Raw genomic sequence first — 56,620 nt, 5'->3', positions numbered from 1 at the left:
AGGGATGCAGACGGCGCAGAGCACCGCTTTGGCGACGGCTCGCCCCCTCACCTGCATGTGGCGATCAAGAGCCGGCAAACGGAGAGGTCCATCGCTCTTTATCCGCAGCTCGCGGTGCCGGAAGCCTATATGGATGGCGAGTTGGAGATCATCGAAGGTGATCTGCTCGACCTTCTCCAGATCGCTTACGAGAACATGACGGCCCATGGCGATAATGGTTGGCGCATGCAGCTGGCCGAACGCATGAACTTTGCCTTTCGCCGTCTCTACCAGCTGAACACCCGGGCGCGCTCCCGCAGCAATGTGCGCCGCCACTATGACCTTTCCGGCGAGCTATACCGGCTCTTCCTGGACAAGGACCTGCAATATTCCTGCGCCTATTTCGAGCGGCCCGACATGACGCTTGAAGAAGCGCAACTGGCCAAGAAGCGGCATATCGCGGCCAAGCTTTCGCTTGAGCCAGGGCAGAAAGTGCTCGATATCGGTTCGGGCTGGGGCGGCATGGGCCTCTATATCGCACGCCAGTTCGAGGCGAATGTGCTGGGTGTTACGCTTTCGGAAGAACAGCATGCGGTGTCGCGCCAGCGGGTGAAGGCGGAAAAGCTTGAAGACAGGGCCCGGTTCGAGCTTGTCGATTACCGTGCACTGACCGGCCCGTTCGACCGCATCGTATCGGTGGGCATGTTCGAGCATGTGGGGCTCAACCACTACCGCACATTCTTCAACCAGGTCGCGCGGCTGCTTGCCGATGATGGGGTGATGCTCTTGCACACGATCGGGCGCATGCATGGGCCCTCCGTCACCAATCCCTTCATCCGCAAATACATCTTTCCCGGCGGCTATATCCCTGCACTGTCCGAAGTTCTTCCGGCAATCGAGAAAGCCGGCCTCATTGTCACCGATGTCGAGATCCTGCGCCTGCATTATGCGGAGACGCTGCGACACTGGCGCGAGCGCTTCAATGCCAATCGGGAGCGGATCGAGGAAATCTATGACAAGCGCTTTGCGCGCATGTGGGATTTTTATCTTGCCGGTTCGGAAGCCTCCTTTCGCTGGCAGGACATGGTCAATTTCCAGATCCAGATCACCAGGCGCCGCGATGCCCTGCCCCTGACGCGCAACTACATGATGGAAACCGAGGCAGCTCTTGCCGAGCGCGAACAGGCGCTTGTCTCCTCCTTCCCGCGGGCGGTGGAATAGGAATATAATCAGCAAAGCAGACGCGATTCGACTGTCAAGGCGAAGCGGCCACAAAGCGCTCTTCCAGTGGCGATTCACGGGCATGGGGGATTCCCGGCAACACTGCCCATGTGGATTGCGGGTGGTATGAGATCAAAAGAGCGATGGGGGCTTAACCTTGGGAGGTCGAGCGCGTATGCACTAACTCCAAGGGGTCTGCTGACCTTCTGGACGGATCAGCAGCGATGATGGGTGCAGGACTTCCAATGGCTGATGCAGCACGCAAGCTCGATTCCGGCGACACGCCGCTTTATCGGGAAGCGCCAAACAATATCGAGGCTGAACAGGCGCTTCTGGGTGCCATCCTCGTCAACAATGACGCCTTCTATCGCGTCTCGGACTTTCTGAAGCCCGATCATTTCTTTGAGCCGCTGCACCGCAAGATCTACGAGGTTGCCTCGGAACTGATCCGAATGGGCAAGATGGCCAATCCGGTGACGCTGAAAACCTTCCTGCCGGCCAATGAGAAGGTCGGCGACATGACGGTGATGCAGTATCTGGCGCGTCTTGCCGCCGAAGCCGTGACCGTCATCAACGCCGCCGACTATGGCCGCGCCATCTATGACCTCGCAATCCGCCGTTCGCTGATCACGGTTGGCGAGGACATGGTCAATATCGCCTATGACGCGCCTGTCGACATGGCGCCTCAGGAGCAGATCGAGGATGCCGAGCGTCGGCTTTTCGAACTGGCCGAAAGCGGTCGTTATGACGGCGGTTTCGAGAGCTTTGGCGACGCCACCAAGTTGGCCGTCGACATGGCCAATGCAGCCTTCATGCGCGAGGGGCATCTGTCGGGCCTTTCCACCGGACTTCGCGATCTCGACAAGCGGATGGGCGGGCTTCAGGCCTCGGATCTTATCATCCTGGCCGGTCGCCCGGGCATGGGTAAGACCTCGCTTGCAACCAATATCGCCTTCAATGTCGCCAGTGCCTATGAACCTGTGCAACAGGCGGACGGTTCCATGGCTGCAGCCAATGGTGGCGTCGTTGGCTTCTTCTCGCTCGAAATGTCGTCCGAGCAGCTTGCCACGCGTATCATTTCCGAGCAGACGGAAATCTCGTCATCCAAGATCCGCCGTGGTGAGATCAACGAGGCGGAATTCGAGAAGCTGGTTGCCTGCGCCCAGACCATGCAGAAGGTGCCGCTCTTCATCGACGCGACGGGCGGCATTTCCATCGCCCAGCTTTCAGCCCGCGCGCGCCGCCTGAAGCGCCAGCGCGGCCTTGACCTCATCGTGGTCGACTATGTGCAGCTCATGCAGGGCTCGTCAGCCAAATCCGCGCAGAACCGCGTGCAGGAAATCACAGAGATTACCACGGGCCTCAAGGCGCTCGCCAAGGAGCTTTCGACGCCGATCATCGCGCTGTCCCAGCTCTCACGTCAGGTGGAATCGCGCGACGACAAACGTCCGCAGCTTTCAGATCTTCGTGAATCGGGCTCGATCGAGCAGGACGCCGACGTGGTGCTGTTTGTTTATCGTGACGAATATTACATCAAGAACAAGGAGCCGAAGCCGGGCACCGAGGAATATCTCAAGTGGGAGATGGACATGAACGAGGCGCGCGGCAAGGCGGAAGTCATCATCGCCAAGCAGCGTCACGGCCCGACGGGAACTGTTCCGCTGGCCTTCCACGGCGAATATACCCGCTTCTCGGATCTGGCCGAAGATTCGCATCTGCCTGAGCGTTTCGAGTGACGGAAACGGCCTCCTCGATCATAACGGGCGTATCGGCTCCCCTGGCAGGGGGTCGGCTAGTCATCGACCTGGATGCGCTGGCAGAAAACTATCGTGCGCTGAAACTTCTTTCGGGCGCTGCCGAGACTGCAGCCGTGGTGAAGGCCGACGCCTATGGGCTGGGCATCGCACCTGTTGCCAAGACGCTGTGCGCGGAAGGCGCGCGCCGCTTCTTCGTGGCATTGCCTGATGAAGGGGCCGCCTTGCGCGACGTGCTGCCGGATGCGGAGATATTTGTTCTGAACGGGCTGTTCGGCGAGGAGGCCGCGGGCATCTATCGCGAGAAGCGGCTTTATCCGGTGCTCAACTCGCAAAGCGACCTCTCCACCTGGGAGGCGCATGGCTATGACACGGACCACCCTCGCCCCTGCGCGCTGCATGTCGACACAGGCATGAACCGGCTGGGCCTCACCTTCGAGCGAGCTGAAGCCCTTGCGCGAGAAAATGCGCTGACCGGCGCGATCACGCCGCTCGTCGTCATGTCGCATCTGGCTGCGGCCGATAGCCCGGCCCACCCGCTCAATGGGAAACAACTTGAATCATTTCAGCGTGTTCGCTCGCTTTTCCCAGAATGTGATTCAAGTCTGTGCAATTCGGCAGGCATCTTTCTTGGCGGGGAATTTCTCGGTGAACTGACGCGTCCGGGCATTGCGCTTTATGGCGGTGCCGCGGTCAATGATGTCGACAATCCCATGCGCCCGGTCGTGACGGCTGAAAGCCGCATCGCACAGGTGCGGATGGTGAAGGCTGGCGAAACGGTCAGCTATGGCGGTGCGACAGTCGCCCGCGACACCATCGTTGCCGTCTGCTCCACCGGCTATGCCGATGGCTATCACCGCTCCGCCTCCGGTGCGCTGGTCCCGCTGCGCGATGCGTCGCAAACGCCAGGGGCCTGCGGCTTCATCCATGGAGTGCAAGTGCCACTGCTCGGGCGTGTCACGATGGACCTGACGCTGTTCGACGTGACCGAGCTTGGTCCCGATGCCGTGCATGTTGGCGAATATATTGAACTCTTTGGCCCGAACATGCCCATCGACGATGTGGCGAAAGCTGCAGGCACCATCGCCTATGAGCTCCTGACGTCGCTGGGGCGCCGCTATCACCGGCATTATGTCGGGGGTGCTCTCTGATGGCAAAATCGCGCACACAGTTCATCTGCCAGAATTGCGGCACGGTGCATGCCCGCTGGGCTGGCAAATGCGACGGCTGCGGCGAGTGGAACACGCTGATCGAGGAAGGCACGTCCAGCGGCATTGGTTCAGGTCCGCAGACCGGACGCAAGGCACGGGCCGGGCGCGCCGTGACGCTCACCACGCTCTCGGGTGAGATCGAGGATGCACCACGCATCATCACGGGCATCGGGGAACTGGACCGCGCAACCGGCGGCGGCTTCGTGCGGGGCTCAGCCCTTTTGGTCGGTGGCGATCCGGGTATTGGCAAATCCACGCTTCTGACACAGGCAGCCGCAGCGCTTGCATCACGCGGACACCGCATCGTCTATGTTTCGGGCGAGGAGGCTGTGGCGCAGATCCGCTTGCGGGCACAGCGCCTGGGCGTGGCCGAAACGCCGGTGGAGCTGGCGGCTGAGACCAATGTCGAGGATATTCTGGCGACGATTTCCGATGGCAAGCGGCCTGATCTCGTTATTCTCGATTCGATTCAGACGCTTTGGACCGACATGGCCGATTCCGCGCCCGGCACGGTCACGCAGGTGCGTGCTGCCGCGCAGGCCATGATCCGTTATGCGAAGTCCAAGGGTGCGGCCATCGTCCTCGTCGGCCATGTGACCAAGGAGGGCCAGATCGCCGGTCCACGCGTGGTCGAGCACATGGTCGATGGCGTTCTCTATTTCGAGGGCGAAGGCGGCCATCACTACCGCATTTTGCGCACGGTGAAGAACCGCTTCGGTCCGACCGACGAGATCGGCGTCTTCGAGATGGGCGACAAGGGCCTGCGCGAAGTTCCCAACCCGTCCGAGCTTTTTCTGGGTGAGCGCAGCGAGAAGGCACCTGGTGCAGCAGTCTTTGCCGGCATGGAAGGTACGCGGCCGGTTCTTGTGGAAATCCAGGCGCTCGTTGCGCCCTCACCGCTCGGCACGCCGCGGCGCGCGGTAGTGGGCTGGGATTCGGCGCGGCTTTCCATGGTTCTGGCCGTGTTGGAGGCTCATTGCGGGGTGCGCTTTGCGCAGCACGATGTCTATCTCAACATTGCCGGCGGCTACCGGATTTCCGAGCCTGCGGCCGATCTTGCGGTTGCAGCGGCACTTGTCTCCTCGCTTACCGGTCTTGCCCTGCCCGCCGATTGCGTCTATTTCGGCGAAATCAGTCTTTCGGGTGCCGTACGCCCTGTGGCCCATGCGGGTAGCCGCCTCAAAGAAGCCGAGAAGCTGGGCTTTACACAGGCAGCCATGCCGCCGGGCAATGAAGAGCCTTCCGGTGCGATGGCATCAAGGGTATTCAGGCCGGAAAGTCTGGCTGACCTCGTTGCACGTATCGCGGGTTCCGCGTCATCGTGAGACGTTGGCCAGGTGACATGAAAAGAAGAACGATGAGGGCCCTCCGCAAAGAGGAGTTGGGGTGACAATGCCAATCACGCTGCTGGACGGGGTACTCGTCGGCTTCACGCTTGTTTCGGCCATGCTGGCCATGGTGCGCGGTTTCTCACGCGAGGTGCTTTCCATTGCATCCTGGGCGATCGCGGCGCTGGCTGCTTTCTTCCTCTACCCTTACGTCCTGCCCTATGTGACGCCCTATATCAGCAACGAGATGCTGGCGATGGCGGTTGCGGCGGCGGCAATATTCTTCATCGCCCTGATCATCGTGACGATCATCACGATGAAACTGGCTGATTTCATCGTCGATTCGCGCGTTGGCGCACTCGACCGCACTCTCGGTTTTCTCTACGGCGCCGCACGTGGTATCCTCGTGGTCGCCGTGGCACTTCTCTTTCTCAACTGGCTCATGGGGTCAAACCCCCCGAGCTGGGTGAGCGAAGCCAAGTCGCGCCCGCTGCTTGACGGTGTTGGCGCATGGCTGCAGGACCTGATGCCCGATGATCCGGAAAACTCCCTCATCGACCGCATCTCCGGTGGCAGCGACGGCGAGGCTGAGACGAGCAACTGACGGCCTTTGAGGCTGCCGGTGTAACCCAAAGCAAGGGGCGGCCATAGAATGGCAGAACATAGCGCAGACGCACTCGCCGGCGAGGCGGACGATCATTTCCACGACGAATGCGGTGTATTCGGCATCTTCGGACGGCAGGATGCTGCCGCCATCGTCACGCTGGGGCTTCACGCGCTGCAGCATCGCGGGCAGGAAGCGGGCGGTATCGTTTCCTTTGACGGCTCGCAATTCCATGTCGAGCGCCATATCGGCCTGATCGGCGATACCTTCACCAAGCAGTCAGTTCTGGACCGGCTGAGCGGTCATCGCGCCATCGGCCATGTGCGCTATGCAACGACCGGCGGCTCGGGCCTGCGCAATGTTCAACCCTTCTTCGCGGAACTGGCCGATGGCGGTCTTGCTGTCGCGCATAATGGCAACATCACCAATGCCATGACCGTGCAGCGCCGCCTGCAGAAGGAAGGCTCGATCTTCTCGTCGACCTCCGACACCGAAACCATTATGCATCTGGTGGCAACCAGCAAGGAGCGCGACACCAATTCACGCTTCATCGATGCGGTGCGCCAGCTTGAGGGCGCGTTTTCACTGGTCGCACTCACATCGAAAAAGATGATCGGCTGCCGCGATCCACTTGGCATCCGCCCGCTGGTTCTGGGCGATCTGGATGGCGCTTACATTCTCGCTTCCGAAAGCTGCGCGCTCGACATTATCGGCGCGCGCTATGTGCGCGACGTGAAGCCTGGCGAGATGATCGTCGTAACAGATGCGGGCGTTGAAAGCTTCTTCCCCTTCGAGCCTGCCAAGCAGCGCTTCTGCATCTTTGAATATGTTTATTTCGCCCGCCCGGATTCGTCGGTCGAGGGGCGGAATGTCTATGAGGTGCGCAAGCAGATCGGTGCGGAAATCGCGCGCGAGAACCCTGTCGACGCCGATATCGTCGTGCCCGTGCCCGATTCCGGCACACCGGCTGCCATCGGGTTTGCGCAGGAAGCAGGTCTCCCCTTCGAGCTTGGCATCATCCGCAATCACTATGTTGGCCGCACCTTCATCCAGCCGACCGATTCAATCCGCCATATGGGCGTGAAGCTGAAGCACAACGCCAATCGCCGCTCCATCGAAGGCAAGCGGGTCGTGCTGGTTGACGATTCCATCGTGCGCGGCACGACCAGCCAGAAGATCGTGCAGATGGTGCGCGATGCGGGCGCGAAGGAAGTGCATATGCGCATCGCCTCCCCGCCCACGCGCGCCTCCTGCTTCTATGGCGTGGACACGCCTTCGGCGGCCAAGCTTCTCGCCTCGCGCATGTCGATCGAGGAGATGGCAGATTTCATCCGCGTCGATTCGCTGGGCTTCCTGTCCATCGACGGCCTCTATCGGGCTGTCGGCGAAGCCATGCGCAACAATGAGCAGCCGCAATACTGCGATGCCTGCTTCACCAACGAATATCCAACACAGCTGACGGATCTGGCCGGCACGGACAATGTGCGCCAGCTTTCGCTTTTGGCAGCAGGCGGGCAGTAGCCCGCCACATCCCTCGATATCAGGACGACACTCATGACGGACAAGCTCGATCTTTCCGGCCGCACTGCCCTTGTGACCGGCGCCTCGCGCGGAATCGGCTATTTCATCGCGAAGGAACTCGCCGCAGCAGGCGCACATGTGATTGCTGTCGCACGCACGGTGGGCGGCCTTGAAGAACTCGACGACGAGATCAAGGCGGCCGGCGGCGAAGCAACACTCGTCCCTCTCGACCTGAAGGACATGGCGGGCATTGACCGCATTGGCGGCGCGCTGCACGAGCGCTGGGGCAAGCTCGACATCATGGTGGCCAATGCGGGCATTCTGGGTGTTCTCTCCCCTATCGGCCATGTCGAGGCCAAGACCTTCGAGAAGGTCATGGAAATTAATGTCACGGCGACATGGCGGCTGATCCGCAGCCTTGATCCTTTGCTGCGCGCATCGGATGCAGGCCGTGCCATCATCATGTCGTCTGGCGCAGCTCATTCGGCCAAGGCCTTCTGGGGGCCCTATGCGGCTTCGAAGGCGGCCGTGGAGGCTTTGGCACGCTCCTGGGCGGACGAGACCAAAAACATGCCGCTGCGCGTAAATTCGGTCAATCCGGGCGCCACGCGCACTGCAATGCGGGCGCAGGCCATGCCCGGCGAAGATCCCGAGACACTGCCGCATCCAAGCGAGGTTGCAGCGAAGATCATACATCTGGCGAGCCCGGAACTGACGGAGACGGGCAAGATCTTCGACGTGAAGCAGAACCGCTTCACCACCTACCGAATGCCCGAATAGCTTCCACTTCTCGTTTGACGGCTGATCTCTTTGCGATACCCTGCATGGTGCTGCCGGACCGAAGGCCGGTCAGCGCGCGGGGCGACGCGCAGCATTGTTCGGACATGCAGGTCTGAAGCCCGATGCTCGCAGGAAACAAGATGCGGTGCCGCCTTGCGGGCACCCGTTCAAGAAGCGGGAGATACCAATGCAGATTGCCATTGCCGTAGTCATCGCCATCATCGCCTTATGGGTGGCACTTGCCGCCTATGCGATCGCCCGGCTGGGCATCGGCTTCAAGCAGGCCCTGCTGTATGCGCCCTTCAAGCTGTGGTACCGGATCGACGACCAGCAGATCCGCGCGGCACGCACGGCCCCCACTCCGGTGATCTATGCGGTTTGGCAGCAGTCACGGCTTGAGCCCGCCCTGATGCTTTCCCTGCTACCTGACGAAACCTTGCATATACTTGACGAGGCTTCGGCGCGCGCGTGGTGGCTCGACCCCTGGCGCAGTCTCGGCCGGTGCATCTCCTTCAATGCGAGGCATGTCTTTGTCAGCCGGCGCCTTGTGCAGCGCCTGAAAGGCGGCGGACGCCTTGCGGTCTATCTTCCGGATGATACCGATCCCGATCAGCGCAGCTTCCGCCTGTTCCGTGCGATTGCCCGCATCGCCATGCGCGCCGACGCCCAGGTCGTGCCGGTATTCATCAAGGGGGCCGACAAGACGGCTTTCTCGCTTTCGAAAGGCAAGCGGCCCCTGCCCGCGCTTTCAATTCGCACGCTTGAGCCGGTAACGCTGGAGGCGCTCAAACAGCGCTCGTCCAATGGAGAATTGCGTGCCTCCCAGGCGCTTCTGAACCGCATGCTGGAAGCGCGCGGCATCCTGGTCCGGGAAGAAGAGCGCGTCGTGGAAGCCGCCTAGTCAGCGCCTTCTGCACCATTTTGCGCGGCAGTCTTCGCCTTCTCCTCCTCGCGCGCAGCGCGCTTCACATAGGCACGTGTGCCAAAGCTCAGGAACAGCAGATAGGCAACGGCAGAAGCGGCCATGGTCGCCCAAGTATAGCTTGCCAGAAGCAGCGCGTAGAGCACCACGGCGAACATGACCGGCAGGACGAATTCGCGCCTGACGCGGCTACCCGAAGCCTTGCCCGAATAGACCGGCAGTTTGCTGACCATCAGAACGCCGATGGCGATGGTGTAGGCAATCGAGGCATAGATGAATACAGGCTGCGCCGAGAGCCCCAGAAAGCCGAGATAGACCGGCAACATGACCAGCGCTGCACCGGCGGGTGCGGGAACACCCACGAAATAGTCGCCTTGCCATGTTGGCCGATCCTCGTCTTCCAGCATGACATTGAAGCGCGCCAAGCGCAGCGCGCAGGCGATTGCAAAGAGCAGTGCGGCGATCCAGCCAATCGCGCCGGCACCATTCAGCAGATAGGCATAAAGCACCAGCGCGGGTGCCACGCCGAAATTGACGATATCCGCCAGCGAATCCATCTGTGCGCCGAAGCTCGATGAAGCCTTGAGCATGCGCGCCACGCGCCCGTCAACCGCGTCCAGAAACGCGGCCAGTAGCACCATCATGACCGCCAGCTCAAAGCGCATCTCGAAGGCCAGGCGAATGCCTGAAAGTCCTGCGCAGATGGCGAGAATGGTAATCAGATTGGGCACGATCAGGCGCAGCGGCATTTCGCGCAGACGCGGACCGCTGCCATCTCCGTGCGGCTGGAAGGGCTGGAACGGACCTGCCATCACGAAGCCCTTACGACCGGTGGCGGCGCATCGCTGCCGAATTCGGCGATAACCGTCTCGCCACCGACGGCCAGCTGGCCAACCGCCACGCGCGGGCGCGCATTTGCCGGCAGATAGACATCAACGCGAGAACCGAAACGGATGAGGCCAAAGCGCTCGCCGACGGAGACTTCGCCGGGCACGTCCACCCAGCAGACAATGCGCCGTGCGACCAGACCTGCGATCTGCACCACAGGTACAGGACCATGCGCGCTCTCGATGATCAACGAGTTGCGCTCGTTCTCACGGCTTGCCTTGTCGAGCTCGGCGTTGAGGAAACGGCCGGGGCGGTGTTCGACCGCAGATATGCGGCCACGGACCGGAGCGCGGTTGATGTGGCACGAGAAGACATTCATGAAGACGGAAATGCGCGTCATCTCCTCGTCGCCCAGACCAAGCTCGGCTGGCGGGACGGCCGGCTTGACTGAAGAGACAATGCCATCGGCAGGTGCGATGACCAGCTTGTCATCGACTGGTGTGACGCGCGGCGGGTCGCGGAAGAAATAGACGCACCAGGCTGTCAGGATGACGCCGATCCAGAACAGCGGATCCCAGATCAGGCCCAGAATGATCGTGCCCACGGCAAAGGCAGCGATGAAGGGATAGCCTTCTCGATGGATGGGGACAAAGGTGTGCCGGATCGTGTCGAGCAGGTTCATTTTTTCCGCGCTTTCATGAGGCTTTGCAGTCGTGACTTCCTAGCGCATGGCCAAATGAAATAAAATGGTTTTCGCCGTTACTGCAGGTTGCACTATTGCTCGTAGGTCGGCCTCTTGCGCACCACGATGCCAAGCTCGTCGGTCTCCCTTGCAATTCGCAGCCTCTCCTCTGCCTCGCTCGCCTCACGCTGGCGATTCCACATGTCAGCGTAAAGCCCACCGGCATCCAGAAGTTCCCCATGCGTGCCGCGTTCGGCTATCTCCCCGCCCTTAAGAACGATAATCTCGTCGGCAGTGATGACGGTGGAGAGACGGTGGGCAATGACCAGTGTCGTGCGCCCCCTGGAGACAAGATCGAGGGCGGCCTGGATCTCCTGTTCGGTATGTGTATCAAGCGCCGAGGTGGCCTCGTCGAGGATCAGGACCGGCGGTGCCTTGAGGATCGTGCGGGCAATTGCCACACGCTGCTTCTCACCGCCTGAGAGCTTCAGACCGCGCTCGCCGACCATGGAATCATAGCCGTGGGGAAGACTCTCGATGAAGTCGGAAATCTGTGCCAGTTCGGCAGCCCGGCGCACATCTTCATCGCTCGCATCGGGGCGGCCATAGCGGATATTATAGGCTATGGTGTCGTTGAAGAGCACCGTGTCCTGCGGAACCATGCCGATGCTTGCCCGAAGGCTTTGTTGCGAGACATTGCGCACATCCTGACCGTCGATGGAGACCGCGCCGGACTGCACGTCATAGAAGCGGAACAGGAGGCGTGAAATCGTCGATTTGCCAGCACCCGAAGGCCCGACCACGGCGACCGTCCTGCCCGGCGGGATCTCGAAGCTGACGCCCTTGAGGATCGGCCGCTGAGGATCATAGGCGAAGACTACATTGTCGAAACGGACATGGCCCGCTTCCACCAGCAATTCCGCAGCGTTCGGCTTGTCAACGACCTCGGCCTTCACGTCCAGAAGCGCGAACATCTCTTCGATGTCGGTCAGACCCTGGCGGATTTCGCGATAGACGGAACCGATGAAATTGAGCGGAATGGAAAGCTGCATCAGCATGGCGTTGATGAATACGAAATCGCCAACCGTCTGCGTGCCCTGCATCACCTCGTAGGCCGAAAGCCCCATGGCGGCCGCCATGCCGAGCCCGAAGATGACGCCCTGCCCGAAATTGAGCCAGCCCAGCGAGGTCCATGTGCGCGTGGCAGCCTGCTCGTAGCGCGCCATGGAGCGGTCAAAGCGTTCGGCCTCCATGGTCTCGTTGTTGAAATATTTAACCGTCTCGAAATTGAGCAGCGAGTCGATCGCCTTGGTGTTGGCGTCCGTATCCGACTCGTTCATCTGGCGGCGGATGGCGATGCGCCAGTCGCTCGCCTTGACGGTGAACCAGATATAAAACCCGACCGTCACCGCGATGATCGCCACATAGGCACCGCCATAGGCAAAGGCGAAAATGCTGGCGGCAAGCGCGAATTCCAGCAGCGTCGGTATGGTATTGAGAATGGTGAAGCGGACGATCGTATCAATGCCCTTGGTACCACGCTCTATGATGCGCGAGAGACCGCCCGTGCGCCGCTCGAGATGAAAGCGCAGCGACAGCTCGTGCATATGCACGAAAGTGCGATAGGCGAGCTGGCGCACCGCATGCTGGCCGACCTTGGCAAAAAGCGCGTCGCGCAACTGGTTGAAGCCCAGTTGGGTGATGCGGACAACATTATAGGCCACCACCAGCATGATCGGTCCCGCCAGAAGCGGAGGAAGCCAGCCCGGGACATCCCCCTCTCCCGACAGTGCATTGGTCGCCCATTTGTAGAAATAGGGTACGAGGACGAGAATGACCTTGGCCAGTACCAGGAACATGGACGCAAACAGGACGCGGCGCTTCAGGTCCGGTCGGCTCGAAGGCCACATGTAAGGCCAGAGATTGCGAAGCGTGCGGAAGGTTGAGCCGGAATCGGCCGATACGGTCTTCTGTGCCAAGTGTGACGCCTTAAATGCTCGAATGCTTCAACTGGTCTTCCCCGCTTGCACAGCAAGTGCCGAGGAAGCTGTTCATCTGCGCCCGCGTTTCATCCAGCGCCTCTTTGTTGATGGTGTAGCGCGAGCGTGGCCGCTCCTGCCTGAAATCAACGAGGCCCGCTTCCTGGAGGATTTTCAGGTGCTGCGAGACGGTGGATTGCGCAAGGCCGACACGTCCGACCACATCCTTGCAGCAGCAGGCGTCCCGTTCAGCCAGATGACGCAGGATTTCCAGCCTTGCCGGGTGAGCCATGGCCGAGAAGCGGCGTGCCAGCACCTTGTCGCGGCAGCAAGTGGAGAGGTCATCGGATGTATTCATCGTAGATCGACGATATACGATGAAATTTCCTCAAGCAAGCCGCTCTCGGGTTCCACCCTGTGAGCAGCTGCATTTATTGCGCTGGGCTGCTTTCAGCCCGACGCTCGTCAATGGCAGTCAGATCGGCAGGCTCGCCCTCGGCACTTTCAGCGGGTAGCGAGAAAACCTGTCCCGGCCAGATGAGGTCGGGATCACGAATCTGATCCTGATTGGCCAGGTAGATCGTCGTGTAGCGCATGCCACGGCCATAGACGCGGCGGGAAATGTGCCACAGCGTGTCACCGCGGCGAATAATCACCGCTCCATCCACAGGCTGGAGCGCAGGTGCTGTCGTCTGTGCAGGTGCGGCAGACGTGGATGCGCTCTCGTTTGCTGTCCCTGCGGGTTCTGCCGCGGTGTCAGGAACCGCTGCCATCTCCTGCTCACGACCAACCTCGTCCCCAGCGTCGCTCTGAGAAGTGTCGTCCGCGCTTGCCTCGCCGGTCGCGCTCGACGTGGCACCTTCGGCCGCTTCTGTCTGCGCCTGATTGCCTGCATCCGCACTCATCGAGGAAGGCGCTGGCGCCGCGCCGGTGCTGGTCTCCTCACCACCAGAGGCAGAGGCTGCAGCGGTCGATGCCGAAGCCGAACGTTCCTGCGAAGCCTCGCCATTTTCGGCACTGGTGCTTTCGGCCATTTGTGTTTCGTCGGTTGCTTCGGGCTGCACCGAAGGCGCGTCAGGGCGCGAGGCAACGGCTGCAACATGCGCGCCTTCCTGTCGTGAGAAGGGCACCGCTGCGCGCGCAATGACCGACTGACCATCCTCACCGATCACATCCGCACGAACGGTATAATCGCCTACCGGGATCGTTCGTGATGCGTCAACGAGAAAGTGCCCATCAGGCCCGGCCTCGGACTGGCCAATCAGGATATCATCGAAATAGACTCGGACCTTTGCGCCCCTGGCCGCACGACCCGCCACAAAAACCTGTTCACCGTCAATCTCCACTGCCTCGATGAATGGCATCTGGAAATCTGCGGCAGTGGTGGTGGGAGCAGAGTTTTCACCGGCATCAGAGCCACTTGAAACGCCCGCGGCATCGCCTGCTCCCGCCTGCTCTTCAAGTCGATCATCTGCCTGCGCACCGGCCTCAGCGGTCCGTGCTGCCTCCTGACCTTCGGGCTCGAAATTCCCGTTTTCAGAAGCAAGCTCTTGGCCTGGCGCTTGAGCCTCGCCGGTGGCGGCATCCGTTGAGCCTTCACCCGATGCGGCCACATCATTTGCCGCCACGCCCTCACCAGCCGCAGCAAGAGCGTTTTCGCCTGACCCACCATCGGGCCCTGCCGATGCGCTTTCGCTAGGCCCATTTTCGCCGGAAGACGGCGCGTCGGCGGCATCCGCGACAGCACTCGCCTCATCATTCGGCAGAGTGTCGGCACCACCAGCTGCAGCCTCAGACTGTCTGGTCTTTGCCTCACCGGACGACTGCGCAGTCTGGCTGCCTTGAGCATCATCACCGGGCTGATCAGCCACGGGTTTGGGTGCTTCGGGCCGAGAGACCACGCGCGTGGGCGCACCGGGCTCCTGCACCATAGCCAGAACCTGCCCCTGCTCTCCTTCGGGAATCGACACGATGGCCGTCTCTACCGATGTTGCTGCCAGCTTGTCCGGGCCGGTGGAGCGAAGAACGATATTATGGTCGCCGGCCGACAGCGGCTCATCAAGCACCGCCACGAAATCGCCACCCGCTCCCGAAGTGGTTCGCGCAAGCACGCGCGTGCCTGACAATACCTCGATCTCCGAATCGGGCGCGGCATTGCCGGCCACGACCAGATCGCCATTGGGCTCTGCGCGCACGAGATCGAAGCGCGGGATCGCCACTTCCTGTGCGGTATTTTCGCTGCCAGCGGGTTCACCGTCAGCTTCACCTTCATTCATGCCGGAAGCGGATTGGTCGACAGATGCCGCTTCACTGCGATCCGTCTTGGCCGTCGTCGACGATGCCGGTTCTTGTGCATCCGATGACGCGGCTTGCTGGGCGCTGTCCTGCGTTGCGGCGAGCTGGCGCTCTTGCGCCCTTTCGTCAAGCAGCGGATCAAGCGCGCCCGCGTAATAGGCAACCCCGGTCGCGCCCACCAGGGCGCCCAGGACGTAAAGCAGTATCTTTATCGGAGCAGTCGGCATTTTTCGTAAGTTCCCTGAGCCCCTTACCGATCTATCCCTTTTTGTCAGATGCTACAATAAACATAGGCTTATCCAGCGGTTTTTCACCTGTTTTTGAAGCTTTGCGAGGCGTAAAACCCGTCCGCGTTCATGCAGGGAACTTGCCCGCAACATCATTTGATCTTGACCGGCAGGCGGCCGCCACGGCAAATGCGTCCCATGACACAGATCAAATCCGTTTGCGTATATTGCGGCTCTTCCACGGGCCATGACGAAGCCTTCATGACCGCTGGCCGGCAGCTTGGCGCGGCTATTGCCAAGGCGGGCATGAGCCTTGTCTATGGCGGCGGCACCCGCGGCATCATGGGTGCGGTTGCGGCGGGCTGCCGTGAAAATGGCGGCAAGGTGACCGGCATCATTCCGCGTTTCCTGATGAACCGCGAGGCATCAGAAGACGAGCTTGTCGATCTCGACGAACTCATCGTCACTGAGGACATGCACGAGCGCAAACACAAGATGTTTGAACGCTCGGATGCCTTCGTGGCACTGCCTGGCGGCATCGGAACGGTCGAGGAGATCGTCGAGATCATGACCTGGGCGCAGCTTGGCCGTCATGACAAGCCGATGATCTTCGCCAGCATCAATGGGTTCTGGGACCCCATGATGGCCCTTCTCGACCATATGCGCGAAGAAGGCTTCATCCACTCCGCCAACCGCGTGCGCCCGAAGGTCGTGCAGTCGGTGGACGAGATCGTGCAGATCCTCTCATCCGCATCCCAGAGCCGGGATGGCGAGGAAGCCGTCATAGAGCGCATGTAGCAAGGCCCGGCCGGATGGCCTCAACGCAGCGGCGCTGCCGCCGCTGCCTTGGCCTTTCGGCTCTCCTGGAACATGGAAAGCGTATAGAGCGCCAGCCCTACCCAGATCAGCACGAAGGCGATTGCGCGAACGAGATCGAACGGTTCGGCGAAGACGAATACCGCGATCAGGAAGATCATGGTAGGCGCGATATATTGCATTATGCCGATGGTGGAATAGCGCAGCAGCTTTGCGCCGAATCCATAAAGCAGCAATGGCACGGCGGTGATCGGACCGCAGGCGAGAAGTAGCAGGATGTCGCTTGTGTCGCTGGAAAAGAAGTGCCCCTGTCCCGTTCCTTCAAGCCACAGAATGTAGCCCAGCGCCGGGATTGCCATCAAAAGCACTTCCAGGAAGAAGCCCTGGCTTGGACCGATGGGCAAGGTCTTGCGCAAGAAGCCATAGATGGCGAATGCAAGTGCCAGCACCAGCGACACCCACGGCAGGCCACCCGCATTCACCGTAAGAATCACCACGGCGATGATGGCGAGGCCGACAGCGGCCATCTGCATGCGTGTCAGCTTCTCACCGAGAAAGAGTGCTGCCAGCCCGATGGAAACGAGCGGATTGATGTAGTAGCCGAGCGCGGTCTCTACAGTGCGGTCGACCGAAATCGCCCAGACATAGGTGCCCCAGTTGATGGAGATGACTGTAGCAGTGATTGCCGCCATGACGAGCGTGCGAGGCGAGCGCAATGCGGCGGCGACATCCGCCGTGCGGCCTAGCACCATCAGCACCACACCGGCCAGCGGCACGGACCACACCACCCGATGAGCAACCACTTCGGCTGCGGGCATATGCGCCACCGCCTTCATGAAAAAGGGCATCAGCCCCCAGAAAAAGTAGGCCATGAAGGCAAAGCCGAAACCGCGCAGCGCCCCTTGGCGAGCCTGCGCCTCCTCCCCGATTGTCGATTGTGCCATGCACTATTCGGCCGCGAGGCCGACCTTTTCGCGATTGGTGACCAGCTTGTAGACGATAGAGTCCATCAAGGCCTGGAACGATGCGTCGATGATATTGTCCGACACGCCGACCGTCCACCATCTGCGGCCTGTACCATCCTGACTTTCGATTAGTACACGGGTAATGGCTTCGGTGCCGCCATTGAGGATGCGCACCTTGTAATCGGTGAGCGATAGGTCAGCGATTTCGGCTTGATATTTGCCCAGATCCTTGCGCAGCGCGATATCGAGGGCGTTGACCGGGCCGTGCCCCTCTGCCACCGACATCAATTCCTCGCCGTCCACCGTCACGCGCACAACGGCCTCGGAAACCGTCTTCAGGCTGCCATTGGCATCGTAGCGTCGTTCCACCATGCAGCGGAAGCTGTCGACCTTGAAGAATTCCGGCACCTGGCCAAGCGTTCGGCGGGCAAGAAGGTTGAAGCTCGCATCGGCCCCTTCATAAGCATAGCCTTGAGCCTCGCGCTCCTTCACAAGTGCGATCAGCGTATCAAGGCGGGGATCATCCTTTGCGACCGCGATGCCGCGCCGCTTCAGTTCGGCGATGAAATTCGCCTTGCCGCCCTGATCGGACACCATGACCCGGCGCGAATTGCCGACGACTTCCGGCGGCACATGTTCATAGGTTTCCGGCTCCTTCAGCAGCGCAGAGGCATGGATACCCGCCTTTGTCGCGAAGGCCGAGGCGCCGACATAGGGCGCCTGCGCATCCGGAGCTCGGTTGAGCAATTCATCAAAGGCGCGCGAAAGTTTGGTCAGGCCAGCCAGATCATCACGCGCGATGCCAAGCTCGAAACGCTCCGCATAGGCCGGCTTCAATAGCAGCGTGGGAATGAGCGTGACGAGATTGGCATTGCCGCAGCGCTCCCCGATGCCGTTCAGCGTGCCCTGGATCTGGCGGACACCCGCTTCAACGGCAGCAAGCGAGTTGGCGACCGCCTGGCCGGTATCGTCATGAGCGTGGATGCCGAGATTCTGGCCCGGAATGCCTGCCTCGATCACCGCTTTCACGATTTCGCGGATTTCCGCCGGCTGCGTTCCGCCATTGGTGTCGCACAGCACCACCCAGCGCGCACCCGCCGCGATCGCGGCCTTCGCGCAGGCCAGCGCATAGTCCGGATTGGCCTTGTACCCATCGAAGAAATGCTCGCAATCCACCATCGCCTCGCGCCCTGCCTCGCGGGCGGCGGTTACTGATGCGCTGATCGATTCGAGATTCTCCTCATTGGTGCAGCCAAGCGCCACGCGCACATGATAGTCCCAGCTTTTCGCGACATAGCAGATGGCGTCGGCCTTCGACTGCAGGAGGCCAGCGACGCCCGGATCGTTCGACACGGAAACGCCGGAACGCTTCGTCATGCCGAAAGCCACGAATTGCGCGCGCTGTGTGCGCTTCTTCTCGAAAAACACCGTGTCGGTCGGGTTTGCACCCGGATAGCCGCCCTCGACATAATCAATGCCGAATTCGTCCAGCATCTTCGCGATTGCCTGCTTGTCCTCGACCGAAAAATCAATCCCCGGCGTCTGCTGGCCGTCGCGCAGGGTCGTGTCGAAGAGATAGATGCGTTCGCGGGTCATGGGCGGAGTTCCGGTGGGTTCGGGTGATCTCCCATCGACTGCGCCACAGCCACGATATGGCTGCAGACACCATCGAGGGAATGAAGGATGTCGTCGTTCCAGAAGCGGATGATGGTCCAGCCGTCAGCTTCAAGGCGCTTGGTGCGCAGATTGTCCAGACGGCGATTGTCTGCTTCCCCATGCTGCGAGCCGTCGACTTCAACAATCAGCTTTCTGGCCGGACAGGCAAAGTCGACGATATAGCCAGCGACAGGGTATTGTCTGCGGAAGGGCAGGTCCATCAGGCGATGTGCGCGCAATTCGTTCCAGAGCTTCAATTCTGCAGACGTCATCTGGCGCCGCATGGCCTTGGCATTTGATCGGGTGCGGGGCGGAACAGGAGTATGTGGCATCAGCTGACTCCTGCAGTCAAAAATGCAGATTTCAGCGCCCCTTCACGCCCCCCTCTGCCCTGCCGGGCATCTCCCCTACGAGGGGGAAGATTGCGGGTGGAGGGCTTGGCGGCAAACTGGCAGAGGGTTTCCTCACAGCGCTGCGGATGAAGCTCGAAGGTTTCCGACTCGTCACGCCCCCCTCTGCCCTGCCGGGCATCTCCCCCACGAGGGGGGAGATTGCAGGTGGAGAGGTTGTGCGTTTCCTTCAGAGCTATGGCGAAAGCATGCGCGCAAGCCAATATCCCCCCTTGTGGGGGAGATGTCCGGCAGGACAGAGGGGGGTGCCTGCGCTTCACGTTCATCAGAGAAGCTCCCTCACCCCTTCACCTCCCATTTCGTCCGACGCTCGCCAGTCTCAGGGTCCTTGTAATCCATCAGTTGGATACCCTCAGCGGCAAGCTCGTCACGAATGCGGTCGGCTTCGGTGAAGTTTTTTTCCTTGAGCAGCGTGAGGCGCCTTGTGACACGCTCTTCCAGGCTGGCGGTGTCAGTGTCCGCCGATACCTTGGAGGCGAACCACTCGCTTTCGGTCTGACCGAGCAAGCCGAGAAGGGCTGCGCTCGCCTTGAGGCATTTGCGGGCGCCTTCGCTGCCCTTGGCCGCTTCGGCACGCAATTCGTGCAGCGCGGTGATGGCACCAGTCGTATTCACGTCGTCCAGCAAGGCGCCGATCGTGTCTGCACAGTCGATGCCGCCCGTCTGCGCCTCACCGACAGCACGGTACCATCCATCGAGCACGCTCTCCGCTTCCTCAAGCTTGCGCACCGAAAAATCGATGGGCTCCCGGTAATGCGTCATCAGCATCGCAAGGCGCAGCACTTCGCCGGGCCATTTGCGGCCGCCGAATTTTTCGGTGTGGAGCAGGTCGTGGATGGTGATGAAGTTGCCTTCCGACTTCGACATCTTGCGGCCCTCGACCTGCACGAAGCCGTTATGCATCCAGTAGCGCGCCATCATGTCGGTGCCGTGGGCGCAGCGGGACTGGGCAATCTCGTTTTCATGATGGGGGAAGATCAGGTCCAGCCCGCCACCGTGAATGTCGAAGGTCTCGCCAAGATAGGCTGCCGACATGGCCGAGCACTCGATATGCCAGCCCGGACGGCCGCGGATGACGAGCAGCTTTCCGTCGACGGTGAAGCTTGCATCCCAACCGGGTTCTTCGCCTGAGGATTCCTTCCAGAGCACGAAATCGCCGGGGTTTTTCTTGTGGTCATCGACTGCCACCCGCGCGCCGGCGCGCTGGTCTTCCAGCTTGCGTTTGGAGAGGCCGCCATAGTCGGCCATCGAGGTGGTGTCGAAAAGGATTTCGCCTTTGGCCGCATAGGCATGGCCGCGATCGATGAGAGACTGAATCAGGCTCACCATGTCGGCCTTGCCGTCGTCGCGCGGTAGGACGAAATCGGTCGCGCGTGGCTCCACCGTCGGCTCAAGGCAGCCGAGAGCCTTCACGTCCTCGTGGAACTGGTTTGCCGTCTTTTCCGTGACATTGCGGATTGCCTCGTTGAGCGGCAGGCCGGGAAAGTCGCGAAGGGCGCGCGCATTGATCTTGTCGTCAACGTCGGTGATGTTGCGCACATAGGTGACATGCTCCTCACCATAGAGGTGGCGCAGCAGGCGGAACAGCACGTCGAACACGATGACAGGCCGTGCATTGCCGATATGGGCAAAGTCGTAGACGGTCGGCCCGCAGACATACATGCGCACATTTTTCTGATCGAGAGGCTCGAAAACCTCCTTCTCGCGGGTGAGCGTGTTGTAGATGCGCAGTTTTTGATCGTTTTCAGACATGCCCTATCCCATTGACGATGAACCACGTGACCGGCCGGCTGGCCAGGGCGTTTTTCGTGTCAGGGAAGCGAGGGCGAAAACGACCGGACCAGCGTGAGGCGCTAGCCAATAATGCAAATGCAGATCGTGGTGCACGGCGTTTTCATGGGCGTGGTTATCGCCTTGATGCAACCGCGCGTCAAGCGCGGCTTTCGCTTCAATTGAAGCTCCAAATTGGTGAATGTGCGAAAGTCATCGTGAACAGGATGTTAAGCATCTGGGCGCATTTTTTATGAACTGGAGCCGCGCTGAGACGTTAGCGACATGATTTCGACGGAATCGCTCAGCAAATCGCCAGGAAGTGAAACAGGAATAGCCAGGCAATTATCATGGCCCAAGTTCAAGCGAACACCGAAGCGAAACCAGAGATGAAGGCGCAGCTCGTGGAAGAGTACCGCAATGTCGGTCCTGCCGCTGTCAGGGGTGCGCTTTGCTGCTCCAAGCCAAAGCAGGAAGAGCCGAAGAAGCGCTCATACCAGCCGCGCGAAGAGGCTTAAGGCCAGCGCGAGCATCACGGCACCTATCAGCGTGTCGAGAATGCGCCAGGAGGCTGGGCGCGCGAAAAACGGCTGAAGCAGCCGCGCGCCATAGCCCAGTGCGAAAAACCATGTGAAGGATGCAGCCACTGCACCTGCAGCATAGGCCGCACGCGCGTTCCCTTCATAGGCTCCGGAGAGCGAACCTATGAGCACCACCGTGTCGAGGTAGACATGGGGGTTGAGGAAGGTGAAAGCCAGACAGGTCGCAATCGCGTCGCGCAGCGAGCCATCGCCGTTACGCGCAGCACTCATACCTTCCGGATGAAGCGCCCGGCGAAATGCCATGACGGCGTAGACGCTGAGAAACAGCCCTCCCCCCAAGGTCACGATGGTGATGAGGCGCGGAGAGTTGGAAACAAACGTTCCCACACCCGCCACACCGGCCAGAATCAACACCGCATCTGCCAGCGCACATATGAGGCAGAGCACGAAGACATGCTCGCGCAACAGACCCTGGCGCAGGATGAACGCGTTCTGCGCGCCAATTGCGATGATGAGGGAGCCGCCGAGCAGAAAACCGGCGGCAAGGGGAGCGAGAAGAGAAGCTGTCATGGCTTCCCCTATGCCGCCCGGGGACCGGGGCCGCAAGTGGGCCACTGGCCCCAGCGCTTAATCCAGCTGTTTCGGCCCATGCGCCCGCTGGATCAGAAGAGCTGCATCTGCGCGTCGTCGACCGGCTTCTCGGCAGGTTTGCCTGTTTCTGCCGGTTGCACGCGCTCCTGGATTTCAGGACCGGTATTGGCAACCTTGTTGACGAGATTGGAAACGGGGATGGCTTCGAAGAAGCCGGGCTCCGGCGCCACCATGAGGTCGGCCACGTCCCGCGGCTCGTTGTTGATGCAGTCCAACCAGCGCCCGAATTCCTCTCGGGGGATCATCACCGGCATGCGGTCGTGGATGGGCGCGAATTCCTCATTTGCCGTCGCGGTGAGAATGCAGCCCGTGTCGATTTCACTGCCGCCAGGTTCGCTATAGGTCTCCATCAGGCCGGCAAAGGCGATGACGCCGCCATCGCGGGGGCGCACCCAATAGGCCTGCACGCTCTTGCCCCCTTCCCTGCGCCACTCGTAGAAACCGGAGGCCGGCAGCAGCGCGCGGCGATGACGTATTGCGGCGCGGAAGCTGTTCTTTTCGGTAACCGACTCGCTGCGTGCATTGATGATGAGCGGGAATTTCTTGGGATCCTTGACCCATGAGGGCAGAAAGCCCCAGCGCACCAGCTTCGCCTCCCGGTCGGGCAGATTGGAGCCGGGTTCCCGTGGACCCGTGGAGCAGGCCATCAGCACAGGCTGCGTCGGCGCGATATTGTAGCGCGGGGGAAAGGCATCCACGTCAACCACGCCCAGAAGCGCTTCCACCTCTTCAGGCGAAGCGGTTAGCGAGAACCGGCCACACATCGTTCGTCCTTTCAGCCTGCTGCCTGCAAATGGTAGGGAGGGCCAGGCATGCTTGCAATGGCATGCGACAGTTGGAACCGTCACAAGTCGGGAGAGCACGCATTGAACGAGATAGCCGCGGTTGCCGTGGTGGTCGAGAGGAATGGCAAGTTTCTTCTGACCCGACGCATCAATCCACCCTATGCGGATCAGTACGGTTTTCCCGGTGGCAAGCTCGAGCCTGGCGAAACACCCGAACAGGCCGCGCTGCGGGAACTGCGTGAAGAAACCGGCATAACCGGATCAACGCCGCAGCATCTCTGCCAGATCATGGTGCCGAATGTGGATGGCAAGCCGCCCTTCCGGCTCGATGTATTCAGGCTCGGCATGACCGGCGGCGAGTTGAGCGCGGGCAGTGATGCACGCGAAGCGGGTTGGTATGATCTGGAAGAGATGCGCCGGATGCCGGTGATCGGATCAACGCTGGACATTGCCGAAGATCTTTCTGCGCCGCCTGCGTCTTAACAATCACGACAGATTTGTCTTGCATGGCAGCAGGATTGGACGCAACAAGCAGGCATGGGATTGAGACGAACCATATTGGCCCTGGCCGCGATTTCCAGCCTGGCGGCACCGCTGTCGGCACGCGCCATCGAGACGCCCTACGACAAGCAGCTTCTGCGCCTGGCGGAGGTATTGGGTTCGGTTCATTTTCTGAGCAATCTGTGCGGCGAGAAAAGCGACGTCTGGCGTGAGCGGATGCTCTCGCTTCTACAGGCCGAGGGGCCGGAGGCGGACCACCGCAGCAACATGATATCGCGCTTCAATCACGGCTACCGCTCTTTCGAGGCGATCTATCGCCGCTGCACGCCATCAGCACGCCATGCCTATCGCAGATATATGGATGAAGGTGCGGAAATTGCCGACGAAATGGTGCTTCGCTACGGCAATTAGGCGAAATCTGCGCCGCGCTTACGCAATATTTACCACGACCTGTGCGTTTTGGGGCAGCAGTGCATCGCTCATGCTATTTTCATTGCGGGGGATGTAATCGGGATCAACGCGCAGCGTCTGTTTGTAAGGTTGCGCGGGTGGAGTTTCAAAACATGCATATGACTGCCGCAGATATCGACGCGAAGCTTGAGGAAGAAAAGCGCAGCAGCTCGGCTGCAAGCCACAGCGCTGCCTGGGCTGAAGGCCTCTGGGCTGGCATAGAGCCTGAAATCATTGCCGAGGAAGCGTTGGAAACGGCCATGGAAGAGCTCGTGCGCATGGGCTGCGAAGACAAGTTCCTCGACCTCCTGGACCAGATGCGCACGCGCGTCATGGCCGGCGATTTCGCAGCCGAACGCGTCTGCCACTGATTTCGACGTCTTCCGTGCTATAAAGGCGGACGGAATATCTGCCTTTGTACATCCTGGCCGGGACCAGCCCTCGATGCACCGTTCACTATTGGCGGGAACATTCCTGCTTCTCTTCACGACTGCCGCCAGCTTGGCCGCAGCCGGCTCCAGCACCGGCCTTGATGACGAGATCGAGGGTGAGTCACGCCCTGCCCCAAGTTCACAGATTCCTCTCCCGCAGGAAGGCGACAAGCCTGAGGCGGAGAACGGCGAGCCGCCGGAGGGCAATGTCACGCGCCCCGATACGCGTGAGGAAACGCCCATTCCAGACGTGCTGTACGACATTTCAGCCCTGCCGGAGCCCGTGCAGCGCATGCGCAAACTTCTGATGGATGCTGCGCGCAGCGGCGACATCGAGAATCTGCGCCCGCTGATCGGAACCGGAGCCAACCGCACACAGATGGCGCTTGGCGGGCTGGAAGGCGACCCGATCGAGTTCCTGCGCGAGATTTCGGGCGATGATGAGGGTCAGGAAATCCTGGCGATCCTGCTGGAAGTTCTCGAAGCGGGTTTCGTGCATCTGGATGAGGGCACGGAGCGGGAGCTTTATGTCTGGCCCTATTTCTTCTCCGTGCCGCTGGAAGAGCTGACGCCTGCCCAGAAGGTAGAGCTGTTCAAGCTGGTGACTGCAGGCGACTATGAAGAGATGCGCACCTTCGGTGCCTATATTTTCTATCGCACGGCAATCACGCCGGATGGAGAATGGCTTTTTTTCGTTGCGGGCGACTGAGCAAGCCCCGCCCTTGCCACCTTCAAGCAGCACGCATAGCTATAGCCGCAGTTTCCAGCGCATGAGATCGTGAGGGCGTTATGGCGAGGCGAGTATTTGAAGACCGGGCCGTCATCCATGTCACCGGCAAGGATGCCGAAAACCTGCTCCAGAATGTCATTACCACCGATCTGGACAAGCTTGGTGAAGGCGAAGCGCAGGCGGGCGCATTGCTGACGCCGCAGGGCAAGATCCTGTTCGATTTCGTCATCTCACGGCTGGAGGATCGGGGGTTCCGGCTGGATGTGCGTGGCGATGTTGCAGCAGACCTCGTCAAGCGCCTGACGCTTTACAAGCTGCGCGCCAAGGCGGAAATTTCCCTTGCCGATCAAGAGACTGTGCTTGCTATCTGGGATAATGATTCAGAAAGTTCAGAATCCGATTCAGCCGTCTGCCGCGATCTTCGTTTCGGCGATGCACAGGTGTTTCGCAGCTATGCCAAAGGTGGCGTGACTGATGCGGGCGGTGCCGAATGGGAGGCCATGCGCATCGAACATGCGGTAGCGGAAAGCGGGCGCGACTTCGAGCTGGGTGACGCCTTCCCCCACGACATTCTCTACGATTACGGCGGCGGCGTCGGGCTGCGCAAGGGCTGCTATGTCGGGCAGGAAGTCGTCTCGCGCATGCATCACCGCGGGACCGCCCGGCGTCGCTTGGTGAAGGTTCGCGCGGACACTCCACTGCCTGAATCTGGTTCGGCCATTGTGGTCGGAGAGCGCGAGATCGGCCGTCTTGGCACCGTCAGCGGCACTACGGGGCTGGCCATTGTGCGCATCGACCGTGTCGCCGATGCCGCAGCCAATGGCGAAACTGTGAATGCGGGTGACGCGACGCTCAGCCTCAGCGTTCCGGCTTATGCGAACTTCTCGCTTGAGAAAGAGCCAGAAGCATGAGGCGATCCGCTCCGTTACGCGCCTGGCAGCGCATGCTCTCAGGGCGCCGCCTTGACCTGCTCGACCCTTCCCCGCTCGATATCGAGATTTCGGATATAGCCCATGGTCTTGCCCGCGTTGCGCGCTGGAATGGACAGACCAATGGCGACTACGCCTTTTCGGTCGCCCAGCACTCGCTTCTGGTCGAGCGGGTTTTCGAGATACTCAACCGCGACGCAGGCCCAGAAGCATTTCAGATCGCGCTTTTGCACGATGCGCCCGAATATGTCATCGGCGACATGATCTCCCCTTTCAAGGCGACCCTTGGCGATGACTACAAGTCGGTGGAACGCCGACTGCAGCGGGCAATCCATATCCGCTTCTCGCTGCCGCCAACCATCGACGTGAAGCTGAAGCGTGCAATCAAGAGGGCCGATCAGGTTGCCGCCTATTTCGAGGCAACGCAGCTTGCAGGTTTCGCGTCCGACGAGGCAGAGCGCTTCTTTGGACAGCCGCGGGGGGTCGATCCGGACTATCTGCCGCTTGAGCCAATGCCCGCTCGCAAGGCACAGGCTGCCTTCATCAAGCGCTTCGAAGCCATCGAGGCAATGCGGGCAGGCTAGGCCCCTAGCGACCGGCGCGCTCCAGGCGGTCGAGGAACCACTGGGTCAGCTTGATCCAGACCTCGTCCTTCTCGCCTGCATCCTCGCAGCCATGTTCCAGATTGGGGTTGTCGTTGACCTCGATCACGAACACGCCCTCCGGTGTCTCCTTCAGGTCCACGCCATAGAGCCCGTCGCCGATGCAGCGTGCAGCGCGCACGGCGATATCCACCACATGCTCCGGCGTCTGCGCCAGGGTGAACGCACGGAAGCCGCCCTCATCCGGCTTGCCGCGGCGATCGTGATTGACGATCTGCCAGTGCTTCTTGGCCATCAGATACTGCACTGAAAACAGGGGTTTTCCGCCCAGCACGCCGATGCGCCAGTCGAAATCTGTCGGCATATATTTCTGTGCAATCAGGAGGTCGGAACCTTCCAGCCATTTGGTGGCCAGCTTCTGCAGCTCCTCCATATTCGCGGCCTTCTTCACGCCACGCGAGAATGCGCTGTCGGGAATCTTGAGGACAAGCGGGAAGCCAAGCTTGTCCGCAGCCGCCTGCAAATCGGTGGGGCCTGAAATCATCACCGTGGGCGGAACGGGCACGCGATGCGCGGCCATGAGCTCGTTGAGGTAAACCTTGTTGGTGCAGCGGATCATCGACAGCGGATCGTCGATGACAGGCATGCCTTCCTGCTCCGCTCTACGGGCAAAACGGTAGGTGTGGTTGGAGATCGAAGTTGTCTCGCGGATGAAGAGCGCATCGAAATTGGCAAGCCGTGCCAAGTCCTTCTTGCCGATCGGCTCGATCTCGACGCCCATTTTCTCGGCAATACGCGACCAGTGCTTCAGTGAACTGACGGAGGATGGGGGCAGTTCTTCCTGCGGATCGATCAGGGTCGCAAAGGTGTAACGCGCAGGGGTGCGGGCCTTCTTGTCGCGCCATTGGCGGCTGGTATAGGTGTCGAGCCCGTCGAGAAAGCGGGTCTTTTCGTCCTCTTTCATGCGCGCAAGAGGCAGGAAACCGATCTTCCTGATCGTCGCCCATTCCCCGTCCTCGATCGCGACTTCAAGGGCGGGGGCGCGGAACCAGTCGAAGAGCAGCCGCGCGAAGCGGTCCCACGCCTTTGAAGGGCCGATACCGAAGAAGATCGAGACGCGCTGGGGGAAGCTTCCGCCGATTTCCTTGCGGCAACGATTGAGCGTTTGCTCAAGTTCGGGCAGCGCGTTCTCATAAAGCTTGCGTGCCGAAAGGTCGATCAGCGTTTCCACCGACGGGATGACCTTGTGGCCGCGCGAACTTGCCAGCAGCGAGGCGTAATAGCCGCGGCTTTGATAGCTGTAGCTGCTGGAAAGATTGATGATCTTTGGCGCCTGACCGCGAAACAGGGAGGGATGGGTCAGGTAGTCCTTGCTCGTGATGATCTTGTGCGGGGTGGCGGTCTGGTCGAGATCGCCCGGTCGGCTCGTTAAAATGACCCAGCTCATTTGGCGCCATTGTCTCCCAATATGACGGCGGCGCGCAGGCCGTTCCGTCCAAAGCGCGCCATGCGCATGAAAACCTCATTGGGTATGGGAATGGCTGCAGCGTCGGCGGCCGTTTCCCCCCTCTCCTCCTCGACCCACGGGTCATGCACCACGACATGATCGTCGTCGCACCCGATGGCCAGAACCCAATGCGGCACCTTCTTTCCGAACATCAGGTAGCCGCTTATCAGGACAGCCGCCAGATGACCGGACCCAAGAGCCGCCTTGATGTCCTCCAGCGTGAATGCGCGACGATGGGTTTCGATCCCGAGCGCGGTTGCCCGACGCAAAAAATCCTGCTGGGCCAGTCGCATGACACGCTGTTTTTCCGGCGCGCGTACGGAATCGAGAAAGAGCGGGCCCTTCTGCGAGACATAGACCGAGACAGCCAGCCCATGCTCTGCTGCTGCCACAGCCAGACCGAAGGGCTCGCACCCGCCGGGGCCGGACAACATGAAGACCGTGGTCGCCTCGCGCCAAAGCCGGATTTCAAAGACCGGATCGGGTTTGAAATCATGTCTGAAGCGGGCCATCGCCATCATCAGACATGCGGGTCCGCATGTGAAATCCTCGCGCTGCTCGTAATAGGGGACAGGCTGGGTCGTGATGGCATCGCCTCGCAACAGTTTCTCGAAGCGCAAGGCAGGGGAGCCATCCTCGTAATATTCCGCCTCGCGCCCTATACGGTGGAAGCCGGCGCGCTGGTAGACTTCGATGGCACGCGAATTGTCCTCGCGCACCTCAAGGCGCAGGATGAGGCGCTCGTGCCGGTAGGCTTCACGCTCGGCAGCAGCAAGCAGCGCACGCCCGAGCCCTGCAATGCCCGCATCCTTGGCAACGGCTATGGAGTAAAGCCGCGCAACCCCGCTGCCTGCGCGGTAAAGCACCAGGCAATAGCCGACGATGCGCTTGCCGTGTTCGCAGACCAGAAGACTGGCGCTGTTGCTTTCAATGTGCTGGCGAAACGAGCGGCGGGAGATCCGGTCGGTGGTGAAGACGCTGTTTTCGATCTGCAGGAGCGCATCAAGATCGGATGCGCGTGCCGGACGTATGTCGGCATTCATTTGAGTGCGGTGTGCCTCGCGTTGCGTTCATAATCCATAGCACTGGCGAGGAGACGCGGGAATTGAGAAAATCGCGCCGTGACATAATTTTGAGCGAAGAAACAATCGCAAGCGGTTTCAATAGCCGCTCAAGTCTGCCACACGGCGGCAATCAGACGAGCCTGAAAAAAGGCGGGTAACGAGCATAAGGAGGCGGGATTTCGATGGAGTTCGACACAGCACAGATAATGACTGCGGGCGAGACGATGGTGGCTGCGGCCAGCGCTTTCGTCGTCAGCTATGCCTTTTCCATCCTCGGCGCGATCGTTCTCATCATCGCAGGCTTCATTGTAGCCGGTGTGGTGGAGCGCTCACTGGCAAAAGCCTTGGGGCGGATGCGCTCCTTCGATCAGACGCTGTGCCGCTTCCTGTCCAAGACCGCGCGATATGCCGTACTCATTCTCGTAGGTGTGACCGTCCTTGCGCAGTTCGGGGTACAGACTGCAAGTATTCTCGCAGCGCTTGGTGCGGCCGGTCTTGCCATCGGCCTGGCCTTGCAGGGCACGCTGCAAAATGTCGCCGCCGGCATCATGCTTCTTGTGTTGAAGCCGTTCCGCGTCGGCGAATATGTGGATGCAGGCGGGACAGCGGGAACGATCGTGGAAATCGGGCTCTTCGCGACCGAGCTCAAGGCGATCGACGGGCTGTATGTCCTGGCTCCCAACAGCGAGCTGTGGAACAAATCCGTCATCAACTATTCGCGCAACAAGGAACGTCGCAACGACCTCGTGATCGGCATCGGCTATGATGATGATATCGATCTGGCGCAGGAGACCATGATGTCTCTTGCACAGAATGACGAGCGCGTTCTGGCCGAGCCGGAACCCGCGACATTCGTGTCCGAACTGGGCGACAATGCCGTGAATGTGACGCTGCGCTATTGGACGGCAACGCCGGACTGGTGGCAGACGCGCCTCGACCTGACCAAGGCGGCCAAGAAAGCATTCGACGAAAAGGGTATTTCCATCCCCTTCCCCCAGCGCGACCTTCATCTCATTACCGCTGCCGCAGAAGTGAAGACGACAGCGGCCTGACTTTCGGGCAGGGGCGGCACCAGCCGCCCTGCCCTTCACAAAAAATGATCTGTGGCATCATCCGAATTTGATTGTCCGTGGCAAAGCATCGGCTACGATCTGACGATGGAATGAAGGATGGACGAAATGACTGCCGCAGCGAAAAGCGAAACCGGCACGCCGGGCTTCCCCTGGCTGATCGTTATCTGCGGCTGCATCATTGCCGCGCTCACCTTCGGCCCACGCTCTGCCATGGGCTTTTTCCAACTGCCCATGCTGGAAGATCGGGGATGGGACCGCACGACTTTCGGTCTGGCAATGGCGATCCAGAACCTGATGTGGGGGATCGGCCAACCCATCTTCGGTGCAATCAGCGACCGCTTCGGCACCTGGCGCGTGCTGGCCCTTTCGGGCACTCTCTATGCGGCTGGTCTGGCGCTGATGGCGGTAGCGGAAAGTGCTACCATGCTGCATCTGGGCGGCGGCGTTCTGGTGGGGCTGGGCGTTGCTGCGGGTTCGTTCAGCATAGTGCTTGCTGCCTTCGCCAGAAACACGGCTCCGGAAAATCGCAGCATTGTCTTCGGCATCGGCACTGCTGCCGGTTCGGCGGGCATGTTCCTCTTCGCGCCGATCAGTCAGGCCATGATCGACAGCTTCGGCTGGTCCGACACGCTCATCTACATGAGCGCTGCCATGCTGATCATTCCGCTTCTGGCTCTGCCGCTCGTTGGCAATGCCGGCAGCGGGAGCGTGGCGCAGGGCGCACAGTTCGAGCAGACCTTCGGTGCCGCATTGCGTGAGGCCTTCGGTCATCGTTCCTTTATTCTGCTTGTTTCCGGCTTCTTCGTCTGCGGCTTTCAGGTCGCTTTCATCACCGCGCATTTTCCTGCCTATATCGGTGACCTGGGCATTGATGCGCGCTATGCGGTGCTGGCGCTGGCACTGATCGGATTCTTCAATATCATCGGCTCACTGGCCTCTGGTGCCATCGGTCAGCGCTTTTCCAAGCCCTATTTCCTGGCTCTCATCTATCTGGCGCGGTCGGTGGCGGTCACTGCATTTCTGCTCTTCCCGCAAACGCCCGGCAGTGTAATCGCCTTTGCAATCGTCATGGGTCTTCTATGGCTGTCCACGGTTCCGCCGACCAATGCACTGGTCGCTGTCATGTTCGGCACGCGCTATCTGGGCATGTTGGGCGGACTGGTTTTCTTTTCCCATCAGATCGGGTCGTTTCTCGGCGTGTGGATGGGCGGCTATCTTTACGACCGTTTCGGCTCCTATGACCCCGTATGGTGGCTGGGCGTCGCACTCGGGGTCTTCGCGGCGGTGGTCCATTGGCCGATACGGGAAAAGCCGGTGGAACGGGCAACGGTTGCGCAAGCCGCCTGAGACTTATCAGCCCGACCTTATTTCGCACTCAGGGACAACGCGTCGCACACTCTGCGGCGCGTTTTCACATTCTCTCCGATGTTTTCATCGGCGAGTATGAGATTGATCCGGCGGGGGCCTGATGAGGTTCGTTCATGGCATTCAATCCTGGTCGCTTGCCGCCCATGGCGCAGCAGGTCACGCCCCAGACCAACAAGCTTTTGCGAAAGCTCGGAGATCAGTTTTCGGCCCACTTTCAGGCGGGTGACTATCATGGAGCCTTCAAGGTCGTTGAGCGTGGCCTGCGGCTGGTTCCTGCCCATCCGACACTGTGGCGCGACGCAGCAGCCTGTATGATCCATCTGCGCAACTGGGAGCAGGCGCTGCGCTGCGCAAGCCGCGCCTATGAGCTTGAGCCTGAAAACTACCAGACGCTTGATTCGCTAGCGCATGCGTCCGGCATGCTTGGCGACCTGGCGGCAGCATCCAGATATGGCCGTCGCGCGCTGGAGCTGCGTGACAGCGAGTTTCAGCTGCCGCGAACCCCGTGGAGGGTGGCAGCCCCTCCCCCGTTCGAACCACTGGCACGGGGACGCAATGTCATCTCCTTCAGCCTTTTCGGAGGCGATCCCAAATATTGCGAGACGGCAATCGCCAATGCCCAGGCACAGCGATCCGTCTATCCGGAATGGACGACGCGCTTCTATCTGGACCAATCCGTGCCGCATCATGTTGTCGACCGGCTTTTGAGCCTCGGTGCAGAGATCCACTACGTCCGCGGAGAACAGGCGCAGTGGCCGGGCCCGATGTGGCGCTTCCTGGCCTATGATGATCCGGATGTGGACCGGGTCATGTTCCGCGATGCCGATTCCATCATCGGCCCGCGCGAAGCGTCGGCCACGCAGGAATGGGTCGATAGCGGCAAGAGTTTTCACATCATCCGGGACTTCTGCTCCCATACCGAGCTCATTCTTGCCGGGCTTTGGTCGGTGTCGCGTGGTGCATTGCCGCCGATGCATGAGATGATCCGCGATTTCGTCTCCCGCGGCGTAAAATCCCGGCATTTCGCCGATCAATATTTTCTGCGCGAATATGTCTGGCCGCTGGCGCGAAACCAGGCGCTGCAGCACGATAGCGTTTTCGGCTTCGGTCTGTTCAAGCCGATCCCAGCAGCACCCGATCCGAAAGGTCACCATATCGGTTGCCTCGCCGCCGCCGGCTTCAAGGCGAAACATGAAGCGCCCGACGGGACAAAAATCATCTGGAGCCTGTTTGACGCCACGAAGGGCGGCAAACCCGCGATCTGCAGCTATCCCGGCACCGTGCGCAACAATGCGATCGAGGCAATGCTTCCCTTTCCATGGCTGGAGCGCCTAAGGGCTGGCGATGTGGGGATCCGAATTTCGCTGCCCGGTCAGCTTGCCGACGCGTCGTGAAGCTGCTGTCATCTGCCTGAAACATACGAACTCTAACTGATGGCACAGGGTCTTCGGTGCTCATGCTTCCGAAGCTCAATCCCATCAGGCATGATCATATTCAGCGCGTTTGTCGGCAAACGCATGGTTCAGCAGGAGGCAGTGATGAACGAGCGTGTTCCCCCCATCGAAGTTGAGAACCTGACCGAGATGCGCGAGGCGTCTGAAGATGTCGGTCGCAATGACAGCGACAATCCGACCATGGGCGACATCATCAATCGCCGCTATTCACGCCGCGGCTTTCTACGCGGCTCGCTTGCCGTTGCCGCAATCGGCGCCACTGTCAGCCCGCTTGCGCTTTCGGCCGGACGCGCACAAGCGCAGGAGGTATCCTCCAGCTTCGACTTCGCGGAAGTTGCCGCCGGTGTGGATGAGACGCATCACGTTGCCGAAGGCTATGATGCCGACGTGCTTCTTCGCTGGGGCGACAAAGTGCTGGCCGATGCCCCTGATTTCGACCCGATGAACCAGACGGCAGAGGCCCAGGCCAAACAGTTCGGCTACAACAACGACTATGTCGGTTTCGTACCGCTGAGCGACGCGGAAGATCGCGGCCTGCTCGTCGTAAATCACGAATACACCAATGCGGAACTCATGTTCCCGAATTTCGCCAAGGTGGTTACGGTCACGGAAGAAAAGGACGGGCAGCAGGTCGAGACGCAGAAGGTCGAGATCGGTGAATTCACCAAGGAGCTGGTCGATATCGAGATGGCAGCCCATGGCGGCACCGTCATCGAGATTGCCCGCGATGAGAGCGGCAAGTGGAAGCCCGTTCTCGACAGTCAGTACAACCGTCGCATCACCACAGAAACCGAGATGGCGCTCACCGGTCCTGTCGCTGGTCATGCACGCGTGAAGACCAATGCCGATCCGTCCGGCACGAAAGTTTTCGGCACGCTCAACAATTGCGCGGGCGGCCTTACCCCTTGGGGCACATGGCTCACGGCCGAGGAGAACGTACATGGCTATTTCGGTGGCGCGCTGCCCGAGGGCCATCGCGAGGAGCTGAACTACAAGCGCATGGGCGTACCCGGCGGCTGGTACAATTGGGGCAGTTTCCACGACCGCTTCGACGTGTCGAAGGAGCCCAACGAGCCGAACCGTTTCGGCTGGATCGTCGAAGTCGATCCGAAGAACCCGAACTCAGTGCCGAAGAAGCGCACGGCCCTTGGCCGCTTCAAGCATGAGGGTTGCGAGACGGTGGTGAATTCCGATGGCCGCGTTGTCTGCTATTCAGGTGACGACGAGCGCTTCGACTATGTCTACAAATTCGTCACCAACGGCACTTTCAATGAAAGTGACCCTTCCGCCAATGCCGATCTTCTGGACGATGGCACGCTTTATGTCGCCCGCTTCGACGAGGATGGCACGGTGGAGTGGATGCCGCTCGTCCACGGCGAGGCTCCGCTTGATGAAGCCCACGGCTTTGCTTCGCAGGCCGATGTACTAATCGAGACGCGGCGCGCTGCCGATCTTCTGGGCGCGACCAAGATGGACCGTCCGGAAGATGTTCAGCCGAACCCGAAGACCGGCAAGGTCTATTGCATGCTCACCAACAATACCCGCCGCAAGGAAGGCGAGGAAAACGCCGCCAATCCGCGGGCGGACAATGCATTCGGCCACATCATCGAGATCACCGAAACGGACGGCGATTTCGCTTCCACCAAGTCGACCTGGGAAATCCTTTTGAAGTGCGGTGATCCCTCGGTTGCCGAAGTTGGTGCAAGCTTCTCCTCGGCCACGACGGAAAATGGCTGGTTCGGCATGCCGGACAATTGCGCCATCGACGCGGACGGCCGCCTCTGGGTCTCCACCGACGGTAACAGCGAAAGCAAGACCGGTCGCACGGACGGACTATGGGCCGTCGACACCGATGGTGAAGCCCGCGGCACCTCCAAACTCTTCTTCCGCGTGCCGGTGGGTGCGGAAATGTGCGGCCCTTATTTCACGCCATCATCGGAAACGCTGTTCCTCGCCGTTCAGCATCCCGGTGACGAGGGTCTGGCCACCTACGAACAGCCCGCAACCCGCTGGCCCGACTTCGACGACAACCTCCCAGTCCGACCGGCCGTCGTCACGGTCACCAAGCAAGGCGGTGGCAAGATCGCCTGATGGCACTTCAATCGAACTCAAGGAGCGCCGGCATATTTCTGCCGGCGCTTTTTTATCCGACGCTACGCATCAGCGCCTGGATGAAACCTGCTCTTGAGGTGGGTTCGTCCATGCCGCGGGGTTCGTAGACGTCGCGGTGGAGGAAGTAGCCGGTCAGTGCGAAGGCGTCGTGAAGTTGGCCTGCGATGTCGTTGATCCGGTCCGGTGACCGGCTGATGAGGGATGGCAGGGGCAGGAGCTTGTCGGCCCAGGGGGCCCCGGCTTCGTGGGTGACGGCGCGGCCTGTTTTGGGCGACACATAGCCCAGACCATCGGTGGCACCAGTCAATGCGCAGCGGCTGAGATCGAGGCCGAATCCAAGTTCGTCGAGAATGGCGAGTTCGAATCTGGCCATCAGAGGTGCGACAAGATCCGGGTCGTGTAGATGCTCCGTCACGACTTCGAGCGTCGTAAACAGTCCGGGATGTGGGTCGCGCTCGGGAAGCAAGCGCAGATGGGCACCCAGAAGCTGAATGCCGTGAATGGCGAGCGCACTTTCCATCAGGCGCGCGGCATTAAGCTGGACCGGTTCAACCTGGAAGCTGCCCAGATGCTCATCAAGGCGCGCGCGCCAGGTCACCGTAACCCGGTTACCCGGTTGAAGCACGGGCTGGAGGCGGCGCGAGCGCCCTCCGCGCACGAGGCCAAGATGGCGACCGTGAGCGGCTGTCATGACTTCGAGAATGGCGCTGGTCTCGCCGTGCTTGCGGCTGCCCAGAACTATCCCTTCGTCATGCCACTCCATCAGAAGCGCCTTCGGTCAATCAGGTGGGAAACTCCAGCCCCATCTCCCCATAGCGCTCGGGATCGTTGCTCCAGTTCTCGCGCACCTTCACGAACAGGAAGAGATGCACTTTCTGCTCAAGGATTTCTGACAGTTCCTCGCGAGCCGCCTGACCTATCGCCTTCACGGTGCCGCCCTTGTGGCCGAGCACAAGCTTCTTCTGGCCGTCACGTTCCACATAGATGACCTGCTGGATGCGCACGGACCCGTCCTTGCGCTCTTCCCATTGCTCGGTCTCGACATGGACCGAATAGGGAAGCTCCTGGTGCAGACGCAGGAAGACCTTTTCACGGGTGATTTCGGCTGCCAGATTGCGCATGGGCAGATCCGAAATCTGGTCTTCCGGATAGTACCACGGCCCCTCTGGCAGCGTTTCTGACAGATATGACATCAGATCATCGCAGCCGGAGCCGTTCAGCGCCGAAATCATGAAGACGCGGTCGAATTCCACATCGGCGGTGGCCTTGGCGGTCAGCTCCAGCAGCGCCTCCGGGCGCACGCGGTCGACCTTGTTGAGAACCAGAACCTTTTTCTGCTTCACGTCTTTCAAGCCGGCAAGAATCGCTTCCGCATCGCCTTTCAAGCCTCGCTCAGCGTCTATGAGGAAGGCGATGACATCCGCATCACGCGCTCCGCCCCATGCGGTCGTGACCATGGCCTTGTCGAGCCTGCGCCGGGGACGGAAGATGCCGGGCGTGTCGATGAAGACGATCTGCGTCTGCTCGTGGGTCGCGATGCCGCGGATCATGGCGCGGGTTGTCTGCACCTTGTGGGTGACGATGGACACCTTGGCACCGACAAGCCGGTTCAAAAGCGTGGATTTGCCCGCATTGGGCGCGCCGATCAGCGCGACAAAACCGGAGCGGGTTGCCGTCTCCTGTTTGTCGGTGGTGCTGTCGTTCTCGTTCATGATGAATGTGCCTGTTTCTGCCACACGCCTTCCCTTTCAAGGACAAAGCTTGCTGCGGCCTGTTCTGCTTCCCGCTTGGACCGGCCTGTGCCGTGGCCTCCGGGAAAACCTTCAATGGTCACTTCGACCGTAAAGACGGGCTCATGGTCCGGCCCCTCGCGGGAGACCACGGCGTAGCGCGGCGTATTGCCTGCTGCCTGGTGTGCCCATTCCTGCAGCGCCGTCTTTGCATCCTGGCGGGCGGCTGCGGGCTCCCGTGAGCGTTCAATCCAGTGAGCATGGATGAATTCGCGCGCCTGTTCCAGCCCGTGTTCAAGATAGATGACCGCGATCAACGCTTCCATGATGTCGGCGAGCAGGTTGACGCGCTTGCGCGGGGCGATGGCACGCATCTCGCTGCCGATATTGACCAACTCGTCGAGCTTGAGTTCGCGGGCTACCTCGGCCAGCGTATCGCCATTAACGAGTGCGTTGAGGCGCACCGACAACTCGCCTTCAGGTGCATCGGGGAAAGCCTTGTAGAGCATTTCGGCGATGACCAGCCCGAGCACCCGGTCGCCCAGAAATTCCAGACGCTGATAGTCCGCGCCGGAAGCCTCGCGTGCGCTTGCATGGGTCAGGGCCTCGTTGAGAAGGTCGGTGCGCGAAATGCGAATGCCGACGCGCTTGTCCAGCGCACCGGCAAGGTCTTTCTCACTCAGCCTCTTGGCGGACATTTCAGTCAACCCAGTTGAAAATCCGGCCCGGGCGCAACTCGCTTGGCCATCTCCAAAGCTCCAGCGGGCTTGCGCCACCGGCGATGGAGAAGAAAATGATATTGGCGCGGCCGACGAGGTTTTCCTCCGGCACGAAGCCGACGGAGAAGCGGCTGTCGGTGGAGTTGTCGCGATTGTCGCCCATCATGAAATAGTGGCCGTCCGGCACCACGAATTCACGCGTATTGTCACCGATGGAGTTCGGCGAAAGATCAAGTGTGTCGTATGAGACGCCATTTGGAAGGGTCTCGCGATAGACGTCCACGGGGCGCGTCATCTCGGTGATGTCGGGATCGTCGATCTGACCGACCTTCTCGCGCTGAACCGCTTCGCCATTGATGAAAAGCTGGCCGTCGCGCATCTGGATGCGGTCGCCCGGCAGGCCGATCACGCGCTTGATGTAATCAAGGGATGGGTTGGGCGGGAACTTAAAGACGGCGACATCACCACGCTCCGGCGCAGAGCCGAAAATGCGGCCGGAGAAAAGCGGCGGTGAGAACGGCAGCGAATGGCGCGAATAGCCATAGGCCCATTTCGTCACGAACAGATAATCGCCCTCAAGCAGGGTCGGACGCATGGAGCCGGAGGGGATCGAGAATGGCTGGAACAGCAAGGTGCGGATCACCAGCGCCAGCAGAAGCGCCTGAATGATGACACTGGCAGTCTCGCCAATGCCGCCTGTTTTCTTACGGGTTTTGTCGGCCACGCTCATTTCGTCCTCAGTTCCAGCCGCTTTGCCGCGGCCATTTTCCTGCGCTGTCTCTTATCGGTTGAAGCGCCTGCAGGCAATCGGCCAGCGGGGCTGAAATCATCACTCGGCACCCGGCAGAGCCTCAATGATCACGAATGCCTGAGCCAGGGGGTAATCGTCGGTAATGGTGAGGTGGATGACCGGCCGATGTCCGGCAGGCATCATTTCCTGAAGGCGCTTTGCCGCACCACCGGTAAGCTGCATTGTGGGCTTGCCGCCGGGAAGGTTGACGACCCCCATGTCGCGCCAGAAAACGCCACGTGAGAGGCCCGTGCCGAGCGCCTTAGAACAGGCTTCCTTGGCAGCGAAACGCTTGGCATAGGACGCCGCCCGCTCCTTGCGCCGATCGGATTTCTGTCGTTCGATTTCGGTGAATACGCGCTGGGTAAAGCGCTTTTCGTGACGTTCCAATGTCTTTGCGACCCGCCTGATGTCGATGAGGTCGCTGCCTAGTCCGATGATCATTCGCCTGCCGTTGCCATTGCCGTCTCAGCCATCGCCCGACGGCGCGCCTTCTCCAACAGACGCTTGCGCCGCTGCTCGCGGAAGGTGATGACAGTCCATCGTGTCACAATATAGGCGATAATGGCCGCAGCAAGCCCCAGCGGGATTGCACCGACGGTCATCGGCTTCAGGAAAGGCTCCCAGAGCTTGTGGAAGTCGAGATGGCGCAGAACCCGACCAATGTGGAGCGGTGCTGCTTCGCCGGGATGACCTCCGGTGAGGATTGAGCGGCCTATCTGCAATGTCGCGCCCCAGATAAAGGGGAAGGTCAGCGGGTTTCCGACAGCTGTCCCGATTGCCGAGGCGACAAGGTTGCCGCCGATCATCCAGGCGAAAACGGCTGCCAGCACGAAGTGGAATCCGAGAAAGGGCGTGAAGGAAGCAAAAACACCTGCTGCAATTCCACCTGCGATGGCATGAGGGGTTGCGCGCAGCCTCAATGCGCGTTTGGCAAAATATTGTGCCGAACGCCAGAAGGAGCGGCGCGGCCACAGGAACATGCGCACCCGTTCCCAAAAATCTGCTCGCTTCCTACGCTTGAAAAGCATTCACCACTTCCACACGCGATCAGTGCCTCGTCCCATCATAGGGCCCTGCTGTTAACGCCGTGTTCTCAATCGATCTTCTGCGACGAATTTTCTCGTCCTCTACTGCAACGCAGATCGTGCCTATCCGTTCACCCGCTCGACATGGCTGACGCTTGAAACCTCCTTCAGTTGCGAAATGAGGCGATTCAGATGCTTCAGATCCCAAACTTCGAGGTCAAACAGCATCTCGGTGAAATCCGGTGCGGTTCGCGCCATGGTCAGCGTGTGAATATTTGCGTCATTTGCCGCAATCACCTGCGTGAGCTCGGCCAGTGAGCCTGGCTCATTGATCGCAGTGACCGTCAGGCGTGCGGGAAAACGCTCCGAGTTGTGTTCGTCAATATCCCACCGCACGTCAATCCACCGCTCGGGCTGATCGTCGAAGGCCGTGAGCGAAGGCGACTGTATGGGATAGATGGTTATGCCGGAGCCGGGCTGCAAGATACCGACAATGCGGTCGCCCGGGACTGCGCCTTCAGGTGCAAAACGCACGGGCAGGTCTCCGCTGACACCGCGAATCGGCAGTGAATTGCCATCCTGCGGCTGCGCGCCCTGCTGCTGTTCCTTGCCCTTGGACTTGCGCCGTGACGAGCGGCCGGGGATCTGGAAGAGCATTCCGGCTGCATTGCGAAGGTTGAACCAGCCTTCCTCGCGGGCAGGTGCGTTCTGCGTGACGCGCTCATCCTTGTAGTCGGGGAAGACGGCGTGGATCACATCCTGCGACGAGATCTCGCCACGTCCGACGGCAGCCAGCACATCCTCCACATCCTTGCGCGCAAGACGATGGAGAACAGGTTTGAGGGCGTCGCGGGTGAAGGTCTTTTCCACTCGCTCGAAGGCGCGCTCCAGAATGCGCGTGCCAAGGCCTGAATATTGCTTGCGGATTGCGTTGCGCGTGGCGCGACGGATGGCCGAGCGGGCCTTGCCTGTTACGACAACGGACTCCCAGGCGGCAGGCGGCACCTGCCCCTTGGAGCGTACGATCTCGACCTCGTCGCCGTTCTTCAGCTCGGTCATCAGGGGCATGATGCGTCCATTGACCTTCGCGCCGACGCAGGAATCGCCGATATCGGTGTGAACAGCATAGGCGAAGTCGATCGGTGTCGCCCCGCGCGGCAAAGCTATCAAGCGCCCCTTGGGCGTGAAGCAGAAAACCTGATCCTGGAAAAGCTCCAGCTTGGTGTTTTCCAGAAACTCTTCCGGGTTGTCACCTTCCGAAAGCGCCTCGATGGTGCGGCGCAGCCATGCATAGGCGTTGGTGTCTTTGGAAATCTGGTGGCCGGGCACCGTGGTGCGGCTGCCGAAATCCTTGTAGAGCGTGTGTGCTGCAACGCCATATTCGGCGATCTTGTCCATCTCATGCGTACGGATCTGCAGCTCGACACGCTGACGCGAAGGCCCGACAATAGTCGTGTGGATGGAGCGGTAGTCGTTCTGCTTCGGCGTGGAGATGTAATCCTTGAAGCGGCCGGGCACCAGGGACCAGGTCGTGTGGATCGCGCCCAGTGCCCGGTAACACTCCTCGACGGTATCCACAGTTACCCGAAAGCCAAAGATATCGGAAAGTTGTTCGAAGGACAGCGCCTTCGTTTCCATCTTGCGAAAGACGGACCAAGGCTTCTTCTGGCGGCTTTTGACGACCGCATTGATTTCGTTCTTGCGAAACAGTTCTTCCAGCGAGCGCTCGATCTCCACCAGAATGCCGCGGTTGCGCTCCAGCAGGTCGGCGAGACGTTCGGTGACGGCGTGGAAGGCTTCCGGGTTGGTATAGCGGAAGGCAAGCTCTTCCAGCTCTTCGCGCATGTCCTGCATGCCCATGCGACCGGCAAGCGGCGCATAGATTTCCATCGTCTCCTCGGCGATGCGAAGTCGCTTGTGCACCGGGACATGGTGCAGCGTGCGCATATTGTGCAGGCGGTCGGCCAGCTTGACGAGCAGCACGCGCACATCTTCGGAGATGGCGAGCAGCAGCTTGCGCAAATTCTCCGCCTGTGCTGCCTTCTTGGAGACGAGATCAAGCTTTTTGAGCTTCGTCAGCCCCTCCACCAGTTTGCCGATATCGGGTCCGAAGAGCTCGTCGATTTCCGCACGCGTGGCAGACGTATCTTCAATGGTGTCATGAAGTAGAGCGACAGCAATCGTCGACTCGTCAAGATGCATGTCGGTGAGGATGGCTGCGACTTCAAGCGGATGGGAAAAGTATGGGTCACCCGATGCGCGGCGCTGATGGCCATGCTTCTGCATGGCGTAGACATAAGCTTTGTTGAGAAGTGCCTCGTTCACGTCCGGCTTGTAGCGCTGTACCCGCTCCACAAGCTCATATTGACGCATCATCGGCAGCTACTCCCCAAGCTCAGCACACAAACGACAAATGCGCCGTATTCGCTATACGGCGCATAAGCCCTAATGCAGCCAAAAACAAGGCGTTGGTACCGCGGCGAAGTGCCGTGCGGAGCCGACGATCAGAAGTCGTCGCTTTTCTCCGGCGGAACCAGACCTTCGATGCCTGCGAGCAAATCTTCCTCGCTCATGCGATCGAAGGAGACCGGCTCTTCTTCCGGTGCGTCGGCAGTTGCGGCCGCTGCTTCCGGCTCGGCCGGCAATGTCGGCACATCGGCTTCCGGCTCGTCAACTTCGACATGCTTCTGCAGCGAGTGGATCAGATCCTCGCGCAGATCGCCTGGCGAAAGCGTCTCGTCCGCGATCTCACGCAGTGCAACAACAGGGTTCTTGTCGTTGTCGCGATCAACGGTGATCGCCCCACCCTGGGAGATCTGGCGTGCACGGTGGCTGGCGAGAAGCACGAGGTCGAAGCGGTTGTCGACCTTGTCGATACAATCTTCAACGGTGACGCGGGCCATGAGCTGCCCCTTTCATGCATGCAATTTCGGGAAATCTGGCGCAGTAGATAACTTCTCTGCCTGCAGATTACAAGCGTTTCCGCCCGCGTGCACCACAAGAGTTGAGCAAAGTCAGCGGTTGTAAGCGTGCGATTATTCTGATGTCAGGCCGGTGCACAGGCCATATGCACATTGACAACCCAAATTTAAACAGCATTGGATTGAACGCAACCGCGCACTAATTCATTTATGCGTAAAGGGGCATGCGGAGCCGCTATTTCAGTGACCGCATTTCAGCTCCGCAGAAATTGCCACGAAGGATATTAGGTCATGTTTGATCCACGCGAAAAGATTGCCCTGTTTATTGATGGCGCGAATCTCTACGCTACCTCGCGTGCACTGGGTTTCGACATTGATTACCGCAAACTGCTGTCCAGCTTTCAGAAGAAAGCTTACCTGCTTCGCGCCTATTACTATACCGCACTGGTTGAAGATCAGGAGTATTCTTCAATCCGCCCGCTGATCGATTGGCTTGACTATAATGGCTACAAGGTGGTCACCAAGCCGGCGAAAGAGTTTACGGACTCGTCCGGTCGCCGCAAGATCAAGGGCAACATGGATATCGAGCTGGCCATCGACGCGATGGAACTGACCGATGTCGTGGATCACTATGTCATCTTCTCCGGCGACGGTGATTTCCGCACCCTGGTCGAGGCGTTGCAGCGCAAGGGCCGCAAGGTTAGCGTCGTCTCCACGATCCAGTCCCAGCCGCCCATGATCTCCGACGAGCTGCGGCGTCAGGCGGATGCCTATATCGATCTGGCTGCTCTGCAGGGTGAAATTGGCCGCGATCCTTCGGAGCGTCCAATGCGCCGACCCGAGGCGGAGCCCGAATTCGACAATGACGATGCGGAATGAGTGTGGACGCGCGGCCAGGTGAGCCGCCACGCACCTGCACGCTGTGCCCTCGCCTTCACGGCTTTCTGAACGAGTGGCGCAAGCGCGAACCGGAATGGTTCAATTCTCCCGTTCCCACCTTCTCACCCGCACAGGGTGAAGATGCGGCACGCCTATTGATTGTCGGTCTTGCTCCCGGATTGCGCGGAGCCAACCGCACCGGGCGCCCTTTTACCGGCGACTATGCCGGCACCCTGCTTTACGAGACGCTGATTGCCCATGGCTTTGCCCGCGGTCGCTTCGAGGCGCGACCCGATGACAGCCTTGAGCTTCTGGATGCGGCCATCGTCAATGCCGTTCGCTGCGTACCGCCGGAAAACAAGCCGATCGGCGCGGAGATCAACACCTGCCGCGACGCCTATTTCCGCCCCACGATCGAACGCTTTGAAAACATTAGTGCGATCGTGACCCTAGGGACGATTGCCCACCAATCCACCGTCAGAGCACTTGGCCTGAAGGTGAAGGATTACCCCTTCGCCCACGGCGCCGAACAGCAGGCCGGTGGTTACCGCATTTTCTCCAGCTACCATTGCTCGCGCTACAACACGAATACGGGGCGGCTGACAGAGGAGATGTTCGTTGAAGTGTTTCGGCGGGTGCGAGAGTATTTGAGTGAGTAGTGAGGCTGGCGTGCCGTACATCTGCAGTCAACACCTACTAGCAACTACCCACTAACTACTACCTTCTCCGCCTCACCCTCGTTCCTTCAACAGCCGCGCCTTCTCCCGATTCCAGTCGCGCTTCTTCTCGGTCTCGCGCTTGTCGTGGAGCTTTTTGCCCTTGCCAACCGCAATCTGAAGCTTCGCGAGGCCGCGCTCGTTAAAATACATCTTGAGTGGGACCATGGTCATGCCTTCGCGGTCCACGGCCTGCGCCAGCCGCGACATTTCCCGCTTTGAAAGCAAGAGCTTGCGCCGCCTGCGCGGCTCGTGATTGAAGCGATTTCCCGCGAAATATTCCGGGATATAGGAGTTGATCAACCAGATCTCTCCGTCCTCGGCAGAAGCGTATGACTCCTGAATATTTGCCTGCCCTTCGCGCAGGGATTTCACCTCAGTGCCGGTAAGCACAAGCCCCGCTTCCAGAGTATCGATGATCTCATAGGAGAAGCGGGCCTTGCGGTTTTCGGCAACGACCTTGAAATTCTTGTTCTTTTCCTGAGCCATATCGCTCTAACGTTTGAGGCCAGCCTCAGTTCATCAGGCCGGCATGTTTCAGGGCATCGTCGATACGAGCGGCGGTCTCGGCCTCAACGGGCACCAACGGACTGCGCAGAGTGTTTTCCAGCTTGCCAAGGCGCGACAGCGCGTATTTCGCGCCTGACGGATTGGGCTCGATGAAGAGCGCGCGGTGCAATGGCATCAGGCGGTCCTGCAGTTCCAGAGCCAGATCGCGGTCGCCATTGAGGCTCGCTTCCTGGAACTGCGCGCAAAGCCGCGGTGCCACATTGGCCGTGACCGAGATACAGCCGACACCGCCATGTGCGTTGAAGCCAAGCGCAGATGCATCCTCGCCGGATAGCTGAATGAAATCCGAGCCGCAGGTCGCGCGCTGTTCGGACACGCGGTCCACCTTGGAGGTGGCATCCTTCACACCAACTATGTTGGAAAAGTCCGCAGCCAGGCGGCCCATGGTTTCCGCACTCATGTCAATCACCGAACGCGGCGGGATGTTGTAGATGATGATCGGCAGGCTGGTGGAACGCGCCACCGCCGCAAAATGCTCATAGAGCCCGCGCTGGTTTGGCTTGTTGTAGTATGGCGTAACGACAAGAACGGCATCAGCGCCGACCTTTTCCGCATGCTCCACGAAGCCGATTGCTTCACGCGTGGAATTGGAACCCGCACCGGCAATCACCGGCACACGCTTGTTTGCCACTTCGACACAGATGCGCACGATCTCGCGATGCTCCTCATGCGTCAGCGTGGGAGATTCGCCCGTCGTGCCCACCGGAACCAGACCGTTGGAGCCTTCCGCTATCTGCCATTCGACAAAGTCGCCGAAAGCTTTTTTGTCGAGGCTTCCATCCTGGCTGAATGGCGTCACCAACGCGGTGATGGAACCTCTGAACATGCGAAAACTCCTCAAAATTTCTGATGGACGCCCCTGATAGCGCCAATTCCTGTCGCTCATATATGGGGCCAAGGCGCGGCACCATAGTCTTGCCATGGATTACCCGCAAGAAGAATGCGAAGCGGGTCATTGGCACAGAAGTGTTGCACGCACGATACAGCGATATTTGCGGCTCAACTCAGCCATGATGTGACATCACAACAGCATTAACTGCCACTAAGATCAGAGATGCTGGAGCGCATTTGCGCGTGATCCGCAGTAAGCTAAGCTGACCCCGGATATTGGTGAAATGATGCATCTACGTTTCGGCGCAATGGCGCTCGCATTGGCAACTGCGCCTCTGGCACTCGCTCACGCAGCCCATGCGGGCAAGCTCTCGCTGCCGCAGGAAGCACCCCTCCCCGAACCTCGGCCAGAGATTGCCGCAGCGTCTGCGGCAACAGCCGCAGGAGCCGCCGCCTTCGCCCCGACGCTGCCGCAGAGAATGGAACATGCCGAACTGCGTGACGCGCTGGAGGCGCTGCGCAAGGGAGATGTGGGGGCTGTTCTCGCCGTACGTGACAGTTTCAAGCCGGGCTCCTTGAACGAGAAGATCCTGACCTGGGCGGTAGCGATGTCGGGCGAATGGTCCGTGCGCGCAGCAGAGCTGGAAAAGGCTCGGACGGTTCTGGCAGGCTGGCCCGGCATGGAAAGGCTCGCTCGAAATCTGGAGCGCGCGCGCCTTCGGGACGCTCATTCTCCTTCCGAGATCGTGGCGGCCATTGAAGGGGATGTGCCACTCACGACCGAAGGACAGCTTGCCCTGTCCCGCGCACATATGGCTCTGGGCAATGATGACCGGGCCCATGATGTGATCGCACCCTATTGGCACTCCGCAAAGCTTAGCGCGAGGGAAGAAGCGGCTTTTCTGGATGAGTTCGGCCGGTTGCTGACCCGTAGCGACCATCGTTTCAGGATGGAGCGCATGTTGCACGCGGACCGTATACGTTCAGCCTTGCGCATTGCCGAGGAGGCCGACGCTGAAGCCCTGGCGTTGGCATGGGCTGCAGCCATTCGCAAGGAGGCTGATGCGTCCGAATTGCTGGATGCGGTTCCAACATCGCAGCGCACACCCGGCTATTATTTCGCCAAGGCGCGCTATCTGCGTCGCAAGGGTGAATATCTGAAAGCCGCGGAAGCCATACTGGCGGCACCTACTGCGCCTGAGCACTATGCCGAGCCCAAGCTTTGGTGGCAGGAGCGGCGCGTGCTTTCTCGTGAGCTTCTGGATATCGAGGAATATGAGCTTGCCTACCGGGTGGCAGCTGCCCAACGCGTCGGCGGCGCGTCCACCATTGCCGATGCCGCTTTTCATGCCGGCTGGTATGCCTTGCGTTTTCTGAACCGTCCCCATGAAGCGGCACGCCACTTCCAGCAGATCGCGGCCGTGGCAGATGGTCCCATTTCCAATGCGCGCGCCTTTTACTGGCTCGGGCGGGCTGCGGAAGCTGCAGGAAATGGCGGGGACAACGCGCATTATGAAGCAGCCGCACGCTATGACACGGCCTTCTACGGGCAGTTGGCCGCGGCCAAGCTTGGCAGGAGAGAAATTAGCGCAGTACCGCCTTCAACGACCATTCCGGACCGCAAGATCTTTTTCGCGCGCGAACCGGTGCGGGCACTGCGCCGTCTTGAGGAAGTCGGCCAGACCTGGCGGGCGGACATGCTCTATCGCGATCTCGCCGAGGAACTGGAAAGCGTTCAGGAACTCACACTGCTTGCCGAGCTCGCTGAAACGCGCGGTGACCATTATCTCGCGCTGAGGGTTGGCAAGGCAGCAGCCGCACGCGGTCTCAATATCGGCGCTCTGGCTCATCCGACCGGTGCCATTCCTGCCCAGGCGAGCGTTACCGGGGCCGGCAAGGCGCTGGCTTATGCCATCGGCAGGCAGGAGAGCGAATTCAGAACCGGTGTCGTCTCGCATGCAGGCGCACGCGGTATCCTCCAGCTTCTACCCGGCACCGCCCGCGAGATGGCTCGTGTTTCGGGTGTTGCCTATTCCACCGCAAGACTGACCGATGATGCGGCCTATAATGCGACGCTGGGTGCGGCCTATCTCAGCCAACAGCTCGACCGTTTCGACGGCTCCTATATCCTGACCTTTGTCGGATATAATGCTGGCCCCTCACGTTCGCTCCAGTGGATCGAGCGCTTCGGAGATCCGCGCGGGCGGCCGATCGAAGAGGTCGTTGACTGGATAGAGCGCATCCCGTTCACCGAAACGCGGAACTATGTTCAACGCGTTTTCGAAAATTACCAGGTCTACAAGATGCGCCTGACGGGGGCGTTCGAGGCTGAAAAGGATCTCGTGCTCGGGCGCAGGAACTGAAACCTGTAGCGGTTGTTCTGCACACAGCCACATCAGCAAGGGCGAGGCTGCTGAATTTCGGCAGCTGCAACACCTTCGCGTTGCCTGCATCACCGATTATGCAGCTGAATTAAACAACCAGACAAAAAGAAAACCCGGCAGCGAGGCTGCCGGGTTTCCTATCCGTACTTCTAACCGAAATTAGAAGGAGCGGGTGAAGCGAGCGAAACCGCTCCAGTTGCCTGCGGTCGGATTGGCATCGTAGGTGTCGCCATCACGGTAGTTCACAGCCAGCTTGGCGTCGAAGTTCTCGACGATCTGGTAGTCGAGGACTGCGCCGAGAGCGTAATCATCGAACTGTGTGTTGTGCTGGTTCGCGAAGTACTGACCACCGAAGCCAATAGCAACCTTCGGAGAAACAGCATACTTGATGTAGCCTCCCGCGGAGAACTCATATCCGGCGAGATTTGCACCAGTGATGCTGCCATTGGATACCGAGTAGAAGCTATGGCCGGACTCGTAGGTACCGAGCAGCTCAAGCGTAAGGGCGGAGGTTGCCTTGATCTTGGCGATACCCTTAGCAGCCCACTCTTCTGCAGTCGCATCATATGCGCCCCAGAGCGTAGCGGAGCCCCAACCCTGAGCAACGCCCAGGCTGCCAACTACATTCGGCGTGTAGTCATAGTTTGTGTCAGCTTCTTCGAGAGCGACGGAGACGAATACACCATTCGCTGCATCGAAGGTGTAGCGGATGAAATGAACGCGATCGCCGCCACCGGAGTCGAACTCACCGGAAAGCCCGGCATCATAAAGCGTGTCGGAAAGACCCATGGAGAGGCCACCGAGCGAGATGATTGCCTGCTGCAGGCCTACCGTACCGCCAACACCGGTGGACAGTGCATCACCATCGTTATCCAGGTGCGGAACAGGGTTGGTGGTGCTGGAATTCGCACGAAGCTCGATGAAAGCGCCCAGCGTACCGTACTCGGTCTCAGAGCGAGCATCCACAGTCAGTGTACCGCGGGCCAGCTTGCGCCAGCCGTCATCGCCCTCAGCCCAGTCGATCTGGTAACGAGCATAGCCGCCGATCTTCAGGCAGGTCTCGGTGCCCGGGATGTAGAAGAAGCCAGCGCCGTAAACGTCACAGACGCGGACATATTCCATCGGCTCCGGCTGTGGGATGACGATGGCGTCGGCCGCCTGAGCGCCCGAAACAGCAGCCGTTGCAGCTGCCGAGCCGATAAGAAGGCTCTTAATGTTCATTTTCTGACCTCCAGTCAAAGTTCTTAAAAAAGGGTCTGGGCTTTTGCTGAAGGACAGCGTTCCCTGCCCCATCCCCAATGCACGAAAAAGCAGCTCTGCGCTCCTTCTTCGAGAGCGACATTACTCAAGCCGCATTGCCGATCAACTGCGATTGCCACCTTCACGCCACATCTGGGGCGCTATCGAAGATCGCTGTTGCACAAATGACACGATAAGCGGGACCTTAGAAAGGAATTGTTAAGTTTCTGAACGGTTTTGCGGCGTTTGGAATGTGGCAGAGGAGGCCATGTCCAGCCTCGAAACAGGCGATATCAGGCTGCCAGACCGGAATCAGTGGAGGGAATCACGAGCATGTTTCGGAGCGCTGAATCGCCGACTCGGCTGCCGAGTTGCGCGGGAGAATGTCGAAATGCCAGGGAAGATTTCGCCCCCTATATAGATAATGTGTATGAAAGCCGTTTTGGCATGTTGATTGTCGCGCAGGTTTTCTTTATCCAGCGCTTGCGCCGGAGAGGTGGCCGAGTGGTCGAAGGCGCTCCCCTGCTAAGGGAGTAGACGGGCAACCGTCTCGAGGGTTCGAATCCCTTCCTCTCCGCCATGACGCACCCAAAAGCCTGTAAACGCTCAACTCTTTGAGTTTAAGGGATCTGCAACCGTCCTACTGGTACACAAAGGCGGTACACATGGTCCTCAAAATGAATCGTCCATCCAAACGTCCTGAATCGTCTTTTCTGCAGTTTCGCAAGCGCGTGCCCAAGGACCTGCGTTCCATCATTGGCAAGACCGAGATCAAGATCAGCCTGGGAACGCGCGACCCCATCGCTGCAAAGCAGCGCCATGCCGAACTTGCGGCCGAGATCGAAGCGCAATGGATGGAACTGCGTAAGGGTGTGCGCACGGTCAGCCAGAAAGAAGCCAGTGCGATAGCCGGGGAAATCTACCGTGAGAAAGTGGCAGCGCACGAGGAAAATCCAGGCAAACCATTGGACTGGATGGGCAGACTCCTGATTGATCGGTCTTCTCTACGTCCTGAAAAGGTCAAAGTGACACTTATGGGAACAGATCCCGAATTTTCACGTAGGTGTTTAGAAGAAGCGGTGCGCAAGCGGCATAAAAGAGTGGTGGACGCATATCTTTTGCGCAAAGGCTATCGGGTCGATCCGGAGAGTTACCTTCGAATAACGGAAGCAGTAAACTTGGCGATGCTGCTCGCTCATGAACACATCTACCGCCTCGCCGACGGCGACTATCGACCGGACCCGGAGGCCGAGCGCTTCGCCAAGTTGACAGGTTCAACTGCTGCAGATGGCCATCATGCGGTGGGTCAGGAGCGCCGAGCATCACCACTGGAGCTGTTCGAAAGATATTCCGCGGAGTCGAAGTTGAAGCCAGCAACCATCAAGCGCTGGCGGCCGATTGTTGCTTCTGTCGAAAATGAGCATCCTTATCTTTCGGGCATCACGGTGGATTGGGCAATTTCCTGGAAAAATCGCCTGGTTGCGTCTGGACTTAGCAACAACTCCATCAGAAACGCCTATCTGGCTTCCATGCGATCACTCTGCAATTGGGCTGTGACGAACCGGGAAATTCCCTCAAACCCCTTTGCAACTGTCACACTGAAGGCTGACAAGAAGAGAAAGCTACGACCGAAGGGCTTCACGGACGGGGAGGCACTCACAATCCTCCGCGCAACGTTGGATCCAGCACCTGAAGGGTTCAGCCGCGAACACGCTGCCGCGCGTCGTTGGGTGCCCTGGCTGTGTGCCTATCTCGGCGCACGCGTCGGTGAGGTGAGCCAGCTTCGAGCACAGGACATCCGGCAGGAGGATGGCGTTTGGCTGGTATGGATTACACCAGATGCCGGATCTACCAAGAACGAAAGTGCGCGCCACGTGGCGATCCATCCTCACCTCATCGAGCAAGGGTTCTTGAAGTTCGTCCAGAAATCCGGCCTGGGCCCGTTGTTTTACGATCCCAAACGCAGCCGCAATGGCAGCGAAATGAACCCGCAATCAAAGAAGATTGGAGAGCGCATCGCGAAGTGGGTACGCGAACTAGGCATCACCGACAGATCTGTCCTGCCAAACCATGCCTGGCGACATCGCTTCAAAACTACAGCCCGCAAGGTAATGATGGATGTCGGCGCGCGCGACTATATGCAGGGTCATGTTCCGGCAACGGAAGGTGAGGCATACGGCGATTTCCCGCCAGATGTGTTACTTCACGAGATATCCAAGTTGCCGCGGTACGAGGTTGACCTACAACTGGACGGTGCCGCATGTCGAACGCCAACTTCAGCCGCTGATCCCACCTTGGAGCAGTGATTGCACCTGGGTGAAACGCTAAGTGAGCATCATATCTACGCGGGAGAACCGCTGGCGGGTCTGGATTTCCCCGAGTGTGAGAACTTCGTCCGGTGTCTCACACCGCCTTTCCCCGATTGAGGCAGACTTTGCCTGGACCGAGTACCAACTTTTTGACCTTCAGGATCCGGAACGGAAGCTATGCCCCACAATTTGCAAATCCTGCAGATCCGCTCCCACCTTTTGCGCTGCCGCTTAACCTGAACGCTCTTGCTACTACAGCGCAACGGGAGCGTGGTGCCGCTCGGCCACATCGGTATCGTCCATACTGTTTACGGCTTGGCCGGTTTGGAAGGATGTGCGGCCGCCTAAAATAGAAAGCCGGAACACCACTTTATACCCAAAGACCCGGCCAAACGCGCGTCGTGTCGACGCGGTATGGGCAAAGTACTGCAGTGAAACTCTTGTTTGTTCAGTCTCGGAAATCTAACCATTCCGCCCACGCAGCAATATCGAAATGAGTTCGGTCTGTCGCCTTGCGCCGGTTTTTTGAAAAATATTGCGCAGGTGATAAGCGGTGGTGGTGCGAGAAACGCCCAGACATTGGCCGACCTCTGCCAAACTGAAACCTTCGGTGAGTGTCAGGGCCACTCGCGCCTCGGCGGCTGTTAATCCGAACTGATCGCGAAGAACCGCTTCACTGATGGAATCGCCCGGTTCGCGCTGCAGGGATCGAAGCCGTGCAACCTGACGCAGGCGCGCTTCGATCGTCGCCAGCAAAAGATCATAGTCGATCGGTTTGACGAGGTAGTCGTCAGCACCAAACCGTTTTCCTTCCACGACTTCCCGCGGATCCGCCAATGCGGTCAGAAACACGAAGGGCGTTCCCGCATGGTCGTCGCCCTTGGCCCGCACCGCCTCGAGAACCTCGTAGCCGTCGATGCCGGGCATGGAAATGTCGCACAGGATAAGATCGGGGCAGGCAATATCGAGCAAATCGAGTGCCTGCAGACCATCGCCTGCCTCAAGCACGCTGTAACCGGCCTCCGAAAGTTCCTCAGCTACGTCCCGTCGCAGATCCGGCTCATCCTCGATGCACAGGATGAGCGGCCGCTCTGCCTGCTGCTTTTGCAAAAGAGACATCACGTAAGCTCCGACAGAAGAGAAGCGCTGGGCGTATGCTGAGTGGCCTCTGCCTGCGGAAGCGAAACCGTGAAGGTGAGCCAACCTGGCCTCACGACAGAAAGCCGAACATCACCGCCCTGCATGCGCGCAAGTGTTCGCGACATGTAAAGGCCGATGCCGATGCCTGGCCGGCCTTCTGAATTGCTGCCGCGAAAATAACGTTCGAAGATTGCCTCCCTTTCGTTTCGGCAAGCGATGGTGCCCTGATTGACCACACTGCACTCCACTTGGCTGCCATTGGACGTGACATTCACGCCGATCACGGTCTCCGGAGCCGAATACTTGATCGCGTTGGAGAGCAGGTTGGTCAGGATATTCTCGACATGGACCGGATCGCAAAGCGCGGTGAAGGTGCCGGCCTCCGGCAAGTCGATTTCGATCCGTCTTTCGGGCGTCAGTTGGGATTGGCGGGTGCAGAGATCGTTCACGATCTGGACGAGATCGCAGGCTTGCGCGCGGATTTCCAGCTGCCCTGCATCGAGCCGGGCGGCATCCAACGTGCTCTCGACCAGCTTGGTCATCCTGGCGACGGCCTGACGCGCCCGGCCCGCGCGTTCATTCAGCTCGTCCTGTGCCATCTGTCCGCTGCGCCGCATGAGGCGCTGCAGAGCCGAGTCGACGATGGCCAATGGAGTTCGGAACTGGTGCGATATCATCGCCCCGAAATTTCGATACAGCTCCGCAGATTCACGTTCACGCTTCAGCGCGTCGTTAAGCTCTTCGGTGCGTGCATGAACAAGCTGTTCGAGATGATCGCGATGATCCGCGATCTGTCGCTGTGCTGCGCGCTGTTCGGTGACATCCGATACGAGCAGTATGGAGCCCACGATCCGCATCCCGTCGCGCAGCGAGAAGAAACGCAGGTCCACATATCGTGGCTCGTCTTCAACCCGTTGAAAGAACGGTTGATCAAGCAAGGTCGCAGCCTGTCCGCCGAGTGACGCTTCGATGGCGCGTTGGATACCGTCGATCTGAAAGAACTCCGCCACCTCGTTCAGAGGACGGCCGATCGTCTCCCGCTGGGACATGCCGAACAGAAGCCTTGCCGCCTCGTTCCAGACGGTACAACGGCGATTGGTGTCTACCGCGATAATACCTTCGCCACTTGAAGCGATCAGCAATTCCGAAAACGCCTTTTCCTTGCCGAGCAGACGCGTTCGACGCTTTGCCTCGCGCGTGGCCATCAACAGGTGCGTGCACAACGCCGCCCCTGCCAGCGCAACGCCAATGATCGCAGCGATCAGATGCCAGAGCCTCTCGCGGGCACTGTCCAGCTTGTTGCCGAGCGCATCCCATTCAGTCACCATGGCCCTGTTTGCCGCCCGGTTGAGGACCTTGATGTAGGGTTTCAACAGCGCCCGCAGGCGCTGAGCGCTTTGCGGACCGGGGGATTTGATCAGCGCATCGATTTCGGCAACGTCCCCATGTAGCCTTGCAAGCGCGTCGTCAAAACCGAGTTCGATCATCCGTCTGCGCTGCGGACCGTCATCCAGCAGTGCCAGACGGCTGAGAAACACGTTGTAGTACTGCTCCAGTCCCGGCTGATCGATCTCGCCCAGCGCATGTTCAACGCTTGCCTCACTTAGCTCAAGCGCAGCCACCTGCGCCCGTGAGATCACCCAAAGCATGTTCTGGGTCGCTTCCATGCGCATGTCGCATTCAATGGCTGATATGCGGAAAAGCGAATATCCGATGAGAAGTGTGAATGCACCGATGGTGAGCGAAAGCACCACCACGCCGATTGCGGGATGCCGCAGTCCCCTCATTCGACATCCAGCCGCTTTAGCTGCCAAACCCAGCGATAGTCATAGCGGATATCCTGCAGTTCCGCATGCTGATCGCGCGGATAGACGATCCAAAGCGGCCCCTTGCCGCTGGGCAGAAGCGGCTTTCCGTCCATCTGATATGCAACAACAACGTCATAGCGCGAGAACTCTCTCGCATCGAACTCGATGACATAGTCGTTTAGCGCCGTAGCCGTGACGGTGTCGCCCCTCGCGACAACATGCACAAGCAGGTCGCGCATCAAAAAACCGTCGAACCTTCTCACGCCGTCGGTTACGGCGGTAGACGTGTCGAGTGTCACTTTCGGCAGGGCTTTCAGCATCGCCATGTCGAAAACGGCGGCGCCATTCAGATTTGTTCTGCCGATGGCCCCGTGCACCTGCAAAACAAGTTCGCCTTCAGGCTTGGCCAGAACATCGGGTTCGGCCAATGCCGGGCCTGCAAATGCCGCCAGCAGCAAGCCTGCCCGCACCACAGATCTCATACTGCGAAAGTCCGTCACCCCATCGAACGGCTCCCCCTGAACTCCTCCCGCCAACCCTGCGGCACCTCACGGAGATGGCATGGTTCGGGAGCAGTATAGCGTAGTTTCATCGCGCGTACCCGTTCAAATGAACGGGGCGCGGACGCGCATCATTTGCTTAGATCCAATCCAAATTGGCAAGAATGCGGGGAGTGAACAAGGCTATGTGGGACTTCAGTATTGGCCGCGCACTGACGATGATGGTGCGCACCATGCCGTTCATCTTGCTGCGTCTGGCAGTCTATTTCGGCATTACGCTTGGCTATATCCTCGTTACCGGAACCGGTGCTGGTATCGGCTACGGTGTCGGTGGTTTTGGCGACGAAGGCTTCCGTGCGACCTCCACCTTCTGGGGCGGGGCGATCGGCTTCGGCCTGTTCGGCGCGATCATGTACTGGGTACGCGAATACATCCTTTACATCGTCAAGGCAGGCCATGTTGCAGTACTTGTACAACTGGTCGACGGTAACCCCATGCCCGAGGGCAAGTCGCAGGTCTCTCATGCGACAGACGTGGTGAAGAACCGCTTCGCCCAGACCAGTGTCCTTTTCGCGCTCGACCAGCTGATCAAGGGTGTGATCGGCGCGATCACCGGCCTGGTCCGGGGCATCCTGACGATCCTCCCAATCCCCGGCGTCAACCAGTTGGCCGGTATTTTGCACGCATTTCTGCGTGTGGCGGTGGGCTTCATTGATGAAGTCATCCTCGCCCACGCGATCCGCACCCACTCTAATAATTCATGGGCTTCTGCGAAGAACGCACTGATCCTCTATGGGCAGAATTACAAGGTGATGCTGAAGAACGCGGCCTGGCTCGCGATCTTCGTCTACTCGCTCAGCTTCGTTGTCTTCCTGGTGATGCTCGCGCCCGCAGCACTCGTTGTTTATCTCATGCCTGGTGCATGGGCGGCCGGCGGCATCGTATTCGCGCTCCTCTTCGCCTGGGCGGTCAAGGCTGCGGTACTGGAACCCTTCGCCATCGCCTGTCTGATGCAGGTATTCTTCAAGACCATCGAAGGCCAACAGCCCGATCCGGAATGGGATGCACGTCTGGAGCAGATGTCCGCGAAATATCGGAAGCTGAAGCAACGTGCCTTGGGCGCAGAACAACCGCCGGAACCGGAAGGCGGTGGCTTGCGCCCGGCCTGAAGACAGTGCGGACGGAGGAGAAGATCATGAAACTTCCTGGAGCTGCCCTGCTTGCGGCTGCGGTAATGAGCATCAGTGTCACCACCAGCGCGGCTGAGGAGGTCGTCATCGTTCTTGACGGCTCGGGTTCGATGTGGGGCCAGATCGACGGCGTGTCCAAGTTCGAGATCGCGCGTGACGTGATGGGAGATCTCATCGAAAGCTGGCCGGAGCGCACAAATATCGGGCTTATGGCCTATGGACACCGTCGCAAGGCGGATTGCAGTGACATCGAAACACTCATCGCACCCGCGCCGCTGGACCGGTCCGCCTTCGAGAAAGCCATCAGCCGGATCTCGCCCCGCGGACGCACACCACTGACCGAGAGCATCCGTCAGGCTGCCGAGCAATTGTCTTATCGCGACGTGCCGGCGACGGTAATCCTGATATCCGACGGACTGGAGACCTGTCAGGCCGATCCCTGCGCGTTGTCGACAGAGCTCGCGCAGAAGGGCGTGGATTTTACTGCGCATGTGGTGGGGTTTGACCTGAACGATGAGGAACATGCAGGGTTGGCTTGTATTGCCGAAAATACAGGCGGAACCTTTGTCCCAGCGCAAAACGCAGCCGAGCTGAAAGAAGCGCTGACGCATGTGCAAAGCGTGGTCGAGCTGAAGCCGGTTGAACAGGAGGAACCCGAGCCAGAAGCCCCTCCGCAAGTCGATATACAGATCGCAGTACCCGAGCAGGTCAGGACAGGC

Annotated in this window: 52 protein-coding genes, 1 tRNA gene and 1 pseudogene (1 of these 54 only partly in view); 27 read left to right on the top strand and 27 right to left on the bottom strand. The window is 59.9% G+C overall.

All coding sequences use genetic code 11. The features are described 5' to 3' along the window. The 8 genes from WA367_RS13260 to WA367_RS13225 form a co-directional block, all read left to right on the top strand. On the top strand, positions 1 to 1,200 hold the 3' portion of the coding sequence (locus tag WA367_RS13260; RefSeq protein ID WP_336057246.1) for a cyclopropane-fatty-acyl-phospholipid synthase family protein. It extends 60 nt beyond the left edge of the window; the window shows 1,200 of its 1,260 coding nt (coding positions 61–1,260); its start codon lies beyond the left edge, outside the window; the stop codon is at positions 1,198 to 1,200. A 245-nt stretch (positions 1,201 to 1,445) separates the two neighbouring features. Further along, positions 1,446 to 2,936, top strand: a complete 1,491-nt coding sequence (locus WA367_RS13255) for a replicative DNA helicase (RefSeq protein ID WP_336057245.1) — start codon at positions 1,446 to 1,448, stop codon at positions 2,934 to 2,936. Next, on the top strand, positions 2,933 to 4,105 hold the full coding sequence (alr, locus tag WA367_RS13250; RefSeq protein ID WP_336057244.1) for an alanine racemase: 1,173 nt from the start codon (positions 2,933 to 2,935) through the stop codon (positions 4,103 to 4,105). Before WA367_RS13255 ends, alr begins: the two co-directional genes overlap by 4 nt. Beyond that, positions 4,105 to 5,490 carry a DNA repair protein RadA gene (gene radA, locus WA367_RS13245; protein ID WP_336057243.1) on the top strand — a complete coding sequence of 462 codons (1,386 nt, stop codon included), beginning with the start codon at positions 4,105 to 4,107 and terminating at the stop codon, positions 5,488 to 5,490. The genes alr and radA overlap by 1 nt, the downstream gene beginning before the upstream one ends. A gap of 67 nt (positions 5,491 to 5,557) precedes the next feature. Beyond that, positions 5,558 to 6,097 (top strand): CvpA family protein, encoded by a 540-nt coding sequence (locus WA367_RS13240; RefSeq protein WP_336057242.1) that lies wholly within the window; start codon positions 5,558 to 5,560, stop codon positions 6,095 to 6,097. A gap of 48 nt (positions 6,098 to 6,145) precedes the next feature. Continuing rightward, positions 6,146 to 7,618: an amidophosphoribosyltransferase gene (gene purF, locus WA367_RS13235; protein WP_336057241.1), complete on the top strand. Its 1,473-nt coding sequence runs from the start codon at positions 6,146 to 6,148 to the stop codon at positions 7,616 to 7,618. Between the two features lie 33 nt (positions 7,619 to 7,651). Beyond that, complete coding sequence (locus WA367_RS13230; RefSeq protein ID WP_336057240.1) at positions 7,652 to 8,398, top strand: SDR family NAD(P)-dependent oxidoreductase; 747 nt, start codon at positions 7,652 to 7,654, stop codon at positions 8,396 to 8,398. Between the two features lie 187 nt (positions 8,399 to 8,585). Beyond that, positions 8,586 to 9,299 carry a 2-acyl-glycerophospho-ethanolamine acyltransferase gene (locus WA367_RS13225; protein WP_336057239.1) on the top strand — a complete coding sequence of 238 codons (714 nt, stop codon included), beginning with the start codon at positions 8,586 to 8,588 and terminating at the stop codon, positions 9,297 to 9,299. Here WA367_RS13225 and pssA read toward each other — a convergent pair. From pssA to WA367_RS13200, 5 genes and pseudogenes are all read right to left on the bottom strand, one after another. Continuing rightward, positions 9,296 to 10,132 (bottom strand): CDP-diacylglycerol--serine O-phosphatidyltransferase, encoded by an 837-nt coding sequence (gene pssA / locus WA367_RS13220; protein ID WP_336057238.1) that lies wholly within the window; start codon positions 10,130 to 10,132, stop codon positions 9,296 to 9,298. The genes WA367_RS13225 and pssA overlap by 4 nt on opposite strands. Beyond that, positions 10,132 to 10,836: pseudogene (locus WA367_RS13215) on the bottom strand (phosphatidylserine decarboxylase); the annotation flags it as partial. The pseudogene WA367_RS13215 and the gene pssA, both read right to left, overlap by 1 nt. Positions 10,837 to 10,922: 86 nt before the next feature. Then, the gene (locus WA367_RS13210) at positions 10,923 to 12,809 is read right to left on the bottom strand and encodes an ABCB family ABC transporter ATP-binding protein/permease (protein WP_336057237.1); all 1,887 of its coding nucleotides are present in this window, start codon (positions 12,807 to 12,809) and stop codon (positions 10,923 to 10,925) included. Positions 12,810 to 12,819: 10 nt separating this feature from the next. Further along, the gene (locus tag WA367_RS13205; RefSeq protein WP_336057236.1) at positions 12,820 to 13,167 is read right to left on the bottom strand and encodes an ArsR/SmtB family transcription factor; all 348 of its coding nucleotides are present in this window, start codon (positions 13,165 to 13,167) and stop codon (positions 12,820 to 12,822) included. A 73-nt stretch (positions 13,168 to 13,240) separates the two neighbouring features. After that, positions 13,241 to 15,331 (bottom strand): LysM peptidoglycan-binding domain-containing protein, encoded by a 2,091-nt coding sequence (locus tag WA367_RS13200; protein WP_336057235.1) that lies wholly within the window; start codon positions 15,329 to 15,331, stop codon positions 13,241 to 13,243. Positions 15,332 to 15,529: 198 nt separating this feature from the next. Here WA367_RS13200 and WA367_RS13195 point away from each other — a divergent pair, with 198 nt between their 5' ends. Then, complete coding sequence (locus WA367_RS13195) at positions 15,530 to 16,129, top strand: TIGR00730 family Rossman fold protein (RefSeq protein ID WP_336057234.1); 600 nt, start codon at positions 15,530 to 15,532, stop codon at positions 16,127 to 16,129. Between the two features lie 20 nt (positions 16,130 to 16,149). Here WA367_RS13195 and rarD read toward each other — a convergent pair whose 3' ends face one another. From rarD to cysS, 4 genes are all read right to left on the bottom strand, one after another. Continuing rightward, on the bottom strand, positions 16,150 to 17,091 hold the full coding sequence (gene rarD / locus WA367_RS13190; RefSeq protein ID WP_336057233.1) for an EamA family transporter RarD: 942 nt from the start codon (positions 17,089 to 17,091) through the stop codon (positions 16,150 to 16,152). Between the two features lie 3 nt (positions 17,092 to 17,094). After that, positions 17,095 to 18,708, bottom strand: a complete 1,614-nt coding sequence (gene cimA / locus WA367_RS13185) for a citramalate synthase (RefSeq protein ID WP_336057232.1) — start codon at positions 18,706 to 18,708, stop codon at positions 17,095 to 17,097. Continuing rightward, positions 18,705 to 19,100: an endonuclease domain-containing protein gene (locus WA367_RS13180; protein ID WP_336057231.1), complete on the bottom strand. Its 396-nt coding sequence runs from the start codon at positions 19,098 to 19,100 to the stop codon at positions 18,705 to 18,707. The genes cimA and WA367_RS13180 overlap by 4 nt, the downstream gene beginning before the upstream one ends. Positions 19,101 to 19,457: 357 nt before the next feature. Continuing rightward, a complete protein-coding gene (gene cysS, locus WA367_RS13175) occupies positions 19,458 to 20,930 on the bottom strand; it encodes a cysteine--tRNA ligase (protein WP_336057230.1) in 1,473 nt (490 codons plus the stop codon). A gap of 368 nt (positions 20,931 to 21,298) precedes the next feature. On the opposite strand from cysS, the gene WA367_RS13170 reads away from it, so the two are divergent. Further along, positions 21,299 to 21,466, top strand: a complete 168-nt coding sequence (locus WA367_RS13170; RefSeq protein WP_152552975.1) for a transcriptional regulator — start codon at positions 21,299 to 21,301, stop codon at positions 21,464 to 21,466. Here WA367_RS13170 and WA367_RS13165 read toward each other — a convergent pair. Together WA367_RS13165 and WA367_RS13160 are read right to left on the bottom strand one after the other, a co-directional pair. After that, positions 21,440 to 22,060: a LysE/ArgO family amino acid transporter gene (locus WA367_RS13165; protein WP_336057229.1), complete on the bottom strand. Its 621-nt coding sequence runs from the start codon at positions 22,058 to 22,060 to the stop codon at positions 21,440 to 21,442. The genes WA367_RS13170 and WA367_RS13165 overlap by 27 nt on opposite strands. A gap of 92 nt (positions 22,061 to 22,152) precedes the next feature. Continuing rightward, positions 22,153 to 22,905: an SOS response-associated peptidase gene (locus tag WA367_RS13160; RefSeq protein WP_336057228.1), complete on the bottom strand. Its 753-nt coding sequence runs from the start codon at positions 22,903 to 22,905 to the stop codon at positions 22,153 to 22,155. Between the two features lie 48 nt (positions 22,906 to 22,953). On the opposite strand from WA367_RS13160, the gene WA367_RS13155 reads away from it, so the two are divergent. The 6 genes from WA367_RS13155 (at position 22,954) to WA367_RS13130 (ending at position 26,551) form a co-directional block, all read left to right on the top strand. Continuing rightward, positions 22,954 to 23,409: an NUDIX hydrolase gene (locus WA367_RS13155; RefSeq protein WP_336057227.1), complete on the top strand. Its 456-nt coding sequence runs from the start codon at positions 22,954 to 22,956 to the stop codon at positions 23,407 to 23,409. A gap of 60 nt (positions 23,410 to 23,469) precedes the next feature. Then, positions 23,470 to 23,838, top strand: a complete 369-nt coding sequence (locus WA367_RS13150) for a TIGR02301 family protein (RefSeq protein ID WP_336057226.1) — start codon at positions 23,470 to 23,472, stop codon at positions 23,836 to 23,838. A gap of 152 nt (positions 23,839 to 23,990) precedes the next feature. Next, positions 23,991 to 24,248, top strand: a complete 258-nt coding sequence (locus tag WA367_RS13145; protein WP_336057225.1) for a hypothetical protein — start codon at positions 23,991 to 23,993, stop codon at positions 24,246 to 24,248. Positions 24,249 to 24,321: 73 nt separating this feature from the next. Then, on the top strand, positions 24,322 to 25,017 hold the full coding sequence (locus tag WA367_RS13140; protein ID WP_336057224.1) for a cytoplasmic protein: 696 nt from the start codon (positions 24,322 to 24,324) through the stop codon (positions 25,015 to 25,017). Between the two features lie 80 nt (positions 25,018 to 25,097). Next, a complete protein-coding gene (gene ygfZ / locus WA367_RS13135; protein WP_336057223.1) occupies positions 25,098 to 25,949 on the top strand; it encodes a CAF17-like 4Fe-4S cluster assembly/insertion protein YgfZ in 852 nt (283 codons plus the stop codon). Further along, positions 25,946 to 26,551: an HD family hydrolase gene (locus WA367_RS13130; protein WP_336057222.1), complete on the top strand. Its 606-nt coding sequence runs from the start codon at positions 25,946 to 25,948 to the stop codon at positions 26,549 to 26,551. Before ygfZ ends, WA367_RS13130 begins: the two co-directional genes overlap by 4 nt. A gap of 4 nt (positions 26,552 to 26,555) precedes the next feature. Here WA367_RS13130 and WA367_RS13125 read toward each other — a convergent pair whose 3' ends face one another. Beyond that, a complete protein-coding gene (locus WA367_RS13125) occupies positions 26,556 to 28,016 on the bottom strand; it encodes a RimK family protein (RefSeq protein WP_336057221.1) in 1,461 nt (486 codons plus the stop codon). Continuing rightward, positions 28,013 to 29,119 (bottom strand): GNAT family N-acetyltransferase/peptidase C39 family protein, encoded by a 1,107-nt coding sequence (locus tag WA367_RS13120; RefSeq protein WP_336057220.1) that lies wholly within the window; start codon positions 29,117 to 29,119, stop codon positions 28,013 to 28,015. The genes WA367_RS13125 and WA367_RS13120 overlap by 4 nt, the downstream gene beginning before the upstream one ends. A 203-nt stretch (positions 29,120 to 29,322) precedes the next feature. Here WA367_RS13120 and WA367_RS13115 point away from each other — a divergent pair, with 203 nt between their 5' ends. The 4 genes from WA367_RS13115 (at position 29,323) to WA367_RS13100 (ending at position 35,126) form a co-directional block, all read left to right on the top strand. Continuing rightward, positions 29,323 to 30,192: a mechanosensitive ion channel family protein gene (locus tag WA367_RS13115; protein ID WP_336057219.1), complete on the top strand. Its 870-nt coding sequence runs from the start codon at positions 29,323 to 29,325 to the stop codon at positions 30,190 to 30,192. Positions 30,193 to 30,318: 126 nt separating this feature from the next. Beyond that, the gene (locus tag WA367_RS13110) at positions 30,319 to 31,560 is read left to right on the top strand and encodes an MFS transporter (protein WP_442935590.1); all 1,242 of its coding nucleotides are present in this window, start codon (positions 30,319 to 30,321) and stop codon (positions 31,558 to 31,560) included. Positions 31,561 to 31,694: 134 nt separating this feature from the next. Continuing rightward, complete coding sequence (locus WA367_RS13105; protein WP_336057217.1) at positions 31,695 to 32,975, top strand: tetratricopeptide repeat protein; 1,281 nt, start codon at positions 31,695 to 31,697, stop codon at positions 32,973 to 32,975. 144 nt (positions 32,976 to 33,119) lie between these two features. Further along, the gene (locus tag WA367_RS13100) at positions 33,120 to 35,126 is read left to right on the top strand and encodes a PhoX family protein (protein WP_336057216.1); all 2,007 of its coding nucleotides are present in this window, start codon (positions 33,120 to 33,122) and stop codon (positions 35,124 to 35,126) included. A 52-nt stretch (positions 35,127 to 35,178) separates the two neighbouring features. On the opposite strand, the gene recO is transcribed toward WA367_RS13100, so the two are convergent. The 8 genes from recO to rpoZ form a co-directional block, all read right to left on the bottom strand. Next, positions 35,179 to 35,910 carry a DNA repair protein RecO gene (gene recO / locus WA367_RS13095; RefSeq protein WP_336057215.1) on the bottom strand — a complete coding sequence of 244 codons (732 nt, stop codon included), beginning with the start codon at positions 35,908 to 35,910 and terminating at the stop codon, positions 35,179 to 35,181. 19 nt (positions 35,911 to 35,929) lie between these two features. After that, entirely contained in the window at positions 35,930 to 36,859 is a 930-nt protein-coding gene (era, locus tag WA367_RS13090) for a GTPase Era (RefSeq protein ID WP_336057389.1), read from the bottom strand. Beyond that, entirely contained in the window at positions 36,856 to 37,575 is a 720-nt protein-coding gene (gene rnc, locus WA367_RS13085; RefSeq protein ID WP_336057214.1) for a ribonuclease III, read from the bottom strand. Before rnc ends, era begins: the two co-directional genes overlap by 4 nt. A 1-nt stretch (position 37,576) precedes the next feature. Further along, on the bottom strand, positions 37,577 to 38,326 hold the full coding sequence (gene lepB, locus WA367_RS13080; RefSeq protein ID WP_336057213.1) for a signal peptidase I: 750 nt from the start codon (positions 38,324 to 38,326) through the stop codon (positions 37,577 to 37,579). A 99-nt stretch (positions 38,327 to 38,425) separates the two neighbouring features. Continuing rightward, positions 38,426 to 38,830, bottom strand: a complete 405-nt coding sequence (acpS, locus tag WA367_RS13075; protein ID WP_336057212.1) for a holo-ACP synthase — start codon at positions 38,828 to 38,830, stop codon at positions 38,426 to 38,428. After that, positions 38,827 to 39,369, bottom strand: coding sequence for a DUF2062 domain-containing protein (locus WA367_RS13070; RefSeq protein ID WP_442935581.1), 543 nt, complete (start codon positions 39,367 to 39,369; stop codon positions 38,827 to 38,829). Before WA367_RS13070 ends, acpS begins: the two co-directional genes overlap by 4 nt. A gap of 168 nt (positions 39,370 to 39,537) precedes the next feature. Further along, positions 39,538 to 41,790, bottom strand: coding sequence for a RelA/SpoT family protein (locus tag WA367_RS13065; RefSeq protein ID WP_336057210.1), 2,253 nt, complete (start codon positions 41,788 to 41,790; stop codon positions 39,538 to 39,540). Between the two features lie 128 nt (positions 41,791 to 41,918). Further along, complete coding sequence (gene rpoZ, locus WA367_RS13060) at positions 41,919 to 42,317, bottom strand: DNA-directed RNA polymerase subunit omega (protein WP_336057209.1); 399 nt, start codon at positions 42,315 to 42,317, stop codon at positions 41,919 to 41,921. A gap of 309 nt (positions 42,318 to 42,626) precedes the next feature. On the opposite strand from rpoZ, the gene WA367_RS13055 reads away from it, so the two are divergent. Together WA367_RS13055 and WA367_RS13050 are read left to right on the top strand one after the other, a co-directional pair. Beyond that, positions 42,627 to 43,214 carry a LabA-like NYN domain-containing protein gene (locus WA367_RS13055; RefSeq protein ID WP_336057208.1) on the top strand — a complete coding sequence of 196 codons (588 nt, stop codon included), beginning with the start codon at positions 42,627 to 42,629 and terminating at the stop codon, positions 43,212 to 43,214. Next, on the top strand, positions 43,211 to 43,873 hold the full coding sequence (locus WA367_RS13050; protein ID WP_336057207.1) for a uracil-DNA glycosylase: 663 nt from the start codon (positions 43,211 to 43,213) through the stop codon (positions 43,871 to 43,873). Before WA367_RS13055 ends, WA367_RS13050 begins: the two co-directional genes overlap by 4 nt. Before the next feature lie 72 nt (positions 43,874 to 43,945). On the opposite strand, the gene smpB is transcribed toward WA367_RS13050, so the two are convergent. Together smpB and dapA are read right to left on the bottom strand one after the other, a co-directional pair. Next, complete coding sequence (smpB, locus tag WA367_RS13045) at positions 43,946 to 44,419, bottom strand: SsrA-binding protein SmpB (RefSeq protein WP_336057206.1); 474 nt, start codon at positions 44,417 to 44,419, stop codon at positions 43,946 to 43,948. A gap of 25 nt (positions 44,420 to 44,444) precedes the next feature. Next, complete coding sequence (gene dapA, locus WA367_RS13040; RefSeq protein ID WP_336057205.1) at positions 44,445 to 45,326, bottom strand: 4-hydroxy-tetrahydrodipicolinate synthase; 882 nt, start codon at positions 45,324 to 45,326, stop codon at positions 44,445 to 44,447. A gap of 292 nt (positions 45,327 to 45,618) precedes the next feature. Between dapA and WA367_RS13035 the strand changes: the two genes are divergently transcribed. Further along, positions 45,619 to 47,694: a transglycosylase SLT domain-containing protein gene (locus WA367_RS13035; protein ID WP_442935589.1), complete on the top strand. Its 2,076-nt coding sequence runs from the start codon at positions 45,619 to 45,621 to the stop codon at positions 47,692 to 47,694. 180 nt (positions 47,695 to 47,874) lie between these two features. On the opposite strand, the gene WA367_RS13030 is transcribed toward WA367_RS13035, so the two are convergent. After that, a complete protein-coding gene (locus tag WA367_RS13030; RefSeq protein ID WP_336057203.1) occupies positions 47,875 to 48,936 on the bottom strand; it encodes a porin in 1,062 nt (353 codons plus the stop codon). 508 nt (positions 48,937 to 49,444) lie between these two features. Between WA367_RS13030 and WA367_RS13025 the strand changes: the two genes are divergently transcribed. After that, positions 49,445 to 49,534 (top strand) — tRNA-Ser (locus WA367_RS13025). A gap of 85 nt (positions 49,535 to 49,619) precedes the next feature. Continuing rightward, entirely contained in the window at positions 49,620 to 51,260 is a 1,641-nt protein-coding gene (locus WA367_RS13020) for a DUF6538 domain-containing protein (RefSeq protein ID WP_336057202.1), read from the top strand. A gap of 465 nt (positions 51,261 to 51,725) precedes the next feature. Here WA367_RS13020 and WA367_RS13015 read toward each other — a convergent pair whose 3' ends face one another. The 3 genes from WA367_RS13015 to WA367_RS13005 are packed head-to-tail and all read right to left on the bottom strand — an operon-like array spanning position 51,726 to position 54,693. Beyond that, the gene (locus tag WA367_RS13015) at positions 51,726 to 52,382 is read right to left on the bottom strand and encodes a response regulator (RefSeq protein ID WP_336057201.1); all 657 of its coding nucleotides are present in this window, start codon (positions 52,380 to 52,382) and stop codon (positions 51,726 to 51,728) included. Further along, positions 52,382 to 54,190 (bottom strand): sensor histidine kinase, encoded by a 1,809-nt coding sequence (locus WA367_RS13010; RefSeq protein WP_336057200.1) that lies wholly within the window; start codon positions 54,188 to 54,190, stop codon positions 52,382 to 52,384. Before WA367_RS13010 ends, WA367_RS13015 begins: the two co-directional genes overlap by 1 nt. Continuing rightward, positions 54,187 to 54,693, bottom strand: a complete 507-nt coding sequence (locus WA367_RS13005; RefSeq protein WP_336057199.1) for an oxidoreductase — start codon at positions 54,691 to 54,693, stop codon at positions 54,187 to 54,189. Before WA367_RS13005 ends, WA367_RS13010 begins: the two co-directional genes overlap by 4 nt. 203 nt (positions 54,694 to 54,896) lie before the next feature. On the opposite strand from WA367_RS13005, the gene WA367_RS13000 reads away from it, so the two are divergent. Together WA367_RS13000 and WA367_RS12995 are read left to right on the top strand one after the other, a co-directional pair. Beyond that, positions 54,897 to 55,880 carry a hypothetical protein gene (locus WA367_RS13000; RefSeq protein ID WP_336057388.1) on the top strand — a complete coding sequence of 328 codons (984 nt, stop codon included), beginning with the start codon at positions 54,897 to 54,899 and terminating at the stop codon, positions 55,878 to 55,880. Positions 55,881 to 55,906: 26 nt separating this feature from the next. Beyond that, positions 55,907 to 56,620: vWA domain-containing protein (locus tag WA367_RS12995; RefSeq protein ID WP_336057198.1), on the top strand; the 714-nt coding region annotated here is incomplete at its 3' end.

The organism is Nitratireductor sp. CH_MIT9313-5 (assembly GCF_037029545.1).
Lineage (GTDB): Bacteria > Pseudomonadota > Alphaproteobacteria > Rhizobiales > Rhizobiaceae > Chelativorans.
The sequence above is the reverse complement of the archived record's forward strand: the minus strand, read 5'-3'. Positions and strand labels throughout refer to the sequence as shown.

Coding starts and splice junctions, on each gene's coding strand:
- WA367_RS13195 (WP_336057234.1), top strand. CDS start 15,530: ATGACACAGATCAAATCCGTTTGCGTATATTGCGGCTCTTCCACGGGC.
- WA367_RS13065 (WP_336057210.1), bottom strand. CDS start 41,790: ATGATGCGTCAATATGAGCTTGTGGAGCGGGTACAGCGCTACAAGCCG.
- WA367_RS13255 (WP_336057245.1), top strand. CDS start 1,446: ATGGCTGATGCAGCACGCAAGCTCGATTCCGGCGACACGCCGCTTTAT.
- WA367_RS13000 (WP_336057388.1), top strand. CDS start 54,897: ATGTGGGACTTCAGTATTGGCCGCGCACTGACGATGATGGTGCGCACC.
- WA367_RS13030 (WP_336057203.1), bottom strand. CDS start 48,936: ATGAACATTAAGAGCCTTCTTATCGGCTCGGCAGCTGCAACGGCTGCT.
- WA367_RS13110 (WP_442935590.1), top strand. CDS start 30,319: ATGACTGCCGCAGCGAAAAGCGAAACCGGCACGCCGGGCTTCCCCTGG.
- cysS (WP_336057230.1), bottom strand. CDS start 20,930: ATGTCTGAAAACGATCAAAAACTGCGCATCTACAACACGCTCACCCGC.
- WA367_RS13105 (WP_336057217.1), top strand. CDS start 31,695: ATGGCATTCAATCCTGGTCGCTTGCCGCCCATGGCGCAGCAGGTCACG.
- pssA (WP_336057238.1), bottom strand. CDS start 10,132: ATGGCAGGTCCGTTCCAGCCCTTCCAGCCGCACGGAGATGGCAGCGGT.
- dapA (WP_336057205.1), bottom strand. CDS start 45,326: ATGTTCAGAGGTTCCATCACCGCGTTGGTGACGCCATTCAGCCAGGAT.
- WA367_RS13230 (WP_336057240.1), top strand. CDS start 7,652: ATGACGGACAAGCTCGATCTTTCCGGCCGCACTGCCCTTGTGACCGGC.
- WA367_RS13200 (WP_336057235.1), bottom strand. CDS start 15,331: ATGCCGACTGCTCCGATAAAGATACTGCTTTACGTCCTGGGCGCCCTG.
- WA367_RS13050 (WP_336057207.1), top strand. CDS start 43,211: ATGAGTGTGGACGCGCGGCCAGGTGAGCCGCCACGCACCTGCACGCTG.
- rpoZ (WP_336057209.1), bottom strand. CDS start 42,317: ATGGCCCGCGTCACCGTTGAAGATTGTATCGACAAGGTCGACAACCGC.
- WA367_RS13015 (WP_336057201.1), bottom strand. CDS start 52,382: ATGTCTCTTTTGCAAAAGCAGCAGGCAGAGCGGCCGCTCATCCTGTGC.
- WA367_RS13240 (WP_336057242.1), top strand. CDS start 5,558: ATGCCAATCACGCTGCTGGACGGGGTACTCGTCGGCTTCACGCTTGTT.
- purF (WP_336057241.1), top strand. CDS start 6,146: ATGGCAGAACATAGCGCAGACGCACTCGCCGGCGAGGCGGACGATCAT.
- WA367_RS13160 (WP_336057228.1), bottom strand. CDS start 22,905: ATGTGTGGCCGGTTCTCGCTAACCGCTTCGCCTGAAGAGGTGGAAGCG.
- WA367_RS13140 (WP_336057224.1), top strand. CDS start 24,322: ATGCACCGTTCACTATTGGCGGGAACATTCCTGCTTCTCTTCACGACT.
- WA367_RS13165 (WP_336057229.1), bottom strand. CDS start 22,060: ATGACAGCTTCTCTTCTCGCTCCCCTTGCCGCCGGTTTTCTGCTCGGC.
- WA367_RS13115 (WP_336057219.1), top strand. CDS start 29,323: ATGGAGTTCGACACAGCACAGATAATGACTGCGGGCGAGACGATGGTG.
- ygfZ (WP_336057223.1), top strand. CDS start 25,098: ATGGCGAGGCGAGTATTTGAAGACCGGGCCGTCATCCATGTCACCGGC.
- rarD (WP_336057233.1), bottom strand. CDS start 17,091: ATGGCACAATCGACAATCGGGGAGGAGGCGCAGGCTCGCCAAGGGGCG.
- WA367_RS13225 (WP_336057239.1), top strand. CDS start 8,586: ATGCAGATTGCCATTGCCGTAGTCATCGCCATCATCGCCTTATGGGTG.
- cimA (WP_336057232.1), bottom strand. CDS start 18,708: ATGACCCGCGAACGCATCTATCTCTTCGACACGACCCTGCGCGACGGC.
- radA (WP_336057243.1), top strand. CDS start 4,105: ATGGCAAAATCGCGCACACAGTTCATCTGCCAGAATTGCGGCACGGTG.
- WA367_RS13205 (WP_336057236.1), bottom strand. CDS start 13,167: ATGAATACATCCGATGACCTCTCCACTTGCTGCCGCGACAAGGTGCTG.
- WA367_RS13020 (WP_336057202.1), top strand. CDS start 49,620: ATGGTCCTCAAAATGAATCGTCCATCCAAACGTCCTGAATCGTCTTTT.
- era (WP_336057389.1), bottom strand. CDS start 36,859: ATGAACGAGAACGACAGCACCACCGACAAACAGGAGACGGCAACCCGC.
- lepB (WP_336057213.1), bottom strand. CDS start 38,326: ATGAGCGTGGCCGACAAAACCCGTAAGAAAACAGGCGGCATTGGCGAG.
- rnc (WP_336057214.1), bottom strand. CDS start 37,575: ATGTCCGCCAAGAGGCTGAGTGAGAAAGACCTTGCCGGTGCGCTGGAC.
- WA367_RS13005 (WP_336057199.1), bottom strand. CDS start 54,693: ATGAGATCTGTGGTGCGGGCAGGCTTGCTGCTGGCGGCATTTGCAGGC.
- WA367_RS13170 (WP_152552975.1), top strand. CDS start 21,299: ATGGCCCAAGTTCAAGCGAACACCGAAGCGAAACCAGAGATGAAGGCG.
- WA367_RS13120 (WP_336057220.1), bottom strand. CDS start 29,119: ATGAATGCCGACATACGTCCGGCACGCGCATCCGATCTTGATGCGCTC.
- recO (WP_336057215.1), bottom strand. CDS start 35,910: ATGGAGTGGCATGACGAAGGGATAGTTCTGGGCAGCCGCAAGCACGGC.
- WA367_RS13155 (WP_336057227.1), top strand. CDS start 22,954: ATGCTTGCAATGGCATGCGACAGTTGGAACCGTCACAAGTCGGGAGAG.
- smpB (WP_336057206.1), bottom strand. CDS start 44,419: ATGGCTCAGGAAAAGAACAAGAATTTCAAGGTCGTTGCCGAAAACCGC.
- WA367_RS13035 (WP_442935589.1), top strand. CDS start 45,619: ATGCATCTACGTTTCGGCGCAATGGCGCTCGCATTGGCAACTGCGCCT.
- WA367_RS13125 (WP_336057221.1), bottom strand. CDS start 28,016: ATGAGCTGGGTCATTTTAACGAGCCGACCGGGCGATCTCGACCAGACC.
- WA367_RS13070 (WP_442935581.1), bottom strand. CDS start 39,369: ATGTTCCTGTGGCCGCGCCGCTCCTTCTGGCGTTCGGCACAATATTTT.
- WA367_RS13130 (WP_336057222.1), top strand. CDS start 25,946: ATGAGGCGATCCGCTCCGTTACGCGCCTGGCAGCGCATGCTCTCAGGG.
- WA367_RS13100 (WP_336057216.1), top strand. CDS start 33,120: ATGAACGAGCGTGTTCCCCCCATCGAAGTTGAGAACCTGACCGAGATG.
- WA367_RS13180 (WP_336057231.1), bottom strand. CDS start 19,100: ATGCCACATACTCCTGTTCCGCCCCGCACCCGATCAAATGCCAAGGCC.
- WA367_RS13145 (WP_336057225.1), top strand. CDS start 23,991: ATGCATATGACTGCCGCAGATATCGACGCGAAGCTTGAGGAAGAAAAG.
- WA367_RS13055 (WP_336057208.1), top strand. CDS start 42,627: ATGTTTGATCCACGCGAAAAGATTGCCCTGTTTATTGATGGCGCGAAT.
- acpS (WP_336057212.1), bottom strand. CDS start 38,830: ATGATCATCGGACTAGGCAGCGACCTCATCGACATCAGGCGGGTCGCA.
- WA367_RS13010 (WP_336057200.1), bottom strand. CDS start 54,190: ATGAGGGGACTGCGGCATCCCGCAATCGGCGTGGTGGTGCTTTCGCTC.